Origin of the sequence: Streptomyces sp. NPDC059224 (assembly GCF_042754285.1) — a bacterium.
In the GTDB taxonomy this organism is placed as follows: Bacteria; Actinomycetota; Actinomycetes; order Streptomycetales; family Streptomycetaceae; genus Streptomyces.
The window spans coordinates 1-57,377 of record NZ_JBHZAN010000029.1; the positions used below are offsets into that span (position 1 = coordinate 1).

Below are 57,377 nucleotides of genomic sequence, written 5' to 3' on the forward strand. Positions count from 1 at the left end.
ATCGGCCTCGACCGCGAGAAAGCACTCAGCGCACTCAAGGAAGACCGGTATGCCGACGATGTGCGGGCGGACGAAGCCAGAGCACGACAGCTCGGCATCTCAAGTGTTCCCTTCTACGTGTTCGAGAATGCCTATGGAGTCGCCGGAGCACAGGACCCAGCAACGTTCGCCGACATCCTGCGCCAGCTCGCCGAGAAGAAACAGGAGGTCACCCAGTGACCGAGGAAAAACCAAACCCGATCGTCAAACCACCGGCCGCAGCAGCCGCCACCTGCATCGACGGAGTCTGCACGGTGCCAGAGGAAGCCTCGAGCCCGCTCGTCAGGCTGACGGTTCCGGTGGCCGCTACCTGCATCGACGGTGTGTGCACGATACCTGACGTCACTGATCACTCGGAGGATCAGCCAGCGAGCTGATGGCTGCCGCCTGTGGGGCCCCCACAGGCGGCACGGGTGTCTCCTGCCGCTTGCTTGCGGTCAGCACTGGTCAGGTTAGGCGTATGTGTACACGGGGTGCTGCAGAACGCTGTGTGCTGAGAACTTCCGGTGGATGCCTGGGAAGTTATGTGCTGAGCAGGTATGGGGGGAGCCGTTAAAGGGGCAGCGGATGAGGGGCGCGGATTGTGCTGGCGTGTGCGGGGCCGGAGGTGTCGCCGATTGTCGCGGTTGCCCGGGATCTGCAGGTGAGTGCGGACACGGTCCGCAAGGGGCGGCGGTGCTTCCTCGCCGAGCGGCTGGACGGGCTGGCCGACGAGCCGCGGCCGGGCCGGCCGCTCACCATCAGCGTGGATCAGGTGGAGGCGGTGGTCGCACCACGCTGGAAAAGTTGCCGAAGAATGCCACTCACTGAGCGTTTTCAGCGTTGCGGCTTCAGGGTGAGAACGGCTTTGGCGGTGAGGGTCATGCGGGTGGGGCTGATGCGGGGTTTGGGTCACGTCCACTGGAGTGGTGTATCGACGGCCACTCGGTGATCTCGTTTTGAGGCTAGGCGGTGAGTTCGGTCGGAAGGACGGTCTCGTCGGTTTCTGACTCGATCGGGTGGAGGCGGGCCTTGGCCAGGAGGTCGAGTCCCATGTAGCGGCGGGCTTCGGTCCACTCGTCGTTCTGCTCGGCCAGCACGGCGCCGACCAGGCGGATCAGGGCGATGCGGTCGGGGAAGATGCCGACCACGTCGGTGCGGCGGCGGATCTCCTTGTTGAGCCGTTCCTGCGGGTTGTTCGACCAGATCTGCCGCCGGATCTCCCGCGGGAACGCGGTGAACGCCAGCACGTCGCCCTGAGCGGCGTCCAAGTGGGCTGCGGCCTTGGGGAACTTGGCCTCCAGGGCATCGAGGACGTGGCGCATCTGGGCCTGGACGGCGTCGGTGTCGGGCTGTTCGAAGACGGTCCGCAGCAGTGTGGCCACCCACGGCTGGGCAGACTTGGGGACCTGGCTCAGCAGTGCGCGGGCGTAGTGGGTGCGGCAGCGCTGCCGGCTCGCCCCGGGCAGGGTGGCGCCGATCGCGTTGACCAGACCCATGTGCGCATCGGAGATGACCAGTTGGACGCCGGACAGGCCGCGGGCGATCAGCGAGCGCAGGAAGGCCAGCCAGCCGGCGCCGTCCTCTGCGGCGGCCACGTCCAGCCCGGGGATCTCGCGGTGCCCGTCGGCGTTCACGCCGACCGCGATCAGGGCGTGCACGTTGATGATGCGAGCGCCCTCGCGGACCTTCTGAGTCAGGGCATCGACCCAGACGAAGGCGTAGGGGCCGGCGTCCAGGGGCGGGTTGCGGAACGCGGCGACCTGCTCGTCCAGGTGCTTGGCCATCGCGCTGACCTGGGACTTCGACAGCTGGGTCACGCCGAGGGACTCGGCGAGCTTCTCGACTCTGCGGGTGGAGACGCCGAGCAGGTAGGCGGTGGCGACCACCGAGATCAGGGCCTGCTCGGCCCGGCGGTGCCGTTCAAGCAGCCAGTGCGGGAAGTAGCTCCCGGACCTGAGCTTGGGAATGGCCGGCTCGATCGTGCCCGCCCTCGTGTCCCACTCGCGCGGGCGATATCCGTTACGTTGGTTGACTCTCTCGTCGCTGACCTGCCCGTATTCGGCGTTGCAGAGGGCATCGGCCTCCGCGGACATGAGCGCGTCGGCGAACCATTTGACCATCGCGCGCAGCAGATCGGGACTTGCCGGGCGAGGTTGTCCTCGGCGAGGGCGTGCAGGGGCAGACTGTCGGGTGCGGTCATCGTGCTGGTCTCCTTCGGGCTTCGACACCTCGAAGATCAGCCGGTGGCCGTTCAACTATGCGGGCCTCATGCCAACGCCGGAGCAAACCCCCGGATCAGGTCGAACCCGTACACCACTTCCGTGGACGCAACCGGGGTTTGTGGAAGATCTGCCATGACTTCAGTCGTGCCATGCCGTGTTCGACCGGTGCTCGTGCTGTGGCCGGGGGCCGGTTGGCGGTGCGCTGGGTGAGGGTGAGTTCACTGCCTGGTGGCGTTTGAGTCTGGTGGTGACCTGGGGGTCGGCGTCCTGGTGGGCGCGGTCGGCGAGGGCGGGGGCGTCTTGGCGCTCGCAGGTCCGGATGATGTGGTGGGTGCGGGCGGCGGTCAGGTCGTGGGTGCGGTCCGGCAGTGCAGGTGAGATCCACGGCGCCTCACCGGCGGGATCGGTGCCGGCGTGGACGTTCACGTGGTGCCGGCGGTGTTTGGCCGTGTGGTCGGTCCGGCTGTTGCCGACGCGGTGGCGCTCGGTGAGTGTCCCGTGCAGGAGGACGAACTCTGGGTCAGGCTCGCGTGGCGTCTTGGGCAGATCCGGAGCCTGGTCGGTGAGCAGGCTGGTGACAGTTGTGACGTAGGCGTGGGCAGTGCCGACAGATAGGGCGAAGCCTGCCGTGATGCGGGAGAGGGTGTGGTGGCGGTGCAGGTGCACGAGAGCGGCGAGCGCACGCTGGTGCGGCGGGAGTTTGCACCGCCGGTCACCCTCTCGGGTGACGATGAGCATCCTGCCGCACTCGACCAGGCCATGAGGCAGGTCGAGTGCGGCAGGATGGGGAACCGATGAGGCTCCTGTGCCGGTGGGTTGAGACTTCGAACACCTCCACCAACGGCACGGGAGCCTCGTGCGTTTCGGCCCCCACCTCACCCCGCCGGCGTCACCCGATCGGTAGCCACCATGAAAACGCTCACTGCTTCGGGCGTTACAACGGCCAGCTACTCGAAGAAGCCGTGGCAGACCTCGAAGGTGCGGCGGCCGCCGTAGGCGCCGCGTCAGGCATGGCCGCGCTCACCGAAACGGTGCTTGCCCTGGTAGAGGCATGCGGCCACGCCGTCGCCGACGAACCCAACGCATACGGCGGCACTCGCAGTCTGCTCGAAGTAGACCTACCTCGTCTTGGCATCATCACGACCCTTGTCGACGCCGCCGACGTCGAACGGGCACTGACCCCGCGCTCCGGACTCCTGCCCGTCGAGTGCTGACCAACCCGCCGATGCGGGTCCCCGACCTTCCTGCCCTGGCCACCCTCGCCGCCGGTGGTGCCAAGCCAGTCGTGGACTCAAGGTTCGCCACGCCCGCTTCGATCCGGCCACTCGGCCACGGGGCCGACCTGGTGTGGCACAGCATTCCCAAGTACCTCGGCGGCTACTCCGCCGCGATGGGAGGCATCGTGATATCCGGTGAGGAATCGAGGAGGAAGGCGGCCGTCGCCGGCGGCACGCACGACGTGGGCCCTGCCGTGATGTGCGAGCTGCACGCGGCCGGTGTCGAAAGTCCTGTTGACCCGGCCCGTGCTGTGATTATCGGAGGTGGATCGCGAACCCGGTCTCACCGGGCACGTGCGCCTCCTTGAGGACCATGTTTTCGTCGTAGTCGCCACCGTTGCGGGAGCGGTACGGCAGCGGCTGCGTCGTCTCCAGCGTGCGCAGCCGCTCGCGCAGCGCGTCGCGGGCCTCGGTGAACTGCTCCGGGGACACCCGGTCGGCGCCGTACACCGCGTACGGCGGGAGGATCGACATCCCGGTGTAGAAGAACGTCCCGTGCTGGAGGCTGAACAGCAGGTCGTCCAGTGAGCCGTTGATGCTGCGCGGGCCCAGTGCCGCTTCGCTGGCGCCGCCCGTCACGACCGCCATCGCGCGCTTGCCCGCCAGTCTGCCCTCGCCGTAGTGGAGCGTGCGGCCGTCATCGCCGGACAGGCCGTACGCGAACCCCTTCACGAACACGCGGTCGATCCAGCCCTTGAGGATCGCGGGGACGCCGAACCACCACAGAGGGAACTGCACGACGACTGCGTCCGCCCAGGCCAGTTTCTCCTGCTCGGCAACGATTTCCGGGCTCAGCGTGCCCCCGGCGTACGCACGGGCGGACGCCGCCGCGACCTGCAGCCGCCTGTCGGCGGCCTCGGTGCCGTAGTCGGCCACGTCGACGACCGGATTCCACTTCATCGCGTACAGATCCGACTCGCGGACGTCATGGCCGAGGGTCCGGAGCGTCTGGAGGCTGTCGTCGCGGAGGGCGCCGCTCAGCGAGCGGGGTTCGGGATGGGCGAATACCCACAACACGTTCATGACTTAGATCATCCGACCGTCGCAGAGCGTGAGCGAGTGGCCTGATGGTCAATATGTGCAAGAATCGGGCCATGATTTCGCCTGTCGCGTTCGCGCACCCCGGCCGCCACCGCGTCGCCGTCCTGGTGCGGCACGGGATGCTCGTGATGGAACTCGGCATCGTCCAGCGGCTGTTCGGTCAGGCGCGCTCGGCGGCAGGCGAGCCGCTGTACGAGGTCGTCACCTGCACGCCCGAGCCAGGGTCTGTGCGCACCGACTCCGACGTCGTCATCCCCGTCCATCGCGGTCTGGAAGTCCTCGCAGAGGCCGATACCGTCATCGTTTCGGCGTCGATGGCCGACTACGAGCCGGCTGAGCGCGAGCTGGCCCCGCCGGTGCGCACCGCGCTTGCGCAGATCCGGGAGGGCACGCGGATCGCGTCGATCTGCACCGGCGCGTTCGTGCTGGCCGCCGCAGGCCTGCTCGACGGCCGCCCGGCGACCACTCACTGGCAATCCGCCGCGGAATTGCAGGAACGGTTCCCGGAGGTCGACGTCGACCCGTGCGTGCTCTACACCGACGACGGCGACGTCCTCACCTCCGCCGGCGTCGGCTCCGGGATCGACCTGGTGCTGCACATGATCCGCCGCGACCACGGCACGGCCGTGGCCAACGAGGTCGCCCGCGGCACGGTCGTCTCCCCGCACCGCGAGGGCGGCCAGGCCCAGTTCGTCCGCCGCCCGGTGCTCGAGCCCCGGACGTCGTCGACGAAGGCCGCCCGAGCCTGGGCGCTGGACAACCTTCACCGCCCGCTGACGCTGCGCGAGCTGGCGGCTCGCGAGTCGATGAGCATCCGCACGTTCACGCGCCGCTTCCGCGAGGAGGTCGGCATCTCGGCGCTGCAATGGCTTACGCAGCAACGAATCGAGCGCGCCCGCCAGCTCCTGGAGGAGTCGGCCTTCCCGGTGGACAGGGTGGCGACGGAAGCTGGCTTCGGCACGGGGGCCTCGCTGCGCCAGCACTTCCAGGCGGCGCTGGGTGTGTCGCCGAGCGCGTACCGGTCGACGTTCCGCGGGTGAACAGGCGGCCCAGCCCGGCGAGCCTCGCGCTTTCACGATTGGGCCTGGCCATGCCTTGATCAAACAAGCGGAGAGTACTTCTGACCTGTAACGATGGGACTCGTCTAGGGTCCTGTTGGCCGCACGGAAAGAAAACACTCTCCAGGAGTAGGGGTAGCGGGTTCTATCCGCGGTCCGCGCCGAGGGAAGTGGCGGTAGGGCGGTCTCGCAGGCCGGAACGGTGCTGCTGGGGGGAGACGGTCCGCAAGTCCGGTCTGGCCTCGATCTTGCATGATGGTCCGCCGACGGAGTCGGTGGACCGTTTCGCCTTCTGTGGCTGACGGTGGGCATGCTCGCGGCCCGAGTGTCGCGTCGGGTGGGCGCCGGGTTCCACTACCGGGGGCGGGTGCTGTTGTCGTTGGGACGGTGTGAAGCCGTTGGTCAGCCGGGGTTGGGCAGGAGTGTGAGCCGTTCGAGGGCGGCGGTGATCTCGTCGGTCCAGGCCAGTGCTGGGTGAGGCGGAGAATCCGTCGTCTGCCGGTGGTGACGAGCTGGGCGGCTGCGGAGAACAGGCGGGGTCGCAGGCGGCGGCGTTCCCGGCGACTCGGCTACCGGACCACCTTCCTGACCTGTACCTGCCTCGTCCTGGTCTTCGCCGCACTCGCGGGCAGCCACTGGCGGCGTATGGCCGACGCGCCCCGCCTGTTGCAGCCGTCGGCGAAGACGTGAACCCCGCCTGTACCACCGTGCTGAGGCTGCGCCAACGGCTGGCATCGGGCCTAGGTGTATTGACCCGTGAGGTTGGTTCCGTCGGCTGGGTTTGTGGCACGGACTGCTCGGGCTTGCCGTGGCGCACGATCGATGCGCGGCGCGAAGACCGTCAGCGTGACCCGTTCCAGCGGTACCTCCCCTGCCCCCGACACCGCGACCGTGCTCATCTGGGCCCAGGTCACCCACTGCCTGTCCAGGCCCTGTGGGACCTCGTCATCTTGTGAACGGAGACACGCAATCTTGTGAGCGGAGATACGCAGGCTTATTTGCGCAGTCTGGACTGCGCAAGTTAGCCTGTGCGTATGGATGAGGTCATCAGCACCACCGGCGGAGTGTCCGAGTCGGCCGTACGCGCAGCGCGCGAGGTCCGTGTGGTCTACAGCCGGCTGAGACGCCGCCTGCGCGAGACCTACGACCGCGGCGAGCTCACACCGTCGCAGACGTCCGTCCTCAGCCGTCTGGACAAGGACGGCGAGGCGTCGGTCAGTGACCTGGCGGCCGCCGAACGGGTCCGCCACCAGTCAGTGGCCGCCATTACGGGCGCCCTGGAAGAGCGCGGTCTGGTCGCCCGCCGTCCGGATCCCCAGGACGGGCGACGTCAGCTGGTCTTCGTCACCGACAGCGGCCACGCCTTCCTGGAGGACCGCCGCCAGGCCGGTGAGGGCTGGCTCGCCACCGCGCTGGAGGAGCAGTGCACCGAAGAGGAGCGCCGCACGCTTCTCGAGGCAACCGCCGTACTCGAACGGATCGTGCGCTCGTGAGCGGCGTCCTGCACAGGCTGCGTCCCAGCCGGGGCAAGCGCCCGGACGACGGGTTCGACCGTCGTCTGCTGGCCCCGATGATGACGGGAGCGGCCCTCAACCCGGTCAACTCCTCCATCATCTCCGTCTCGTTGGTGCCGATCGGCGCCGCCTTCGGGGCCCCACCGTCCCAGACCGCATGGCTGATCTCGGCCCTCTACCTGGCCACCGCCATCGGACAGCCGGTGGTGGGCCGGCTGATCGATCTCTTCGGGCCCCGCCGTCTGTTCCTGGCCGGGACCGCCCTGACCGGCATTGCCGGCGTCGTCGGCATGCTCGCCCCCAGCCTCGGCGTCCTCATCGCCGCCCGGGTACTCCTGGGCTTCGGTACGTGCTCCGGCTATCCGGCGGCCATGTACCTCATCCGCAGCGAGGCCCGGCGCACCGGCCACGAGAGCCCCGCCGGCGTCCTCACCGCTCTGGCCGTCACCACCCAGACCATCGCCGTGATCGGCCCCAGCCTCGGCGGCCTGCTGATCGGCGTCGGCGGCTGGCGTGCCACCCTGGCCGTCAACATCCCCCTCGCGATAGCCGGCCTCTACCTCGGCGCCCGCCGTATCCCCGTCACCCCCGGCTCCCGCCGTGCCGACGGGCACCGTCCGGTGAGCGACCTGGACCTCCCGGGCATGGGCCTGTTCTCCGCAGCGCTCGTCTGCCTCCTGCTGTTCCTGATGAACCCGGGCGCCGGTGACTGGTACCTACTGCTCCTGGTCGTCGCCGCGGGCGCCGGATTCGCCTGGCGGGAACTGCACGCACGGCAGCCCTTCATCGACGTACGCGTCCTCGGCGGCAACCTGCCGCTGCTGGCCACCTACGGGCGGACCCTGCTCTGCTACATCGTCACCTACGCCTTCCTGTACGGCTACACCCAGTGGACGGAGGAGGGACGCGGCCTCTCCGCATCGCTGGCCGGCCTGGTGCAGCTGCCCCTGTTCGCCATCGCGATCGTTGTCTCCACCCTCACCGGACGACGCCAGGCCGTCCGCGGCAAACTCCTGGTCGGTGCTCTCGGCCAGATCACCACCTGTGCCCTGCTGTTCCTCCTGCACTCCGACAGCCCGGTGTGGATGCTGCTGGCCGTCGTGATCGTCCTCGGCATCCCGCAGGGGCTGAACAGCCTTGCCCTGCAAAACACTGTCTACCACCAGGCCGACGCCGACCGGATGGGCTCCTCTGCCGGGCTGCTGCGCACCTTCGGTTACCTCGGCGCCATCATCGCTTCCGCCGCCAACGGCGCTTTCTTCGGCGAGCACGTCACCACCGGCGGCCTGCACCATCTCGCCTGGTTCATGCTTGCCATCAGTGTCCTGTTCCTCGTGGTCACCGCCGTCGACCCCTCACTGCGCCGCATCGGGCGCGAAGCCGACGACCCCGCCGAGAGCGAACCCCCGCGCCCCGGCCGGTAGCCGACGACTTCCGGGCCCCGTGCCCGAAAGGATCCGCCTCGCGGCGCCCCGCCGCGCAGGATGACCCATCCCACCCCGACACCGAGGATGAACCCGTGTCCGACTCCGCCCTGCTCGTGATGGACGTACAGAAGGCCATCATCGGCCGCGTCCCCGACCTCGACCCCGACTACACGCCCCGTCTCGCCCGCGCCGTCACCGCCGCCCGGGCTGCGGGCATTCCGGTGGTGTACGTCGTCGTCGGCTTCCGCGCGGGCCACCCCGAGGCCAAGTCCAGCCCGATGTTCAGCGCCCTGCCCGAGGATGCCTTCGTCGATGGCGACCCAGGGGCCGCCATCCATCCCGACGTCGCGCCCCAGCCCGGCGAGAGCATCGTCACCAAGAAGCGCGTCAGCGCCTTCACCGGCAGCGATCTCGACCTCGTCCTGCGCGGCGCCGGCGTCAACCACCTCATCCTGACCGGTCTGGCCACCAGCGGTGTCGTCCTGTCCACCCTGCGCCAGGCCGCCGACCTCGACTACCGCCTCACCGTCCTGGCCGACGGCTGTGTTGATGGCGACCCCGAAGTCCACCGGGTGCTGACCGAGAAGGTGTTCCCCCACCAGGGCGCCATCCTCACGAGCGTCGATGCCTGGGTCTCGGACCTCACCTGACGTCTCAATCGCGCGCGGCAGCCGGCCGTGCCACGCCCGGCCGTTCGGGGACACCACTGACAGCCGGGCGTCACGGTCGGCTCCTGACCGCGCCGAGCGCGGATCCACGCCTGCGCCCCGGCCGAGCGATGCGAACTTCGACGTAAAGGCGGATCTGCTTGGCCGTGGCGTCGTACATGCCGACCAGATGCGTCCACTGACCGACGACCGGCCTGCCGCCGTAGGCCGCCCGTTACGCCGGTAGCCCTGCTCACCGTGTTCCAGTTGCCGACCTACTCCCCGGACCTCCACCCGCGGGAGGGCATCTGGTCGTTGGTCAAGCGCGACCTCGGCAACCTCACCGCCGCGGACCTCAGCCAGACCACCCGGGCCGTGAAGCACCGGCTCAAGCAGATCCAGTACCGCACCGAACTGGCCGACGGCTGCCTGGCCCGCACCACTCATCCTGGGCGGCTGAGTGGTGCGGGTTGCGAAGGGCCGCACAAGTGACGATTACGCCCGACCTGCGCCAGCCAAGCACCGCCTGGCCGGCCTAGCATCCAGACACCACATCGGGGCCGTCCACCGGCGGTAGCGGACCTCGACAGGCCAAATCCCCTCGGCGCCCGCCGGACAGAGGCGATACCGTGCCGGCGTGTGCATCTCAACAGGTGAGGCCGCGTTCAGCGGCACGATCGTGTACTGCGGGCGGCAGCACCACCCCGAGCACGGCCTCATCCACGTCCTGGGCTACCAGAACACAGCCGCCAACCTGGCGGACGGCCCGAACGCCATGCTGCTGCACCTGCCCGCCAGGCGGCTCACCCCCCGGCACTTCCTCTCCGCGGGACGCGCCGGTGACGTCCTGCACCGCATGGTCACCGCCGTCGAATCCGCCGCCGCAGCAGCTGACGGTATCGCGTGGATGGGCGCGGAACCCCAGCCCGTCCAGGTCTTCGACCATGACGTCTACACGGTGCTCCTCGCCGCCGACCCCACCGCGGTCCCTGCCGCGCTGCGACAGGTGCCGCCGCACCGGCGCCCCGACCTCGATCCGGACCTCCTGCGCTTCTACGCCGACCACTTCCTCGACCACATCATCGCCGTGTGTTGCTTCGACAACGCCGACGCGCAACGTGCCAAGGCCTTGCTGCTGTGGTATTCGCCCCTCGACCCCGACCGACTGACCGTGCCGGGCCTGGACAGCCACACCGGGGCGGCACCGGACCTCGATGCCGCCGTGCCCGTCGACCACTGGGTCCTGCTCTCCACCGACCAAGCCCCCTCCGGCCGGGGTGCACCCGTCGTGTACCCGGGGGACATGCGCCACCGCCTGCGCGCCTTCCTCCCCACCACCGTCGTGGGCCGGCACTTTGGACGCGGGCAGACCATGCCGAACGGAGACTTCACCATCAGCCACCGCGACCTGCTCAGCGGCGACCTGGACCGCATCGAACGTCTGCAACCGACCCGCCTTGAGAGGACCTAGAGCCGCCGCGACCCTCGCCTCCGCGACAGACTCAGGTACGGCCGGGGTCTTGCGCTGTGGGAAGCGGCCGACGGCGGTGGTGGTCGGCTCAGTCGGCGGCGAGCAGGTGGGCGGGGGCGATCCGGGACAGCCCCCGGATCGGCACCGCCAGAGCCGCCACCACCAGCGCGGTCGCCGCGAGGGTGGCCAGCAGCGCGGCGCCGGCGATCGTGAACAAATGTCCGTGCAGCACGCCCCGGCCGAGGGCCAGCACCCCGGCCAGACCGGCCACCGCACCGGACAGGCCGCCCAGCAGAGCCAGTCCGATTCCCTCGTAGAGGGTCAGCCTCGCCAGCTCGCGGTCGGTCCAGCCGGTCGCCCGCAGCACCGCGAGATCGGCGGCGCGTTCGCGCTGCGAGATGACCAGGACGTCGATGGCGCCGGCGGCGCCCAGCAGCAGGGACAGGGCGACGCTGAGGTAGTCGGCCTCGCGCGCCTGCGCCACCACGGCACTGCCGAGCAGCGACCCGGCCACCTCGCCCCGGAAGGCCAGCGTCAGGGCGAGCAGCACCGTGAAGGCGGCCACTCCCAGCGCCAGCCCCGCCGCACCCAGCAGCGTGCGGCCCCGCACCCGCAGCAGGTTGAGCACGGCCAGTCCGGCCACCGAACGCACCGGGCGCGCGCGGCGGGCCGCCGTCACCGGGGGCCGGACGGCTTCCATCGGTCCCAGCCGGGTGGCGAGCCAGGCGGGGATCAGGCCCGCCGCCGTGGCCAGCAGAAGCGCCACCGGAACCACGAGGAGCGACTTGACACCGGCTTCGGGCTGTCCCAGCATCCGGCCCAGCACGTACGCGAGCACCGCGCCCGCCGCTCCGGCGGCCAGCCCGATCACCGCCAGTTCGCCGAGGACCAGGCGGAGTACCTCGCCGCCGCTCCAGCCGAGGCAGCGCAGCGTGCCGATCTCGGTGCGGCGCGAGCGCACCGAGGCCAGCGCCGCCTGGCCGAGGAAGAGCGCGCACACGACGAGGACCAGCACGAAGAGCACCGCGCTCTTGGCGTCCACGGCCCTGAGAATGCGCAGTGCCACGCCCTTGGCGACCCAACGCTCCGTCACCTGCGCCGAGTCACTGAGCCCCACCGTCCGCGGCGCGGGCGAGCTGCCGACGGTGACGTCGACCTGGAGCCGGGGGTAGGCGGCCCGGATCTTCCCGGCCACCGCGTTCACCCGCGCCCGGGAGGCGGTGTCGACTCCGGCCACTCCGGCCACCCGGATCCTGATCGCGCTGACCGGCGCCTTGTCCTGGATGCTCGCGACCCGGCGGCTCTTGGTGAGCGCGGTGATGGAGTTCATGGTCGTCAGCATGGTGGGCGGCGGGCTGACGTAGCCGCCCAGGTTGCGGTCGGGCTGCAGCGGCCTGCCGTGGAGCCTCGCTCGGGTCGCGCTGTCCGCACCGGTGACCTGCGGTGTCTGGTAGGTCTCCAACGGGGCGTCGGACAGGGGTGAGAAGCCGGCCAGTCTGCCGGTGTCGTAGCGGCCGACGAGGTGCACGAAGGGATTGGGCAGGCGTCCGGAGTCCACACCGTCGCAGGTACCCAGTCCGATGCAGTCCGTGGCGGCGTGGCTGGTCACCTTCCGGTACTGGGTGCCCTGATGGTTCTCCTCGGGGACGCCGGAGAACGGCTGCTGGTTCGAGTTGGTGATCCACAGGCTGGGCTTCTGCGGCGGCTGCGGCTGCGCGGCGAGGTCGCCGTGGGAGGTCCGGCGGTAGGTGACCGGGCCGACCGTCCAGTAGGACCCGGTGTCGAACGAGTCCTCGTTCAGTGCCTTCCGGTAGCCCTTGCGCAGGTCGACGCGGGTCGTGCCCACCGTGGTGCCGTGCAGGCCCCGGACGAAGCTGTCGGCTGTCGGGCTGCCCAGTTTCGAGGGCAGCCCGGCCGGGTCGCCGACGTCGAGCCGCTCGACGGTGGCGTCGAGCGTGCCGGTGGTCAGCGGGTTGTCGCTGAGCAGCGCCGGAATGTAGGAGTCGTGCTGTCCGTGGACGCTCTTGGCGGACGGCACCGTCCACGGCTTGTCCTGCTCGGTGAGCATCCGGCCCGAGGCGATGGTGTCGCCCAGGCCCACCAGCCGGTCCTCGGCCACCGGGTCGACGGCGGACAGCAGCACGGGGTAACTGACCGGAACGTCGATGGTGGCCTTGTCCTGTCCGGACTGGCAGTTCATCCGTGAACTCAGGTCCGGGTCGAACGGCGACCTGTCCCTGAGATCCTCGGCGATGACGTTCGGCTTCAGCGGCAGGGTCAGGTTGAACTCGGTCTGCTCGGTCTTGTCCCGGTTGAAGTAGAAGCAGACGTCGTACTTCCCCTTGATCCGATACCGCTGGGTGCTCTTGCCGCCCGCACCCGTTTCCAGGGTGTCGGACTCGAAGAGGCCGTCCGACTCCGACGCCGACGTCAGGGGGGAGCGGGTGAGGTAGACGTACTCGTCCGAGGTGCGGTAACTGCCCAGTCCGGAGGTGAGCGTGGGGCTGATGCGCAGGATCTGGCGGGACGCCCTGCCGTCCAGGAAGCGGGACACGTCCACCGTGACGGTGCTCGCCACCATGAGGTAGCCGATGTTGGCGACCGGCGCGGCCACGTCGACCCCGGCCATGCCGCGGATGCGCCGGTACTGGTCCATGGTGATGCCGCCGAACGTGCCGGACAGGAAGTTCGGCGCGACCAGACCGCTCTGCCGCTCCACGTCCGTCTGCGAGTCGGGCGGGCGGACCAGGACGTCGTACGCGGACCGCGCGTTCTTCCGTACGGTGCCCACGGTGGTCGCCTGGCTCGTGCTCACCGTCGCGGTCAGCAGGGTGAAGCTGGTCGCCGCCACCAGGATTCCGGCGGCCAGGGCCAGCGCGCGCCCGCGCCGCCGCCGGAGCTGATCGAGGATCATCGTGATCACGGGCGGAGGCCCCCCAGCCGGTGCAGCACGTCGACGGACGGGGTGACCCGCTGGTCCGAGGTGATCCTGCCGTCCTGCAGCCGCACCACCCGGTCGCCGTTGGCGGCGACCTCCGCGTCGTGCGTGGCGATCAGCATCGTCATCCCGTACCGCTCGCGCAGCGACATCAGCAGGTCGATGATCTCCCGCCCGATGACGCTGTCCAGGTTGCCCGTGGGCTCGTCGGCCAGCAGCAGTCCCGGCCGGTTGATCAACGCGCGTGCGACGGCGACGCGTTGCTGCTGGCCGCCCGACAACTGCGCGGGCAGGGCGTCGGCCCGCTGGTTCAGGCCGACGGCTTCGAGCAGCTCCATGCCGCGCGCACGCCGGTCGAAGTCCACTCTGCGCGGCAGCACGGGGGCGAGCACGTTGTCCAGCACGGTCAGCGCGGGCAGCAGGTGGAAGCGCTGGAAGACGAAGCCGATACGCCGTCGGTGACGGTCCAGGTCCCGGGGCACCAGTTCCGCGCCGTCGACCTCGACGTGTCCTTCGTCGGGCTGGTCCATGCCACCCGTCACATGCAGGACGGTGGATTTGCCGGCGCCGGACGGCCCGGTCAGCATCACCACCTCGCCGGCCGCGACCTCCAGGTCGACCTCCTCCAGAGCGGTCAGCCCGGGATACCGACGGCTCACCCCGCGCAACGCCACGCTCACAGCCATTGATGCAGCCTCGCCCTCGCACATCGGGGCACAGCCGCGCCGCCCCTGCATTGTGACAATTCAGGGGTATGTTGTCACAATGTAGAAGGGACGTATATGCCGCTCCACCACGCCGTGCTCGCGCTGCTGACCCGGCGACCGAATCACGGATACGAACTCAAGGCCCGTTTCGAGGAGGCCATCGGCCCGCAGTGGGGTGGCCTGAACATCGGTCACCTCTACCAGATCCTCGAACGGCTGGTCCGTGACGGCTATGTCTCACGCTCGCAGGTCACGCAGACCGACCGGCCCGACAAGAACCTCTACACGCTCACCGAGGCGGGCGAGGCCGAGCTGCGCTCGTGGGCGACCACCGCCTGGGTGCGCGTCGGCGGCTTCCGCGACGAACTGTTCCTGAAGCTCCTCGGCGCCTCCGCCCTGGGCCCGCAGGCCCTTGCCACGCTGATCGAGTCGCAGCGGCAGACGTACCTGTCCGAGCTCGCGGGCCTGGCCAAGCAGCGCCGCGCCCACGCCGACGAGCCGCTGGTCGCCGTCCTGATCGACGCCGCCATCGCGCACACCAAGGCCGACCTCGGGCTGCTGGACGGTGCCGCACAGCATCTGGGCCCGCTCGCCACGGCACAGAGCGCGCAGGCGCCGGAGCGCTCACCCTCACGGGGGCGGGGCGACACCGACGAGGCCGGGGGGCACGGTGGGACGAGAGGGGACCGTACCGAGTCCGCCTAGGACCTGTCGTTCGGATCAGGTCGCAGGACAGCGACGGTGCACAGGCGTCTGGTGGCCCGGGTCAGGGCTACGTACAAGTCCCTTTCCCCACCGGGGCGGGTCGTGATGATTTCCTCCGGGTTCATGACGACGACCCCGTCGAACTCCAGGCCGCGCGCTTCGGACGCCGGCACGATGCGGGCGTGGCGGGCGATGCCCCGCTCCGTCAGCTCGGCCACCCTGGTGTCCGCGCAGATCACTCCGAGAAGCTCGCCCGGGTGCGCGGTGCGCTGGGCGCGGAGTTCCCGGACGACGGCGGTGACCAATCCGTCCGGGGACGTGGTCACGGTGCGCGGGCTCGCACCGCTGCGCAGCGACCGGGTGGGCTTCTGGTCCGGAGCGATCCGTGTGAGCAGGCCCCGGACGCTCGCCAAAATCTCCTGCGTCGTGCGGTAGCTGACGGTCAGGTCGTGCAGTACGAACCGCGGTCCGACGTGGGGGCTCAGTGCCTCCTTCCAGCCGCGTGCTGTCGTGGCCGGGCCTGCCTGGGCGAAGTCGCCCACCAGCGTCATCGCCCTGGACGGACAGCGGCGGACGACCATCCGCCACTGCATGGCGGTCAGTTCCTGCGCCTCGTCGACGACGACGTGCCCGTACGTCCGCTCCGGGGGACCGTCGACCAGGGCCGCCGCCTCGTCCAGCAACGGCACGTCGGCATCGGTCCACGGGTCGTCAGGACCGCGCAGCAGAAGGGTCCGCTCCCGCGCGGTCAGACGGGGGAGGTGCTCGGCGAGGGCGTCGGCGTTCGTCAGCAGCTCCTGCACGAGGTCACCGGGGGCCAGACGCGGCCACAACACCTCGACCGCCCGGTCGACGCCGGCGTCGTCGAGGAGATCGGCTCGGACGGCGTCCAGGTCCATCTCGTGGACCGGACCCGGGTCGGCCGCACCTTCGGTACGGCGCTGGGCGACTCCCGTGAACCGGTCGAGGTCGATGCCCGTCATCGTTTCGGTGTCGGCGTCGATCCGCTCCAGGAGGTCGCCCATGTCTCGTCGCACCGCGTCGGTGACGGCGTCGACCAGGAGCTCTTTGAACACCTGGCGTGCGGGGTTGTGCCCCGGTACGGCTGTCACGGCGGCGTCGCGTGCCGAGGCCACCTCCTCGCCGGAGAGGAGAACCAGTTCCCGTCCGACCCGCACGGCGAAGTCACCGGCGGGGGCCTGGTGGACGCGCAGCAGGCCGGCCAGGGCGTCGGCGAGGCCGGCATCGCCCTTGAGGCGTACCGTGTCGAACGGGCCCGCCAAGTCCGTGGGCACTCCGGCCAGTTCCCGGCAGGTGGCCAGAACGACGTCGTTCTCTCCGAGCGAGGGAAGGACCTGGGAGATGTAGTCGAGGAACCGGGCGTTCGGACCCACCACCAGGACACCGTCCTGCGCGGCGCGCGGGAACGCGTACAGGACATAGGCCGCCCGGTGCAGGGCGACCACCGTCTTGCCGGTGCCGGGCCCGCCCTGCACCACGGTCACCCCGCGGTGGGCGGAGCGGACGATCTCGTCCTGCTCGGCCTGCAGCGTCGCGACGGCCGCGTGCATCCTGCCCGTACGCCGTGCCGACAGGGCCTCGGTCAACGGGCCGTCCCTGACGACGTCCTCGTCGGTCGGCGCGGTCCCGTCCAGCAGTTCGTCGCTCAGCGAGACGACCGTGCGCCCGTCGAGGCGCAGGTGCCTGCGCCGCCGCAGGTCCATCGGGTGGACCGGGGTCGCCTCGTAGAAGGGCCGTGCCGCGTTCGCGCGCCAGTCCACGAGCAGGGGCAGGTCGTCCTCTTCCCTGTGCAGTCCGATCCGCCCGATGCGCAGGGCCGTGCCGTCCGTCCAGTCGATGCGTCCGAAGACCAGTCCCTTTTCGGCGCCCTCGAGACGGCCTATTTCCTTGGCCAGGGCAGCGGCGGCGATTTCTCTTTCGTATGCCTCGCCGGTGTTTTCCGCCCGGGCCTTCAGCACACTCGCTCGCCGTGCGCGGGCCTCGGAAATCCGCTCGGAGAGCAGCTCGTACAAGGAGGACACGTAATCCTGCTCCGATTCAACCGCACGCACGGAGGGATCATTGATTCTCGGCAACAGGGGTCTCCATCGGTTAGAGCCGCACCGTACGGTCAAAGCCACCTGATAGATGGGGTCTTGGTGTGAATCCGTGGCGGCCGGCCGGCTGCCATGGCGTGTCACGCATTTCGCGAAGAAGTCTCGGCAATGTCAAGGGCCCGGAACTTGGTCGACTGGAATATAAGTAAACTCCCCGGCGCTGTCAAGCTTGGATTTTCTCGCCGAAACCATTGCGGCCGAACGGGCCGTGTGTCTCCGTCGGATTTGCGGAACGAGTAATTTTGTGTCTCTCGCGGATTTGCGAGCCGAAGGATTTCGCTTCCGCGGGAGGTCCTCGGCTGCCCGCTTGGCCCGCCCGGGGAGCCGGGGATGCCCGTGCGCGGCGGTTGCGGGGTGTGGCGGGTGCGCCAACGATGGAGCGGGAGAGGCTTGTCCAGGGGGTGACCGTCACTGGCAGCGGCCGGTCCTACAGGCCGCATGACCGGGCACTCCTGTGCCCGAGACGTGGAGTGAGTGCGCGTGACCGATCTTCCACCGCCGATCACCCCGTACCTCGAACCCGCCGCCAGGGAGCTGACTCGGGCGACCGACCCGCGTCCGCGGATCTACGAGGTCCGCCCGGAGCAGGGCCGGGCGATCCTCGCCGAGCTGCAGAGCGACATGAGCGTGCCCCGTCCGGACGTCGACGAGGAGTGGGTCGACGTGGACGCCGGCGAGTGGGGCACGGTCCGCACCCGCGTCATCCGGCCCAGGGGGGCGACCGGGCCGCTGCCGGTGGTGTTCTACATCCACGGCGGCGGCTGGGTCTTCGGTGACGACAGGACCCACGACCGCGTCTTCCGTGAACTGGCCGTCGGCGCGGACGCCGCGGGTGTCTTTCCGGTCTACGACCGTGCGCCGGAGGCGAAGTACCCCACCCAGGTGGAGCAGAACTACGCCGTGGGGCAGTGGGTCGTCGAGCATGGTGCGGAGCACGGCCTGGACACCTCGCGCGTCGCCGTCGCCGGTGAGTCGGTCGGCGGCTGCATGTCGGCGGTCTTCGCGCTGATGAACAAGGAGCGCGGCGGGATCGGCCTGAAGGCCCAGTGTCTGCTCTACCCGGTGACCAACGCCGACTTCGACACCCCGTCCTACCACCAGTTCGCCGAGGGCTACTACCTCACCCGCGATGGCATGAAGTGGTTCTGGGACGCCTGCACGACCGACCTCGCGCAGCGCTCCGAGACGCACGCATCCCCGCTCCGGGCGCCTTTGGAACTGCTCCGGGGGCTGCCCGCCACTCTCCTCATCACCGACGAGGCCGACGTCCTGCGCGACGAGGGCGAGCAGTACGCCAACAAGCTCCGTGAGGCGGGCGTCGACGTCACCGCGGTCCGGGTGGCCGGCATGGTCCACGACTTCCTGCTCCTGGACAGCCTGCGCGACACCCGCGCCGCCAACATCGCCCGCAGGATCGCCGTCGACTTCCTGCGTACCGCACTGCACGGCAGCTGAGGCGGTCGCGCTTCCGCGGGGCGGGCGGCTCCGCCGGTTCTCGTTGTCGCTCACATCCATGGATGCGTCCATGTGGTCACCGTCAACATACGATCCGGGAGTCCCCCCGCGCCCGCTTCCCAGCAGGAGACAGCCCCTCGGCAGGAAACGGTCGAGGTCGACCTGGGTGGCCGGACGGTCACGGTCCCCAGGGGCGGCCTGTACGACCGCTACCGGATGGACACCGATGTGGACGAGGTGGCCCGCGATCCGCGGGTCAGCGGTGACGGCTTCTTCCGTCGGCTGCCCAGGACCAGGGTCGACTTACCGGTCGGCGCCACGTTCACCCCGAACTTCTCCTGCCGGATCCCGACCGCCCGGATCACGATGCTCGCCCGCTCCCGGGCGGTCCGTGCCCGGCTGCCCGCGGAGCCGGCGCCGCCGGGCCGGTCTCGGTGACGTTCTTCCGCTACGACGTGTGCGACATGGACTTCTGCACCGAGGCCGCCGTCGGGATCGCCGTGCAGCCGGCCCGGCACGGAAAGCTCGGCTTCTTCGACCTCGTCGCCGCACTCAAGAACACCTTGACTCGTACGTGCCGTCCCTGCCGGTGAGCACGGAGATGGCCCGGGTGCGCGGCCGCGACGGGTACGGCTTCCCCAAGTGGGTCACCGGCCTCGACGTCGGCATCGGCGCAGGCCTACCCGAGCGGCAGGCGGGTGTCGACCCTCACCTCGTACACCTCGACCGGTGACGCGTGGCACTCGACGCTGAGCCAGACCGACGTGCTGTCGGCGGGCACGGAACCGCTCCCGCGACGGCTCGGGCTCCGGGTGGGGGAGAGGCGCACGGCCGACGACCTGCGTTCCCTCGCCCCGGTCGGGACGATCCGGTTCGACGTCGGGACGGAGGGCCGGCTCGCTCGCCCTGCACATGCCGGTCCCGACCCCGGTCCGCGGCCGGTGGCGAGGAGCGCCGCCATGGCCGCCGACCACGCCACTCCGCCTGTCGCCGCCACCCTTCGGCCGGCCGACGGCTCCCTACCGCCACTACGCGGACCGCGACGCGCTCGTCTTTGCGGTCGCCGCGCGGGGCTACCGCGAACCCGCCGAGTATCCGGGCGCCGCACATCCCTCGCCCACGACCTCCGACGAACTGGCGGCCGTCGCCGTCGCCTACGTCCGGTTCGCGCTGGAGCGCCCGGCGCTGCTCCGGGTGATGTTCGCGGAGCCCTGTGATCCGACCAGCGGGGAGCGGGTCGCCGCGACCGGAGCGATTCCGGAATACGTCCGCGGTGTCGTCCGTGGCGCCTTTCCCGGCGCCGACGCGGACGCGCTGTCCGTCACGGTGTGGGTCCTCGTCCACGGCCTGGCGTTCCTGCACCTGGACGGCAAGCTCGACACCTCCACCCCCGAGGTGGTCGCAGGCCAGGTGCGCTCCGCCGTCCGCGCGCTGTTCACCGCCCCCGCGGCGACGCCGACGACGGCGGCGGCCGCACGGCCCGAGTAGCCGGCCGACGCCGCACCGGCCACCGGACCCGCCCCGCGTCAGGAGCGGTCGACGCCTGAAAAGGGCTAGGGGAGGGCCAGTTCCGCCCAGATGGTCTTTCCGGACGCGGTGTAGCGGGTGCCCCAGCGCTGGGAGACCTGGGCGACGAGGTACAGGCCGCGGCCGCCCTCGTCGTCGCGGCGGGCACGGCGCAGGTGAGGGGCCGTGTGCGCGTTGTCGGAGACCTCGCACAGCAGACTGCGGTCTCTGATCAGCCGCAGCATCACGGGACCGGTCGCGTAACGGATGCTGTTGGTGACCAGCTCGCTCACCACCAGCGCGGCGGTGAAGGACAGTTCGGACAGGCCCCAGGTCTCCAGCTGGCGCTCGGTGTCGGTGCGGGCGTCCGCCACCACGGCCGGGTCCGGCGGCAGTTCCAGGTCCGCCACGTGGTCGGCGCCGAGCCGTCGGGTACGTACCAGCAGCAGCGTGGCGTCGTCCGCCTGGGGGCCGGGCGGCAGGGTCGACACCGCCCGGTCGCACAGTTCCTCGAGCGGGCAGCGCTGCCAGGTGAGCACCTGGGCGAGGCGGTCGATCCCGCTGTCGATGTCGGTGCGCCGGTCCTCCACCACGCCGTCGGTGAAGAACGCCACCACGCTGCCGTCGGACAGGTTCAGCTCGACGTTCTCGTACGGCAGACTGCCGAGCCCCAGGGGTGGCCCCGGGGCTCGCGCGGACAGGGCCACCGAGCCGCTCGCGTCGGCCACGATCGGCGGGGGATGGCCCGCGCTGGCCCAGACGCAGCGGCCGCCGACCGGGTCGTAGATGGCGTAGAGGCAGGTCACGCCGACCGCCTCGTCGCCCAGTCCGTCCGCCTGGTCGGTTTCCGGGTCCAGCTCGACCAGGCCGTCCATCCGGGTCAGCAGCTCCGCCGGGTCCAGGTCCAGCAGCGCCAGGGTCCGGACCGTGGCGCGCAGCCGCCCCATGGCCGCGGCCGCGTGCACACCGTGACCGACCACGTCGCCGACGGTCAGCCCCACCCTGGCACCGGAGAGCGGGATCAGGTCGAACCAGTCGCCGCCCACCCCCACCCGGCTGTCGGCGGGCAGATAGCGGTACGCCACCTCGACCGCGCTCTGCTCGGGCAGCCGCCGGGGCAGCAGGCTCCGCTGGAGCACCAGGGCGGCCACGTGCTGGCTGGTGTAGCGGCGGGCGTTGTCGATGCCGACGGCGGCCCGCTCGGCCAGTTCCACGGCGAGCGTCTGCTCCTCGGGTCCGAAGGGGTCGGGGTTGTTGTCGCGCCGGAAGGTGGCGAGGCCGAGGACCGCGTCGCGGGCGAGCAGCGGGACGAAGAGGTCCGAGGGCCGGCCGGCCGGTCCCTCCTCGCCCGGCGGCGCGGAGGGACCGACGACGGGGCGGCCGCTGGCCAGGCTCAGCGCCTGCGGTGACGACGGCGGATAGGAGACCGGGCTGGTCCGGAACTCCTCCGGGGTACGGCCGTGCATCCGCAGCAGACTGTGCCCCGGCGCCGAGCGGGTCGGAGGCTGCCGACCCTCGATGACCGCGGACGGCAGGTCCACCAGGACCTCGTCGGCCAGCTGCGGCACCGCCACGTCGGCCAGCTCCGCGGCCGTGCGCCGCACGTCCAGGGAGGCGCCGATGCGTTTCCCCGCCCGTACGAGCAGCGACAGGCGTTCCTGGGCACGGTAGCGGTCGGTGATGTCCAGGGACTCCTCGAACAGCCCGAGCGGTTCGCCCCTGGCGTCCACCAGCCGGTAGTACGAGCAGGACCAGACGTGCTCGCGCACCGGATCGGCGGGGGCGCGCCCGCGGTAGTGCATGCCGAGGACCGGTTCGCCCGTCTTCAGCACCTGCTCCATCACCTGGTCCTCGTCCGGAGGGTGGTGGCGGGAGATGAACTCGCCCTCAGGGAAGAGGTCGGCGGCCGGCCGGCCGACGTACTGGGCCACCCCGGCCAGTTCCAGATCGGTGGAGACGTTTCCCCAGACGACGCGCATGTCGGTGTCGTAGACGGTCAGACCCACGGACGACTCGGTCGCCAGTCCCTGCAGCATCGCCAGCTGGGCCTCCCAGCCGCGCAGGGCCGCCAGCTCCGCCGCCACCACGACGGTCGCGGCGGCACCCTGGTGCGAGAGCGGACTGAACGTCACGGCGGCGCGCAGGGTGTGCCCGTCCCGGCAGCGCAGGTCCAGGACCTTGCCGCGGGGGCGGTGCGCCCTGCACAGACCGGACAGCCACGGACCCGGGTCCGCCACCAGCCGGTCCGCCGGCCGGCCGAGCACCTCCTGCGGCGGATGGCCGAGCAGACGCTGGGCCGACAGACTCCAGCCGCAGACGCGGCCCTCCGCGTCCAGAACCGCGGCCGCGGCCCTGGACAGGTCCAGGGGGCTGTGGAATTCGACATCCGGAGCATTCGGAAAACGATCCATGGCACCGCTTCCCCTCGTGCTCATTCAGCATCCCGTGCCGCACGACGGACTACAACCGCACACGGTCCGAGTCGGTTTACAGGTCGTAAAGAATCGGTATGCGGTGTATCGCCCGCACGGACTTTGCCGGGGGGCGTTCTCAGCCGCCGGTGTCCGCCGCCGCGGCGAGGGCGTCCCGGAGCTGCGCCCTGGCCGTGATGCCCAGCTTGGGGAAGACCTTGTGCAGGTGGTAGCCGACCGTGCGCGGCGAGAGGTAGAGCCGGGCCGCGATGTCGCGGTTGGTCAGGCCCTGGGCGGCCAGCTCGGCGATCTGGCGTTCCTGCGGGGTGAGTTCACCGGCCGGGGCGGTGACCCCCGCCGTGCCCGCCGCCCGCAGTTCCGCCGCCGCCCGCTCGGCCCAGGGACGGGCGTCCAGCCGCTCGAAGCACTCCAGCGCCGCACCGAGATGCCGGCGGGCCTCGGCACCCCGGCGGCGCCGGCGCAGCCACTCGCCGAAGTCGAGGTGGGCCAGCGCCTTCTCGAACGGCCAGCAGTCGGTGCCGACGCCGTCGAGGGCGGCCCGGAAGTGCCGCTCGGCGTCGTCGGTGTCGGTCAGCAGGGCGGTGGCCCGGTGGAGTACGGCGGCCAGCCGCGGGGAGGCGCCGGACGTCAGGCCCTGTGCCACGCCGTCGACCACCGTGCGCGCGTCGTCCGTCCGCCCGGCGCGCACCGCGGCGGCGGCCAGGTCGCCCAGGTAGTAGAGCGAGGCGTGGTAGTGGACGGGCGCCGGGCGGAAGTCCCGGGTGAAGGCCGCGCGCAGCTGCTCGTAGGCGCCGGCGTGGTCCCCGGCGACGAACGCCGCCATGCCCAGGGCGTGCCGGTGGCGGACCTGGAGACTCAGCGACCCGCGCAGATCCACCTCCCGTACGGCCTCCGTCGCCCGGGCCCGGGCCGCCGCCGGGTCGCCGCGCAGCGCGCACAGTGTGGCCCGCAGGATGCGGGCGCCCACGGTCACGTTGTCGGCGCCCGCCTCCGTCGCCATCCAGAACGCCTCCTGGGCGGCCTCCTCCGCCGCCGCCCAGGAACCGTTCTCGAACAGGGCGAGGGCGAGCGCCTGGGTCACGGTCGCGTTCGTCCCCGCGCTGCCCGCGCGGCGCAGGACGTCGATGGTCCGGCCGAGGACGCGGACCGCCCGCTCGGTCTCGTCCAGGATCCAGGCCGTGCCGCCCGTCGCCGTGAGGTTCCCGAGGCTCTCCTCGCGGGCCAGCTCGGCCAACCCCTTTGTCAAGTGGGCCATGAGCAGCGGCCGTTCGCGATGGGGGTCGACGACCGCCAGGGCCCAGGAGCGGCCGGCCGGATCGCCGTCCCCGTCGATCAGCTCGCCGATCCTGCGGAGTTCGGCGCGGTAGTACGGCGCGCCGGAGTTGTAGACGGACGTCGCCGCCGTGCTCAGGGCGCCGAGAGCCAGGGCCGGAAACGATGCGGCGGTGGCCTCGGCGACGCCCAGCAGCAGCGCGAGCGCGTCCTCGTGGCGGAGCGTGACCCCAAGGGCCCAGCCGCCCAGCAGGGAGGCCTCGGCGCGCACCCGGGGATCCCCGGTCATCTCGCCGACCCGGCCGCTCATCTCGCCGACCCACTGCGGGTGACCGGCGAACATCGCCGACTGCGCGGCCGTCAGCAGCCGCCGGGCGCGCAGCTCCGGGTCCGCGGTCAGTTCGGCGGCGCGTTCCAGCGCGGTGGCGGCGGCCGCGTGACCGCCCCGGCCCCGGGCCCGCTCGGCGCTCTCGGCCAGGGCGTCGGCGACCTCCGCGTCCTGTCCGGTGGCCGCGGCGGCCAGATGCCAGGCGCGGCGGTCCGGCTCCCCGGTGAGCGCGGCGGCCAGGGCGAGATGGGCCTGCCTGCGCTCGTGGAACGAGGCCGCGTGGTAGACGGCCGAGCGGACCAGCGGGTGCCGCGGCAGCACCCGGCCGTCCGCCACCCGGACCAGGCCGGCGCGCTCGGCCGGGTCCAGGGCCCGGACGACGTCCAGCTCCGGAGCGGCCCGGATGAGGTCGGTCAGATCCGCCGTGCCCGCCGCGGCCACCAGCAGCAGGGCCTGACGGGTGGGCGCGGGCAGGCCGGACAGATCGGCGGCGAACAGGTTCTCCAGCCGCGCGGTGAGCGGAAGGGCCGCGCCCCCGGCACCCCCCGCGACACCCGCGGCACGGCCCCGGGCCAGGGCGCGCGGCAGCTCGATCAGGGCCAGCGGATTGCCGGCCGCCTGCCGGAGGATCTCCGCGCGCGCCTTGCCGCGGGGCGGATCGGGCTGCGCGTCCAGCAGCCGCCCGGCCGCCGTCCGGCTCAGCGGGCCCACGGTGACCTGCGGGAAGTCCCGGTCGAACCGGGCCGGTACGCCCTCCTCGCGGGCGGCCAGCAGCAACACCACGGGCCTGCCCTCCAGCCGCCGGGCGAGAAAGGCCAGCACGTCCACCGAACCGAGGTCCAGCCACTGGGCGTCGTCCACCAGCAGAAGCAGCGGCCGGTGCGTCGCGGCCGAGGTGATCAGCGCGAGTGCACCGACGCACAGCGACAACTGGTCGAGCCTCAGTTCGTACTCCGCGGCCCCCGGGCCGAACGCCTGGTCCAGGGCCTCCCGGTGCGCCGCGGGCAGGCCGTCGCCGGGCAGCAGCGGATGCAGCAGCTGGTGCACGCCCGACAGACCGAGGCCGGTCTCGCCCTCGCTGCCCCGCACCCGCAGGATGCCGAAGCCCAGTGCCCGCCCCCGCTCCGCCGCCCGGTCCACGAGGGTGCTCTTGCCCGCCCCCGGCTCCCCGGTCAGCACCAGCACCTGGGGGCCGCCGTCGGTCACCGCCCCGAGCAGCCGGTCGACCCGGTCCAGTTCGGCCGCCCGGCCGAGGACGACCGGATCGGCGGGACGGTCGGTGCCGGTGTGCATGAGCGGTCCTTCTCGTCGAGGGCGCCGAAGGCATCGACATGGCCGGGCCCGTCGACATGTCCGAGCCCGTCGGCGTGGCCGGGCTCCTGATACCGCCATCCTGCCAGCGCCGGTCCGCGCGGCCGCGGCCGCGGATGACTGGTCACGTGACAGAAGAGAGGCCGGCCGGCCTCGGCGATGATGGCTCTGGCCAGGGAGAACGTCCATCGCCACGGGAGTATGTGCATGACGGTCCAGTCACCCCGGCAGTCCGCTGTCGCCGCCGAGGCCTCCGTTCTGGGCCGGGACGCCGAGATCGAGCGGATCCTGCGGTGTGTGACACGCGAGCCCGGCGCCCCCCAGACCCTGCTGGTCCTCGGACAGGAGGGGATCGGACGCACGACCCTGCTGCGGCGCGTCCGCGAACTGGCCGCCGGTGAGGGCGTGCCGGTGCTCGCGGCGCAGGGCTGGGCCGGTGACCCCCGGCATGCCCGGACCTGTCTGCAGCAACTGCTGGCGGCGCCGGCCACGGGCGAACCGGCCGATCTGCCCGCCGCTTCCCGGCAGGTGCTGCCGGCCGTACTCCGCACAGACGGCCGGCCGGACGAGGAGGAGCTGCGGGCGGCGCTGACCGCGCGGCTGGACCGGCTCGCCGCCGGCCGGCCGGTACTGGTGTGCGTGGACGACGCCGACCTGTGCGACCGGGCCACCGTGGCGGCGCTGTTCGCCGCCGTCCGGCAACTGTCCGGCCGCCCGCTGACGGTACTGCTCGCCGCCCGCCGGGAGAACGCCCTGCCCGCCCTGCCCCCCGGCACCGAGACCCTGAACCTCGGCCCGCTGGACCACGCGTCGGCCGCCGCACTCCTGGACCGGCAGCCGGCACCGCCCACCGGCCGGCACCGGCTGGAGATCCTTACGGAGGCCGAGGGCAACCCGCTGGCCCTGGCCGAACTGGGGCGCGGCGCGTCCGGTCCCGCCGGAGCGGCACGGCACGCGCCCGCCGAGCCCGTCTTCGGCGTACGGCTGGACGCGCTTCCCGCGCGCACGCGGCGCGCCCTGCTCTACGCGGCGGCCGCCGGGCACGGCGAGACCGTAGCCGCTGTCATGACCGCTCTGGACACCGATGAACTCGCGGTGTGGGCCCCGGCGGAGGCGGCCGGACTCGTCTCGCTGGCCGAGGACCGGCTCGTCTTCCGGCATCCGCTGGCACGGTCGGCCGCGTACCTGCGGCACCCGGCGGGCGAGCGCCAGCGGGCGCACCGGGACCTGGCCGAGGTCGCCGTCGCGCCGGAGAGCAGGGCCCGCCACCTGGCCGCCGCCACCGTGGGAGCCGACGCGTTCGTGGCCACCGGGCTGGAGACCTCCGCCTGGCGGGGCGGCGACGCCGTCCGGGCCGCGCGCGCCCTGGAACAGGCGGCCCGGCTCAGCCCACGGCGGCCGGAACACGTGCGCCGGCTCGCCGAGGCCCTGACGGCGGCGCAGGCGGTGGGGGATCCCGGCTGGGTACGGGAGCTGTACGGCCGGCTCCTGCGCGAGTCCGCCGAGCCGGAGTCGGTCTGTGTCGCGGCCGGTGCCCTCGCCTCGGTCCTGTGCCACGAGTCCGCCCAGCGCGAGGCCTTCGAGCTGCTGGCCGCCGCCTCGGAGCACTTCCCCCTGATCGGCCGGCCGCTCGCGCTCACCCTGGCGGGCCTGGCCGCGGGGGTCGCCGACCAGTCCGGGCTCCCCGAACACCGCACGGCCCTGCCCGCACTGCTCGAACGGGCCCGCCGGGCGGCCGGCGCCGATTCCCATGGGACAGGTGCTCCGGGTGAGCTGGACGTGCCGGGTGTCCGGCGGGGTGACGGGGGTGCGGCGGGGGATCTCACGGCGGGTGGGCCCCCGGGGCAGCGGGAGGGGGCGATCACCGGGGGTGCGTCCGCTGCGACGGCCGGGGTTCCGGACGGGCCGGGGAGGTCTGGTGCAGCGCGGGCCGGCGGGGGCGAGGCGGGGTGTCCCGGGGCGGGTGGGCCCCTCGGGCGGCTGGACGCGCCCGGGACGGAGCGGGCGATGGAGGCGCTGGTCGCCGTGGTGGCCAGGCCGGAGACCGCCACCGGTGCACTGCGCGGTCTCGGCCGGCCGCCCCGCGCACCGCTCGGCGGGCCGGACGCGCCGGCCGGCCGGCTGGCGGCCGCCGCGGTGGCCCACCACGCCGACGAGGCCGACCTGGACCTGGGACAGGCCCGCCTGGCCGACGACCGGCTGCGCGGCACCCGCGCCTTCGGTCTGCGCGGCTGGTCGGTGCTCGGCCTGGTGGACACCCTCATCGCCGTCGGCCGGTTCACCGAGGCCAGAACCGTGCTCCACGACGCCCTGACCGAGGCGACGGTGCTGCGCCTGCCGCGCCTGCGGGCGGACCTGGAGACGCAGGCGCTGACCCTGCGGGCGCTGCGTGGCACCCTCCCCGCCGAACCCGGACTCACCCCGGCCGTCTGGCGCGCCGTCTGCCTGGACGAGAACCGGGCCACCCACGCCCGTCTGCTGCGCGCCCGCGGCCTCGCCGCCACGGCCCGCGGCGACTGGGACGACGCCTGGCGGCAGCTGCGCGAGCTGTTCACCGCGGACGGCTCGCCGCTGCACCCCTCCCTGTCGCCCCGGAGCATCGCCGAACTCGCCGTCACGGCCCAGCGGACCGGCCGGCCGGCCGAGGCCCTGCCGATCCTGGAGCGGGTGCGCGCCCGGCAGGGGGACCGGCCCAGCACCAGGATGACGCTGCTCCTGCACCACGCGACCGCCGTACTCGGCCCCGACGAGGAGGCCGAGGAGCACTTCCAGCTCGCCCTGGCCAACCACGCGGCGAACCGCTGGCCGTGGGAGTGCGGCCACGTCCGCCTCAACTACGCGCACTGGCTGCGCCGTTGCCGCCGGACCCTGGAGGCGCGCGGGCAGCTGACCACGGTCCTGGAGACCGCCGAACGCCTGGGCGCCGGACCCCTCGCGGCCGCCGCCGGCCGCGAACTGCGCGCCAGCGGAGCCGCCCCCGCCCCCGAGGCGGGCGGCCCGCTGGCGGAACTGACGGCACAGCAGCGGCAGATCGTCCAACTGGTGGCGCGCGGTCTGTCCAACCGGGAGATCGGCGAACGGCTCTTCCTCTCCCCGCGCACGATCGGCTCGCACCTCTACAAGGTGTACCCCAAGCTCGGCATCAGCAGCCGCCATCAGCTGCGTGACCTCGTGCAGGGCCGGTGAGGGGGGCCGGCGGGCCGGACGGAGCAGCGCCCATGCGGCCGGGACCGGCGGGCGGCGCCGTCGTCCTGGACCGGGCGGCGCAGCGCCTGGTCACCGCGTCCGCCACCCCGCCCGCCCTCGACGACCTCGCGCCGGACACGGCGCGGCGGGCGCTGCGCGAGACCCAGGCCGACCGGTTCGCGGACTTCGACGTGGACGCGGCCTTCCAGGCGGCCCCCGTCGGCCCGGCGGGGCTGCTCGGCTTCTGGACCGTCCGTCCCACGGCGGCCACCGGCCCGCTCCCGGCCCTGCTGTACCTGCACGGCGGCCGGTGGACGCTCGGCGACGCCCAGACCCACGCCCGTCTCATCAGCGATCTCGTCACCGGCGCCGGCGTGTGCGCGCTCGTCCCCGAGTACAGCCGCACCCCCGAGGCCCGCTACCCGCTGGCCCTGGAGGAGTGCTACGCCCTGCTGACCTGGGCGGCCGGCCGGGCCGGTGAACTCGGCCTGGACGCGGGCCGGCTGGCGGTGGCGGGCGACTGCGCCGGAGCCACCCTGGCGGCCGCCGTGACGATGCTGGCCAAGGTCCGGAACGGGCCGCGGATCGCCGCGCAGCTGCTCTACTACCCGCTCACCGACGCCCGCTGCGACAGTGCCTCGCAACGCCAGTTCGCCACCGGCTACCTGCTCACCCGCCGGGCACTGCGCGGCTACTGGGCCCGGTACGTCCCCGACCCGGCCCGGCGCGCCGAACCCACCGCGGCACCGCTGCGGGCCCGCCCCGAGCAACTGGCGGGACTGCCACCGGCCCTGGTGGTCACCGCGGAGGCCGACGTGGCCCGCGACGAGGGCGAGCTGTACGCGCGCCGGCTGACCGAGGCCGGTGTCGACGCGCTCTCGGTGCGCTTCCTCGGCACGATCCACGACTTCGTGGCCCTGCACGCCCTCGCCGACAGCCTGCCCGCCCGGGCCGCGATCCGGACGGGCTGTTCCTTTCTGCGGGCCCGGCTGTCCTGACGTACCCGGCACCGGCCGAGGACCAGTCGGCCGACTGATGCGCCGACGCCCCCCGCCGGGCGAAGCTGAGGGCATGCCAACCGCGATCGGCTCCCACGAGGAGAGACGCCGGCGTCCGGCCGACCCGGCGGGAGTCGGGGCCGGGGTCCTTCCGGCCGCCGCGCCGGCCGCCCGGGCCAGGATCCTGACCACCCGCACGGTGCCGCCGGACGAGAGCCTGGACTACTGGCACGACGCCGTGTTCGACACCCTGGTGGGGATGGACATCGCCACCGCGGGCGGCACCTACGACGCGACCCTGCGGACCGACCGGCTCGGCGACCTGCAGATCACCACGGTGGAGGCCGACCCCGGCCAGGTCCACCGGGCGCCACGCTTCATCGCCCGCGGCGACGGGCACCAGATCTTCGTCGCCGTCCAGAGCACCGGCCGGGCCCGTGTCGAACAGGACGGCCGCAGCGCCGAGATGCGCACCGGCGACATCGGGTTCTTCGAGACCATACGCCCGTTCCGCACCACGTTCCCGGAGCGCTTCCTGCTGAAGATCTTCGCGGTCCCACGCCGGCTGCTGCAGCTTCCGGAGGCCGACCTACGGCGGCTCACCGGGCGCGCGGTCCGCCCCCGCGGCGGGCTCCCCGCGCTGCTCGCGCCCCTGCTGGAGCGGCTGGCGGACACCTCCGAGTCGTACGCCACCCCGACGGCCGAGCGGCTGGCCGGGAGCGTCATCGACCTGGTGGCCGCCACCGCCGCGGAGCAGCTGGGCGGGGACCCCGCGGAACTGCCGGGCGCCGACGACGTCCTGCTGCTGCGCGTGCGGACGTACATCCGCTGGCATCTGTCGGACCCGGAACTCACCCCGTCCCTCATCGCCGCGGTGCACGGCATCTCGGTCCGCTCCCTGCACCGGCTGTTCCAGTCCGAGGGCACCACGGTGTGCGGGTGGATCCGCGAGCTGCGCCTGCACGAGTGCCGCAGGGAACTCGCCGCCCGGCCGCCCGGCACCGTCAGCCTGGGCCAGGTGGCCCGCCGCTGGGGCTTCACCGGCTCAGCCGGCTTCGGCAAGGCCTTCCGCAAGACCTTCGGACTGTCACCGACGGACTGGCTGGACCGGGTGCGGGCGGAGGGGACGCCATGCTGACGACGGTGTCCTGCGCCCTCCGGGAACCGGCCCCCGGAGACCGGCCCGCCGCCTGGCAGCGGGCACTGTCGGAGACCTTCGTCGACCTGGAGGTCACGGTGGACCAGGGCCGCCCCTGGACGGGCGAGCTCACCGCCCAGCGCCTGGGCGCCCTCCAGATCGCCACCGAGGAGTCCGGCCCCGGGACCGTCCTGCGCAGTGCCCGCGCGGTGGCCGCCGACCCGCGCGGGCACATCCTGGTCCGCCGCCAGCTGGCCGGCACCGCGCTGCTGCTCCAGGACGGCCGCACCGCCGAACTCCGCCCCGGCCGCCTGGCCTTCCACGACGCGCGGCGCCCGTTCCGGATCGTGCTCCCCGAGCGCCAGCGGGCGCGGATCCTCATGGTGCCCCGCGCCCTGCTGCGCCTGGAGGAACGGCACCTGCACGCGCTGACGGCCACGGTGGTGGACGAGGCCGAAGGGGGCGCGGCGGCCCTGCTGCTGCCGCTCCTGGACGGACTCGTCGACGAGGTCGGCCGGGCCGGACCGGCCCGGCGCGAGCAACTGGCCCGCACCGCCGCGGAGATCCTGGCCACCGTGGCCCTCGACCAGGCCGGCCGGGAGCCGGAGCCCGCCCTGTGGGAGCGGATCACCGCGTCGGCGGCGGCCCGGCTGGGCGAGAGCGGACTCACCCCGCGGGACCTCGCCGACCAGCACGCCATCTCGCTGCGCTATCTGCACCTCCTCTTCCAGCGCCACGGCACCACCGTCGGCGCCTGGCTGCGGACCCGGCGGCTGGAGGCGGCCCGCGAGGAGCTCGCCCGGCCCGGGTCGGCGCACCGGTCCATCGCCGCGGTGGCCGCCCGCTGGGGCTTCACCAGCCCCTCCCACTTCAGCCGGGCCTTCCGGGCGGCGTACGGCCTGTCACCGGCGCAGTGGCGGCGGACGGCCGCCGAGAACGTCCACGGGCCGCGGCCGGGACCTCCTACTCTTTCCGGTGACGGCCGGATCGAACTGACGGCCCGAGTGACGATGGAGCACGTATGACCGACGAGGCGATGGGTGACGACGTCTACCAGCCGGACGGTTCGGAGGTGCAGGACGACGCCGGTGTGCTGGACGCGTCCGACACCCTGGACTACCGGGCCGGAGAGGAGGCCCTGGACGAGGGCTACTCGCCGCCGGAGCGGCCCTGGGCCGTGGAGCACACGGGCGTCACGGCGGCGGAGGGGCAGCGCGGTGAGACCCTCGACGAGCGGCTCGCCGAGGAGGTCCCGGACATCGCCGCCCTGGAGGGCGACGACCTCGGCGACACCTGGGACACGGACGGCGAACTCCTCGACGACGAGGTCGGCGACGGCCGCGCCGGACGGCTGGTCGCACCGGACGAGGGCGCCCACGAGAACACCGAGACCGACCTGTTCGCCTCCGACCGGGGCCTGGACGGCGCCGGGGCGTCGGCGGAGGAGGCCGCGATGCACGTGATCCCCGACGCCGACACCTACTGACCGGCGCCGTCGGTTCAGGTCATGTGCCGCAGCAGTGCGGCGACCGCTGCCGAAGGCTCGCCGGGCGGGCGTACCACCATCACCTTCCAGCTCGGCGCGTGGCGGCCGAAACGGTAGATGGTCAGGTCCGGGAAGCGGTGGGCGATGGTCGGCGGCATGATGCAGACGCCGAGGTCGTTGCGGACCAGTTCGGACGCGGCCACGATGTCGTTGACCTCGAAGGTCGTGGCGCGTTCGACGCCGGCCGTCCGGAACGCGCGGTCGGCCGCGTCGCGGATCGCCCAGCCGGGAGGGAACTCCACCTGTGGCAGGTCGGCGATGCCGGCCAGGTCGACCGTGCCCCCGGGGCCGCTCGCGGTGAGGTTCCGGCGGGGCGAGGCCACCAGGACCATCTCCTCGTGGGACAGCAGTCTGGTCACCAGACCGCGCTGCTGCTGGCGGTCCAGGGCCACCACCGCCAGGTCCACCGTGCCCTCCCGCAGCCCCTGACGGAGATCGACGACCGCGGCCTGCCGCAACCGCACGACCACCTGCGGGTGTTCCTCCCGCAGCGCGGCGAGCGCGAGGTGCAGGTTGGCCCAGACCCCCTGCATCGTGCCGACCGTCACCCGGCCGCGCAGCTCTCCCCTGGCCGCCTCGACCGCCTCGCGGGCCAGCTCGGCGGCGCGCAGCGCCTGCCGTGCCGCCGGGACGAAGGCCTCCCCGGCCGGGGTGAGCCCGACCCGGTGGGTGGTCCGGGTGAACAGCGCGGTGCCCAGCTCGCGTTCGAGTGCGCGGACCGTGCCGGAGACCGCGGACTGGACCACGTGCAGCTGCCGTGCCGCCGCGGTGAACCCGCCCGCGTCCGCCACCGCGACGACGACTTCCATCTGCCGTAGGTCCATCATCCGCTCCCGCCGGCGCAGTGCCCCGCCTCGGCGGGGCGGCGATCTTCACAGCATCCTAGGCAGCCACCCGACGCCACCGGCGGTCGTACGGCCCTACGCCGGGCGTTTCGCGCCCGGCCGGAGCTCGGTCAGCCAGTACAGCAGCGCCAGCACCGGCAGGGCCGCCGCGAACAGACTGACCGCGTTCCAGCCGCCGGCCCGGTAGGCGATCGAGCCGAACTGCGAACCGAGGGCGCCGCCGATGAAGAAGATCGCGATGAAGGCGCTGTTGAGACGGGCGCGGGCGAGGGGGTCGAGCTGGTAGACGGTGTGCTGGCCGAGGATGAGGCTGGTCTGGACGGCCGCGTCCAGCGCGACGGCTCCGAGGGCGATCAGGAGCACGCTGTGCTGACCGAAGCCGGCTATGACGAAGGCCAGCGCGGCGAGCCCGAGCGCGGCACCGGTCATCGGCCGGGTCAGCCCGTGGTCGGCCCAGCGTCCGGCGAGCGGCGCCACGGCCGCGCCGGCGGCTCCGACCAGTGCGAACACCCCGACACCGACGGCGGAGTAGTGGAAGTACGGTCCGGTCAGGACGTACGAGACGGTGGTCCAGAAGGCACTGAAGGCACCGAACATCGCCGCCTGGTAGAGGCCGCGGCGCAGCAGCGCGGGGTGCGTGCGCACCAGCGCCGCCGTGGAGCGCAGCACGTGGTGGTAGGGCACCGACGTGGTCGGCGCCTGCCGGGGCAGGGCCAGCCGCAGCGCCACACCCAGCAGCGCCATCAGGACGGCCGAGCCGAGGTAGACGACCCGCCAGCCGGCGGTGCCGGACACCAGGCTGCTGAGCGTGCGGGAGAGCAGGATGCCGGTGAGCAGGCCGCTCATCACCCGGCCGACGATCCGGCCGCGCGCGTGGTCGGGCGCCAGACTCGCGGCGAACGGCACCAGGATCTGCGCGACCACGGAGGTGGCACCGCTGATCAGGGAGGCGATCAGCAGCATCGGGAAACCGGTCGCGAGACCCGCCGCCACCAGGGCGAGGGTGGTGATCGCCAGCAGCGTGGTGATGAGGCTCCGCTTCTCCAGCCGGTCACCGAGCGGGACCAGGAAGATCATGCCGATCACGTAGCCGACCTGGGTGAGCGTGATCAGCGCGCCCGCGGTGGCCTCGCCGATGTGGAAGACGCCGCGCAGCTCGGACAGCAGGGGCTGGGCGTAGTAGAGGTTGGCGACCGTCATGCCGGAGGCGACGGCGAACAGCGCGATCAGCCAGCCCGGCACCCCGTGGGCGGGCCCGGCGGCGGCCTTCCGGTGCGGGGAGCTGACTTCGGACGACGACTGGGACACGGGGACCTTCCTCACGGGAGCTGTGACTCTCACTGCGCACAGCGCTCCGCCGCCCGCGATGCTTCCCCGTGCGGAGCGATGGATGAGGATGTCAGTCATCTCACCCGAAGATGACCGCGGTACCCGGCGCCGGGCGTGCGCTGCGGGGTGGCCGGAAGTGCGCTGGAGGGCAACCGCCCGGCGCGGCCGGCTCCTACGGTGAGGCGGGACGGCGCCGGAACGACCGGCGATCCCCGCGCAACTCCAGGAGACTCGCATGTCCGAATCCCTCACGCCCGTCAAGCCGGTGCTCGAACCCGCCGCCCAGGCCTTCGTCGAGGCCACCGCCAACCCGCCCTACCTCTTCGACCTCGCCCCCGCGGAGGGCCGCAAGGCGGTCGACGAGGTGCAGTCCGGCGAGATCGCCAAGCCCGCCGTCGACGAGGAGTGGATCACTGTCCAGGGCGGCCCCACCGGCACCGTCCGGGCCCGCATCGTGAAGCCCGCCGGCGCCACCGGAACCCTGCCGGTGATCATCTACATCCACGGCGCCGGCTGGGTCTTCGGCAACGCCCACACCCACGACCGCCTGGTCCGCGAACTGGCTGTCGGCGCGAACGCCGCCGTGGTCTTCCCCGAGTACGACCTCTCGCCCGAGGTGCGCTACCCGGTCGCCATCGAGCAGAACTGGACCGTCGCCCAGTGGGTCGTGGAACAGGGTGCGACGAAGGACCTGGACGCCAGCCGGATCGCGGTGGCCGGTGACTCGGTCGGCGGGAACATGACGGCCGCGCTGACCCTGATGGCCAAGGAGCGCGGCGGCCTCCCGCTGCTCCAGCAGGTGCTGTTCTACCCGGTGACCGACGCGAACTTCGACACGCCGTCCTACCACCAGTTCGCCGAGGGCTACTTCCTGCGCCGCGACGGCATGTTCTGGTTCTGGGACCAGTACACGACCGACGAGGCCGAGCGCGCCCAGATCACCGCGTCCCCGCTGCGCGCCACCGTCGAGCAGCTCAAGGACCTGCCCCCCGCCCTGGTCGTCACCGGCGAGGCCGACGTGCTGCGCGACGAGGGCGAGGCGTACGCCAACAAGCTGCGCGAGGCCGGGGTGCCGGTCACCGCGGTCCGCTTCCAGGGCATCATCCACGACTTCGTGATGCTCAACGCCCTGCGTGGGACGCACGCCGCCGAGGCCGCCATCTCGATGGCCGTACGCACCCTGCACGCGGCCCTGCACACCGCCTGATCCGCGGACCGGCGTGAGCACGGGCGAGCCGTCCGGGCTCGGCCGCCCGCACCTCGGGCACCCCAGGGAACAGCAGGCCGAACACCGCCTCGGGCCCGGGCGGAACGCGAGGAGGCCGGGCCGGCGGAGGTGGTCGACACCGCCGCCTTCGACCTGAGCGCCGGCCTCGCGCAGCCCGTCCCCGGCCACCCGGCCGCCGGATACGACGTCGACACGGACCTCGGTCCCGACGCGCGACGGCCGGCCCCGTCAGCCCCCGCCCGCGTTGACCGCGGACAGCCGAGAAGGAACCCCCATGACCGACCCCGCACCCACCGTCGTCCTGGTGCACGGCGCCTTCGCCGACGCCTCCAGCTTCGCCCGGGTCATCCCCGAGCTGCTCGCCGGCGGGCTGAAGGTGCTCGCCCCGGCCGTGCCGAACCGCAGTCTGACCGGCGACGCCGCGTACATCGCCTCGGTGGTCCGTGCGCTGCCCGGCCCCGTCGTCCTGGTGGGGCACTCCTACGGTGGTGCCGTCATCACCGTCGCGGGCGCCGAGGACAACGTGCGGGCCCTCGTCTACCTGGCCGGCTACGCCCTGGAGGAGGGCGAGAGCCTCGGCGAGCTGCAGGGCCGGTTCCCCGACTCCGAGCTGGCCTCGGCCCTGGTGTACACGCCGTTCCCGGTCGCGGGGTCGGACGAGCCCGGCACCGACGTGACGGTGGAGACCGACCGGTTCCCCGCGATCTTCGCCGCCGACGTCGACCCGGACCTGGCCGAGGTGCTCGCCGTCTCCCAACGGCCCCTGGCCGGCGCGGCCTTCGCCGAGCCGGCCCCGGTCGCGGCCTGGAAGACCAAGCCCTCCTGGGGCCTGGTCGCCTCCTCGGACCGCACCATCAACCCCGACGTCGAGCGCTACGGCTACGAGCGCGCCGGCATGACCGTCGTCGAGGTGGACTCCTCCCACCTGGTCATGCTCGCCCACCCCGAGAAGGTCGCCGCCCTGATCCTGGAGGCGGCCCGGAGCCTCGCCGCGGAGTGACCCGCCAAGGGTGACACCAGGGGGCCGCGCACCGGCGCGGACCGGGCGCGGCCCCCTGGTGCGCACCCGCGCCCCGGGCCGTCGGCCTAGCCCTGCGCGGCCGGCTTCCAGTCCTGGGCCAGGAGGCCGAGGAGCACCTCGTCGAGGAACTCGCCCATCACCCAGGCCGCGGAGCGCAGTACGCCTTCGCGGACGAAGCCGTTGCGTTCGGCGGAGCGCAGCATCGCGGCGTTGTCCGCCAGCGTGTCGACCTGCAGCCGCCGCAGTCCGCGCACGACGAAGCCGTAGTGGCACAGCACGGCGACCACGTCGGTGCCGTAGCCCTTGCCGCGGGCGGACGGCAGCAGCCCGAGCCCCAGGTGCGCGGACCGGTTGTGGGTGTCGAGGCCCCACAGCATGGCGCTGCCGACCAGCGTGCCGCCCTCCAGCTCCACCACGGAGAACGGGACGTTCCCCTCCTCCGCGTCGGCCACCACGAACGGCGCTTCCTTGGAGCCGGGCGTGAACGGCCGCCACGGCCGGCCGTTGGCCCGCGAGGCGGTGACCACGTCGTCGTGGAGTTCGGCCTGCAGGACGGGGACGTCCGCCTCGTACCGGGCCCTGAGCCCGACCTTGCTACCCCTGAGCATGCAAGCTTCCTATCCGACCCGGCCGACCGGCGGCAAACGAATAAGGCCCGCCCGGGCCGGTGACCGCGGACCGGCGCCCCCCGCCGACGGGGGCCCGACGCGAGGATGATGCGCCACGACGGCAGGGCGGGGTGCACGCTCGGCACGCGCCGCGGTGCCCGCGGCCGTCCCGGCTGGACCCCTGTCCCGGCCGCGGCGAACGGGCCGGCCTCCGCGGCCCGCGGGCCGTCGCCGGCCGCCTCACCGCCGCGGCCGCTGCCCGCCCGGCCCGCCGTACCCGAGCGGCCGCGTGCACGTCCGCCGTGCCGCCGCCCGGCGGACGTCCTCGACCGGCGGCTTGCCGTGGCGCGGGCCAGCCGTACGGGGTGCCGGGCTTCGAGGACGGGGTCGCGCCGTCCGACGAGCGGCGGGAGGCGCTTCAGGATCAGGCGGTCCGAGGCGTGTCCGGGGATTCCCCGAACGCCTTGAGGATCCGCTCGGCGGCCAGCGTCGCCGTCAACGTGCCGTCCCTGACCTGCCGTTCGAGGTCGGGGGCGGCCGCCCGCACCGCCGGATGGGCGGACAGCCGGCCGAGCACCTCCTCCCGCACCATCGACCAGGTCCAGCCGACCTGCTGCTCACGGCGCTTCCGGGCGAGCCGCCCGGTGGAGTCGAGCAGCGCCCGGTGCTGCTCGAGGCGCTCCCAGACGACGTCCAGCCCCGTCGCCTCACGGGCGCTGCAGCTCAGCACCGGCGGCGTCCAGAAGGCGTCCTTGCCGTGCATCAGCCGCAGCGCGCCAGCCAGTTCGCGTGCCGCGGACCGCGCGTCCCGTTCGTGCGGACCGTCCGCCTTGTTGACGGCGATCACGTCGGCCAGCTCCAGGACGCCCTTCTTGATGCCCTGGAGCTGGTCGCCGGTACGGGCCAGGCTGAGCAGCAGGAAGGAGTCGACCATGTCGGCGACCGCGGTCTCGGACTGCCCGACGCCCACGGTCTCGACCAGGATCACGTCGTACCCGGCGGCCTCCATGACCACCATCGACTCGCGGGTCGCCTTGGCCACCCCGCCGAGGGTGCCCGCGCTGGGGGAGGGCCGGACGAAGGCGGCCGGGTCGACCGACAGCCGCTCCATCCGGGTCTTGTCGCCGAGGATCGAGCCTCCGGTCCGGGTGGACGACGGGTCCACGGCGAGCACGGCGACCCGGTGGCCGAGCCCGGTCAGCAGCGTCCCGAACGCGTCGATGAACGTCGACTTGCCCACGCCCGGCACCCCGCTGATGCCGATCCGCCGCGCCCGGCCGCTGTGCGGAAGCAGCTCGGTGAGCAACTCCTGCGCCAGCACCCGGTGCTGCGGACGGGTGGACTCGACCAGGGTGATCGCGCGGGCGACGACCGCGCGCCTGTGGTCGAGCACACCCTTCACATAGGCGTCGACGTCCATCACAGGTCGTGCCCGAGTTCCGCCGACAGCCGCTTCACCAGGTCGTGGGCCGCGTCCGGGATCACCGTCCCGGGCGGGAAGACGGCGGTGGCGCCCATCTCCAGCAGGGTCGGCACGTCCTGCGGCGGGATCACCCCGCCGACCACGATCATGATGTCCGCCCGGCCCTCCTCGGCGAGCTTCTCGCGCAGCGCCGGTACGAGGGTGAGGTGGCCGGCCGCCAGCGAGGAGACGCCGACCACGTGGACGTCGGCCTCCACCGCCTGGCGGGCGACCTCCTCCGGGGTCTGGAACAGCGGGCCGACGTCGACGTCGAAGCCGAGGTCGGCGAAGGCCGTGGCGATCACCTTCTGGCCGCGGTCATGGCCGTCCTGGCCCATCTTGGCGACCAGGATGCGCGGACGGCGCCCCTCGGCCTCGTCGAAGGCGTCGACCAGGGCCCGGGTGCGGTCCACGTTCGGGGACTCGCCGGCTTCGTTGCGGTACACACCGGAGATCGTACGGATCTGGCTCGCGTGCCGCCCGTACACCTTCTCCAGGGCGTCGGAGATCTCGCCGACGGTCGCCTTGGCGCGGGCCGCGTTCACCGCCAGCTCGAGCAGGTTGCCCTCGCCGTCCGCCGCGCGGGTCAGTGCGTCGAGCGCGGCCCGGCACGCGACGTCGTCCCGCTCCGCGCGCAGCCGCCGCAGCTTCTCGATCTGCTGGGTGCGCACCGAGGAGTTGTCGACCTTGAGGACCTCGATCTGCTCGTCGCTGTCCACCCGGTACTTGTTGACGCCGATCACCGGCTGCCGCCCGGAGTCGATCCGCGCCTGGGTCCGCGCGGCCGCCTCCTCCACGCGCAGCTTCGGGATGCCGGCGTCGATGGCCTGGGCCATCCCGCCCGCCTGCTCGACCTCCTGGATGTGCGCCCAGGCCTTGCGCGCGAGGTCGTAGGTCAGCCGCTCCACGTAGGCGCTGCCGCCCCAGGGGTCGATGACCCGGGTCGTCCCCGACTCCTGCTGGATCAGCAGCTGGGTGTTGCGGGCGATGCGCGCCGAGAAGTCCGTCGGGAGCGCGAGGGCCTCGTCGAGGGCGTTGGTGTGCAGCGACTGGGTGTGGCCCTGGGTCGCCGCCATCGCCTCCACACAGGTCCGCGTCACGTTGTTGAAGACGTCCTGCGCGGTCAGCGACCAGCCCGAGGTCTGCGAATGGGTGCGCAGGGACAGGGACTTGGTGTTCTGCGGCTCGAACTGCGCGACCAGCTTGGCCCACAGCAGCCGGGCCGCGCGCAGCTTGGCGATCTCCATGAAGAAGTTCATGCCGATCGCCCAGAAGAAGGAGAGCCGCGGGGCGAACGCGTCCACGTCCAGGCCGGCCTCGCGTCCCGCGCGGATGTACTCGACCCCGTCCGCCAGCGTGTACGCCAGCTCCAGGTCGGCCGTGGCACCGGCCTCCTGGATGTGGTAGCCGGAGATGGAGATCGAGTTGTAACGGGGCATCCGCTGCGAGGTGTAGGCGAAGATGTCGGAGATGATCCGCATCGACGGCTTCGGCGGATAGATGTAGGTGTTGCGGACCATGAACTCCTTGAGGATGTCGTTCTGGATGGTCCCGGCCAGCTTCTCGGGTGGTACTCCCTGTTCCTCGGCCGCCACGATGTACAGCGCGAGCACCGGCAGCACGGCGCCGTTCATCGTCATCGAGACGGTCATCCGGTCCAGCGGGATCCCGTCGAAGAGCCGGCGCATGTCGAGGATCGAGTCGATGGCCACGCCCGCCATGCCGACGTCACCGGTCACCCGAGGGTGGTCGCTGTCGTAGCCCCGGTGGGTGGGCAGGTCGAAGGCGACCGACAGGCCCTTCTGGCCGGCCGCGAGGTTGCGCCGGTAGAAGGCGTTGGACTCCTCGGCGGTGGAGAAGCCCGCGTACTGGCGGATGGTCCAGGGCTGGTTGACGTACATCGTCGGGTAGGGGCCGCGCAGGTACGGCGCGATGCCCGGGTAGGTCCCGAGGAAGTCCAGTCCCTCCAGGTCACGGCCGGTGTAGAGCGGCTTGACCCCGATGCCCTCCGGGGTCTCCCACACCGGGGCCTCGCCGCCGGAGGCGTGCTTGACGGCCGTACGCCACTGCGCGTCACCGCCCTCGGTGACGGGGGTCCCCAGTTCGATGCCGGAGAAGTCGGGGATTCCCATCAGGACACTCCCATGCGGTCGAGGGTCTCGGACAGCACGGCCACGGCGTCGCAGCCCGCGAAGACGTGACCGTCGACGCCGGCGTACTCGCCCCGGCCGGCGAGGAACACGTGCCCGGCACCGGCATCCTTCAGCGACCGGGCGGTCGGCTCGGCCTGTTCGGCGTAGAGCGCGTCGCTGGAGCACAGCACCGCCTCGGTGGCACCGCTCTCCTCGAAACTGCCCTCGGTGACGGGTTCGATGCCGCCGGCCTGGAAGAGGTTGGCGGCGAAACCGGCGCGGGCGGTGTGGGCCGCGGCCGGGCCGATCGTCGCCAGGTAGATCCGGGGGCGGGCGCCGGTCGCCGCGAGGTGGGCGTCCGAGCGGGCACGCAGCTCCTCGTACGCCTCGTCCCGGCGCACCCGGGGGAGCCCGCCGGACGGCGGCTCGGGGGCGGGCTCGCGCACCGGCGTCCTCTCGGCCAGGTGCGGGAACTCGCTGACGCCGGTGACGGGTTCGCGGCGCCTGGCGAGCTTCTTGGAGCGCTCCGCCCAGGTCGTCGCGAGGTCCGTGCGCAGCCGGCCGGAACGGAGCACGGCCGCCTGGCCGCCGTCCCGCTCGATCGACCGGAAGTACTCCCAGCCCGCGTGGGCGAGTTCGTCGGTGAGCCGCTCCACGTACCAGGAGCCGCCCGCCGGGTCGACGACCCGGGCCAGGTGCGACTCCTCGACCAGGATCGTCGAGGTGTTGCGGGCGATACGGCGGGCGAACGCGTCCGGCAGGCCCAGCGCGTGGTCGAACGGCAGCACGGTGACCGCGTCGGCGCCGCCCACCCCGGCGGCGAGCGTGGCCACCGTGGTGCGCAGCATGTTCACCCACGGGTCGCGGCGGCTCATCATCACCGGCGAGGTGACCGCGTGCTGCACCTGGGCGCCCGCGCCGGGCGCCCCGCTGACCTCGGCGACCCGCGCCCACAGCCGGCGCGCGGCGCGCAGCCTGGCGATCGTCAGGAACTGGTCGGCGGTCGCCGCGTACCGGAACTCCAGCTGTCCGAGGGCCTGTTCGACGTCCAGTCCGGCCTCGGTCAGCGCCCGCAGGTAGGCCACCCCGGTGGCCAGCGAGGCACCCAGCTCCTGCCCGGCCGAGCCGCCCGCCTCGTGGTACGGCAGCGCGTCCACGGTCACCGCGCGCAGCCCCGGGAACTCCTCCGCGCACCGCCGCGCGAGGGCGGCGACGGGTGCGAAGTCCAGCGACTCACCCGTACGCGCCTCGAACCCCAGCGGGTCGGCGCCCAGATTGCCGCGTACGGCCTCGGGGTCGACACCCTTCTCGTCGTACAGCCGGAACAGCTCGGCGGCCGCTCCCGCCACCTCGCGGCCGGCGTCGAGGACGACCGGGGCCAGGTCGAGGTAGACACCGTCGAGGGCGCGGGCGAGGCCGGAGACCGGGATGCCGCCCTGGCCGGCCAGCAGCCAGAGCGAGGTGACGCCGTTCTCCAGATCGGCCAGGAGCGCGCCGTCGGGGGCGGTGGCGTGCCGCTGCCTTATGTCCCAGCCGCCGGCGGTGCTCCCCTCGGGCCGGCCGCCGCGCACGAACGGCGCGAAGCCGGGCAGGCCGGGGTCGGGCGCGGTGTCGCGCGCGGTGTAGAGGGGGCGGGTGCGCAGCCCGTCCTCCAGCGTCGTGGACAGGGCGTCCTCAGCGGCCTCGCCCGAGACTTCCCTGCCCGACTTGCGCAGTACGCCCGCCACGAGGTGTTGCCACTGCTCGTGTGTCGCGTCAGGGAACTCGGCGGCCAGTGAGAGCCCGTCGTCAGGCAGGACCGTCATGCTCGGATGCTAGGGCAGCGGGCCGAAGGCGCACGGGTGACGGGGCTGTGAGCTTGCCCTCTCCGTGATTGTGACCTGCGCCTCCCGTGGGGGGAGGGGCAGGATCCGGGGGGTCAGCGGGTGCCGTCGGCCAGGGTCGGCACGAGCGCGCACAGGGCCTCGCGCTGCTCCGCTCCGATGACGTGGGCGAACGCCTCCCCGACCGTCTCGGCCAGGGCGGCGGAGGCGTCCTGGATGCGCCCGCGGGCCTTGTCGGTGAGGGCGACCTCGATGCCCCGCTTGTCGTCGCAGACGGCCTTGCGGGTGACCAGGCCGGCGTGCTGGAGGCAGGCGATCTGGTACGTGAGGCGGGTCTTGGGGCGGCCCAGCAGCTCGGCGATCCGGGTCATCCGCAGGCCCTGGCGGGGCTGCTCGGCGAGCAGGCACAGGATCAGGAACTCGTCGTGCGAGACGTCCAGCGTCTGCTTCACGACCGACCGCAGCCGCTGCTCCACCGCGCCCGTCGCGGCCAGCAGCAGCATCCAGGCGCGCAGCTCGTCCGGGAGCAGCCCGTCGCCCGTCCGGGACGGGCATACGGGCAGCTCTGCGGGGTCTTCCTGGACGGCGGCCATGGCATCGAGTCTACCTGTTGTCCAAATTTGGATATTGGGCTAGCGTGCAGCCGTACCGCAGTCATCCAAATTTGAACCATCAATCGATCGGAGCACAGCCGTGACCGTCACCGTGGCAACCGGCCTCTGGCAGCTCGACCCGGCCGCCTCCACCGTCGCCGTCCGGCACAAGTCGGTGTGGGGTCTGGTCACCGTCAAGGGCGCCTTCACGGGCGTCACCGGCCGGGGCGAGGTCGCCGCCGACGGGACCGCGACCGGCACGCTGACGATCGACGCGGCCACCCTGGACACCAAGAACAAGAAGCGGGACGACCATCTGCGCTCGGCCGACTTCTTCGACGCCGCCAACCACCCGGAGATCACCTTCGCGGTGCGCGGGGCCGAACGGGCCGCGGACGGCGCGGTGCACGTCGACGGTCAGCTGACCGTCCGTGGCGTCAGCAGGCCGCAGCAGGTCACCGCGGAGCTGGCCGCGGCCGACGCGGACGGGCTGACGCTGCGGACCGAGTTCACGGTGGCGCGCGAGGAGTTCGGGGTCACCTTCAACCAGATGCGCATGATGGGCGGCCCGACCACGGTCACGGCCACCCTGCGCTTCACCCGCGCGGCGGCCTGACCGGCCCTCACGGTGCCGTCCCGCGCAGTGTGACGTACCGGCTGGACAGGGTCTGCGGGTCCGAGGTGAAGGCGCGCAGCCGGATCCGGGTGCCCGGCCTGGCGGGAATACCGAACCGGCCGTCGGGCGGCCGGAGTTCGACGCTCGCCGTGCCGTGCCCGGGGATCGTCGCCGGCCCCCGTACCAGCAGCCAGTACCGGCTCATGCCCTGCCCGGTGGTGAGCGTGTAGTGCGGGGTGAGCGGGGTGCCTCCCGTGTTCACCACCGTCAGCGTCATCGCCCGGACCACCGCGGCCGACCGCTCGGCCCGGCGCAGCGCGGTGACCTCCATCCGCAGCGGCGGCCTGCCGGACACCGCGAGGGCCGCGCTCACCAGCGCCGGGGTGAACAGCAGGGCGACCGCCACGACCCGGACGGACCGGCGGCGGGGCCCGGTCGGGAAGGCCGGCCGCGGCTGCCAGGCGCGCTCGAACTCCGGGAGGGGCGCGGTGACGGCGGCCGCCAGCCACAGCGGGGTCATCAGCAGGTAGTAGCCGTCCTGGGAGCGGGTCGCCACGAAGAAGGCGAGCCAGGGCAGCACGGTCGCGACCGGGCCGAGGCGCCGTACGAACAGCACGAACAGGGCGAGCAGGGCCGCCGCGAGCAGCATGCTGGCGTGCGAGTACCAGGCGATGCGGTCGCTGCCGTCGGTGAAGTACAGGGTGACGTCCACCAGGCCCTGGCCGTGCACCACGGCGCCCTGTGTCAGCGGCAGCGTGATCCCGGCCAGCCAGCGGCCGGGTCCGGACACGATGAAGTACGTGTTGATCAGCAGCCAGACCGTGACGGCGATGCCGACGATCCGCAGGACCACCAGGGCGGCGGCCCGGCCGCCCAGCTCCCCGCGCCGCACCGCGAAGATTCCGGCCAGCAGGAACGGCGTGACGAACCAGGGGAGTTGCTGCGCCGCGCACGCGGCACCCAGGCACCCGGCCCGGGCGATCCCGGCCGCGCCCAGCCGGCCGCCCGCACCGGTCCGCGGCCAGCGCACCGCCACCGGGATCAGCAGGGCCAGGCCGATGACCGCCGGGTAGCCGAGCCGGGCGTACGTCGACAGGAAGCCGAACCCGAGACAGGTCAGCGTCGCGGCCGACCGCCACGGCACCGGGAGCAGCCGCCACAGGGCGACCGTGCCGGCGATCAGCGCGCCCACGCACACCGCCGTCGCCGGTGCGCCGGAGTGGCCGAGCCACAGCAACGGGACGGTGAGCAGCGGGGCCAGCGGGGGATAGCCGTAGGTGTAGTCGTAGCCGCCGTCCATCGTCGGCGTCAGGGCGATGCCCGTGCCGTGGAACAGCCAGGGCCAGGGCTGCCCGTAGACGGCGTGGCCGGTGACCAGTTCCCGGGCGGCCTGGGTGGTGAGGGCGCCCTCGTCGCCGCCGTTGGGGTTCAGCGCCCAGGCGCACAGGGCGAGCGTCACGGCCGTGACCAGGACCAGCAGGTCGAGACGGGCCAGTGACCGGGTCCCGCGTACGGTCAGGGCCAGTACCCCGGCCACCAGGATCGAGGCGTAGCAGAGGGAGATCAGGGCCGCCAGGGCCAGGTGGTGGGTGGCCGCCTGCGTCCACACCGACCGGGTGCCGATGAACAGGGCGATGTCGGCGAGGAGGGTCACCACACGGTGCCAGGGGGCGGGGGCTCCGGGAACGCCGGGATCCAGGTGAGGCCCCGGGGTGGCGGACACCGCCGACTGTGTCCGCCGGCCGGGTGTCACCTGCTGTGTTTCTGCCAAGTGCACGCGTCGGACGCTAATCCCGGGCGGTGAACGGGGCGCCGCATGAGGAGAAGAGTCCGGTGTGAGGGCAGTAAGAAGCCCCCAATGCGCGGCAATTGCCCTAATGGCGACAAGAACGCTTGTTCCACGCATCGGTGTCCACCTCGCTCGCGCCTCGTGTCGCTGTTGGGCCGAACGGGTGACTTGGCGTAAGAATTGGCTGGTGCAGGCATCGAGTGTGAGTCAGGTCAGGGGGAGCCGGTGAGCCGTTACGACGTCACCGATGAACAGTGGGAGGGGCTCGCCCAGGTCGTGCCGCTGCGGGGCCGTGACGCCTGGCCGTCCTCGGTGGGCCACCGGTCGCTGCCGGACGCGGAGACCGAGACGCGGCGCCGTTTCGTGGTGCTGCGGGTGAACGTCTTCGCCGACGCCCGCGAGGTCGCCGAGACGTTGATGGCCGGGATACCGGTCCTGCTCGACCTGACCGGCGCGGAGACGGAGACCGCCAAGCGCGTCCTCGACTTCAGCACGGGCGTCGTCTTCGGCCTCGCCAGCGGGATGCACCGGGTGGACCGCAACGTCTTCCTGCTCACCCCGCCGGGCACGGAGGTCAGCGGGCTGATGGAGGGCGCGGGGGTGTCGGGCGGCTGAACCGCCGGCCGGCGGGTGCGCGGCTCCTGCGGTGACTCCGGCCGAGGGGCGCGGGCGACGGCGTCCCCCGATCGTAGGAAGGTACCGGCGCCGGAACGGTTCACCGGGCACGCGGAGCCCTACGGTCCCCTTATGGCCGTGCCCTCCGCCTCGCCCGCTTCCCGCCCCGCTCCGCCCGCCGAACCGCGCGACACCGTGCCCCGCGCCCGGTCGGGCCGCCGTACCGCCCCACCGGCCGGAACCGCCGCGCCCACCGTCGCCTCCGCTCCGGCCGCCGCCGAAGCCGCCCCCGAAGCGGCCCCCCGGCGGGATCCCCGTCCCCGGGTCACCGAACTCCGGCTCTCCGCTTTCGCGCGCCATCGTGGGGCGCGGTTCCCGCTCGGACGCGTCACCCTCTTCGCCGGGCCCAGCGGCAGCGGGAAGTCCGCCGTGCTCGCGGCCTACGAGGCGCTGGCACGGCTCGCGGGCGGGTCCTCGGTCACGGAGGTGTTTCCCGACCCCGTCGCGCTGGTGCCGGAACGGGCGCGGCCCGACGCGCGGCGGCGGCGCGGGTTCCGGATCGGCTGTACGGCGGACGGCGCCCAGGGACCCGTACGGCTCGATGTCGCCGTGCAGGCCGAGCCCGAGCTCCGCATCGTCGGTGAGCGGCTGACCGCGGGCGGCGTCGTACTGCTGGAGACCGCCCTGCGTGACCCCGGCCGCCGGGCCGTACAGGCCGCCTGGCACACGGCGGGCAGTTCCCCGGTGACCCGGGCCCCGCTGCCCGACGACCGGCTCGGCACCGCGCTGCTGCCGCTGCGCGTCGCCGGGAAGACCGACGGCCAGCGTCAGGTCCTAGCCGCCGCCGAGCAGATGGTCGTCGCCCTGCGGTCCGTGTTCGCCTGTGATCCGCGCCCCGAGGGCATGCGCGCGCCCGTCCGCACCGGCTCGGGGCGCCTGTTGCGCGGCTGCGGCAACCTCGCCGACGTCCTGTGGCGCACCCGCTCCGAGTGCGGCCGCCGGCACGCGCTGCTCGTGGACGCGGTGCGCACCGGCTGCGCCGGGCCCGTGACCGACCTGCTCGCCGAGCCGCTCGGCGACGGCACGGTACGGGCGCTGCTCGACCGAGGCGACGGCCACCGCTGCGAGCTGGCCCGGCTCGGCGACGGCGAGCTGCGCTACCTCGCCCTCGCCCTGGTCCTCTTCACCGGGCCGGGCGTCCTGGAGGTCGACGCGCCCGGTGAGGTCCCCGACGCCATGCGCGGCCTCACCGTCCTCGCCGACGGCTTCGACCGCTGTCTCGACCCCCGGCAGCGCACCGAGCTCCTGCGCACGGCCGTCCTGATCGGCGAACGCGGGCACATCCGCTTCGTCGGCGCGGTGAGCGACGCGCACCGGGCCGACGAGGCCGGGGCGATCACAGTGGTACACCTGGACGCGTGACCGACGAAGCACCCCTCGACGTGGCGAAGCTCCAGCGCAGACTGGCCGAGTTCGCCGCCGCCCGTGACTGGCAGCAGTACCACACGCCCAAGAACCTGGTGGCCGCACTCAGCGTGGAGGCCTCCGAACTGGTCGAGATCTTCCAGTGGTTGACCCCGGAGGAGTCCGCCCGCGTGATGGACGACCCCGACACCGCGCACAAGGTCACGGACGAGGTCGCCGACGTGCTGTCCTATCTGCTCCAGCTCTGCGAGGTCCTGGACGTCGACCCGCTGGCCGCGCTGGACGCGAAGATCGAGCGCAACGAGCAGCGGTTCCCGCCCGCCTGACGGAGCCGCCGCCGGGAGTACGGGACTCCGGTATGACGCTCGGTAGTCAAGGCTCCGCCCGAATCCGAATTGTTGTCCACAGATTTCCCTCTTCCTCTGGCTATACGTCTCGCACACCCTCACTCTGGGTAGTGAACTACTGGCTGCCGTAGGGCAGTTCGGACCGACGGGGACGGGGCGGCGGATGGACGCGATGCGGCTCATCGTGGCGAGCAGACGGGCGCTGGCGAGCGGTGCGGGCGTACCCGAGATGATGACCGAGGTGTGGCAGGCCCAGGCCCTGGCGCAGGCGATCGGCAGCCGGCTGGCCGTCTCCGGCCCGCCAGAGCTGCGCGGCGAGGCCCTCGGCCTGACCGAGCTGGCGGGCCGGGGGTGCGGGATCCTGGGCGCCCCCGACCTTGACCCCGGCACCCTGCGCGCCGCCCAGCTCACCGAACTGGACGACGCCCGTGCCACGCTCCTCTGCCTCGGCGGCCTTCTGGCCGAGGTCGGCATCACGCTGGTCGGCATGGCCAGCGCGGCGGCCGACGAGGCGGCGTACTGGCAGTGCATGGAGGCGATCGACGCGGCCGACGAGTCCCGGGACCGCGTACTGGAGATGCTGCGCAAACTGGCCGCGAGGGAGGAAGTCCGCGACGGCTGAGACCCGAACGGACGGTCCGGCCGGTCGTCCCGGCGCCGGTGTCCGTAGCGGGCGTCGTCTCCCATGGTGGTTCCAGGCCCCGTCCGCCCCGCGACCGGAGCCGTGCCTCTGGTGGCGAACGGGACGCCGGCGGCGATCGCCGCCGAGGCGGACGCGGCTTCGGTGTGCGGGAACCGTCGTTCGTGTCGCGTCCGGCACCGGCTGGAGGTCGGACAGATCCGCGTTCAGCGCCGCCATGAGTTCCTCCGTCTGCTGGAGCAGCCCCTTCGGCCGGTCCAAGGGGGCAGCCTGCTGCGGAACGGACCCTTGGACGGCCTTCCCGGCCCCCGGCCCGCCGCCGTCGGCGGGCCGCGAACGGCGCGCCGGCGAGGACCGTCCGGCGCGGGTGCCGGTCACTGGCCCGCCCCGAGCGGGGGCCCCGCCGTCGACGATGTTCACCCCGGCGGGGAATTGCGAACCACCGGTGCCGATGCGGTTGAGGGGACTCCGGCGATGCAGGATGGACGCATGGACCTTCGCATCTTCACCGAGCCCCAGCAGGGCGCGAGCTACGACACCCTCCTCACCGTCGCCAAGGCGACCGAGGAACTCGGGTTCGACGCCTTCTTCCGCTCCGACCACTACCTGAAGATGGGCGACGCCGACGGCCTGCCCGGCCCCACCGACGCCTGGATCACCCTGGCCGGACTCGCCCGCGAGACCAAGCGGATCCGCCTCGGCACCCTCATGACCGCGGGCACCTTCCGGCTGCCCGGCGTCCTCGCCATCCAGGTCGCCCAGGTCGACCAGATGTCCGGGGGCCGGGTCGAACTCGGCCTCGGCGCGGGCTGGTTCGAGGAGGAGCACAAGGCGTACGGCATCCCCTTCCCGAAGGAGAAGTTCGGCCGCCTGGAGGAGCAGCTGGCGATCGTCACCGGTCTGTGGGGGACCGCACTCGGCGAGACCTTCGACTTCCACGGCACCTACTACGACCTCACCGACTCGCCCGCGCTGCCCAAGCCCACCCAGGCGCGGATCCCGGTGCTGATCGGCGGCCAGGGCGCCACCCGTACCCCGAAGCTGACCGCCCGCTACGCCGACGAGTTCAACATGCCGTTCGCCTCGGTCGAGGACAGCGCGGCCCAGTTCGGCCGGGTGCGTGCCGCCGCCGAGGCGGCCGGCCGCAAGGACGGCGACCTGACGTACTCCAACGCCCTCGTGGTCTGTGTCGGCAAGGACGACCAGGAGGTCGCCCGCCGCGCCGCCGTGATCGGCCGTGAGGTCGACGAGCTGAAGGCGAACGGCCTGGCCGGCACCCCGGCCGAGGTCGTCGACAAGATCGGCCGCTACGCGGAGATCGGCGCGACGCGCTTCTACCTCCAGGTTCTCGACCTGTCCGATCTGGACCACCTGGAGCTGATCTCCGCCCAGGTCCAGCCGCAGCTGCCGTAACCGGCCCGGTCCGCGCATCCGGCCGGTTGTGACATGGCTGTGACCGGAACTATGGCTTCCATCACAGGCGTTGGGGGTTCGTCCTGATGAGGTGGCCGGATGCGCAGACCCCACCCGCGTCTCCTCGCTCCCGCCGTCGCCCTGCTCCTGGCCACGGCCTGCGGCGCGGAGCACGCCGACACCGGCCGCGGCGCCGGCGCGACCGTGCCCGGACCCCGCACCACCGTCACCGACCCCCCGGTGGACGGCGTGCGGATCACCTCGGTCACCCTCCCCGCGGCCTCCCCGAGCCCGACCCCGTCCGGCACGCCGTTCCGGGTGCACGCCGACCCGCTGCCCGAGTCCGGCGACTCCGGCATCTCCGCCGCCTACCAGGTCAGCAACGACGGCGACGAAGCCATGACCTACACCGTGCTCTTCGACTTCACGACGGACACCGGCGCCGTCATGGACTCCCGGAAGGTGACCGTGCGCGGGGTCGAGCCGGGCCGCACCACCGTCGGCACCGTCGGCCTGGGTGCCCTCGCCCCCGGCGCCTCCCCGGTGACCCGGGTGAAGGTCGCCGAGGTCACCAAGGTCCCCGCCGACGAGGCGCCGGCCCGGACGGGCGCCTGTCCCTCCTCCGGCGTGCGGCTGTGGGCCGACGACGGGGACGCCGCGATGGGCCTGCGCGTCGTCGGACTCCACCTGGAGAACTGCGGAAAGCGGGACTACGCGCTGGACGGCTACCCGGAGCTGAGCCTCCTGGACGACGACCGCGAGCCCGTCGACGGCATACACGTCCTGCGCGGCGGCGCCGCCATCGCCACGGGAACCGGCTTCGACGGCCCGCCCGTCGCGCTCGTCCTCAAACCCGGTGAGACCGCCCTGTCCGGCCTGGTCTGGCGCAACACGACACTGGCGGGCACGCCGGTGAACGTGCCCTACGTCCGGGTCCTGGCGAAGCCGGGCGCCGCACCCGTGACGGTCACCCCGGGCCTGGACCTCGGGACCACGGGGAAGCTCGGCGTAGGCGCCTGGCGGCTGGCCGGCCGGTAGCCCCGGAAAAAATCCGGGGCCGCACGCGGTGACCCTCGGTACGTTGGACCCGCGCACAAGCGCACGACCAGCGCTTTCGCACAGATTCCTGACCCCTTTCGAGGCGACCCACCGTGTTCCTGACGATCACCACCACCGGCACCCCCGCACGTCCCGCCACCGACCTCGGGTTCCTGCTGCACAAGCACCCCGACAACGCGCAGACCTTCTCGACCTCCTACGGCATCGCGCACGTCTTCTACCCCGAGGCGGATGCCGAGCGCTGCACGGCGGCACTGCTCCTGGAGATCGACGCGGTGGCGCTGGTCCGGCGCGGCAAGGGCAAGGGACACGGCGGGGCACCCGACGCGGCGCTCGCGCAGTACGTCAACGACCGCCCGTACGCCGCCTCCTCGCTCCTCGCCGTGGCGATCGGCAACGTCTTCTCCAGCGCGATGCGCGGCGTGTGCCGGGCCCGTCCCGAAGCCCCCGAGCGGCCAATGCCGTTGCGTATCGAGGTGCCCGCGCTGCCCGCACGCGGCGGCCCCGGTCTGGTCCGGCAGCTCTTCGAGCCGCTCGGCTGGACCGTGACCGCCGAACCGGTCGCCCTGGACACCTCGTTCCCGGAGTGGGGCGACTCGCGGTACGTCGGCCTCGTTCTGGAGGCGGAGTCGCTGACCCTCGCCGAGGCGCTGCGCCACCTCTACGTCCTGCTCCCCGTCCTCGACGACGCCAAGCACTACTGGGTGTCCGCCGAGGAGGTCGACAAGCTGCTGCGCGCCGGTGAGGGCTGGCTGCCCGGACACCCCGAGCAGAGGCTCATCACCACCCGCTACCTCTCCCGCCGGTGGTCGCTGACCCGGCAGGCGATGGAGCGGCTGGAACTGGTGCGGCTCGCCGAGACCGACGACAGCGAGGTCGAGGAGATCGACAACGCGGTCGAGGAGGAGACGGAGACGGAGGAGAAGCCGGCGCCGCTCGCGGTGCGGCGCCGGGAGGCGATCCTCGACGCGCTGCGCCGGTCCGGTGCCGCCCGGGTCCTCGACCTCGGCTGCGGGCAGGGCCAGTTGGTGCAGGCGCTGCTGAAGGACCCCGCGTTCACCGAGATCGTCGGCGTCGACGTGTCGGTGCGGGCCCTGACCGTCGCGGCGCGCCGGCTCAAGCTGGACCGCATGGGCGAGCGGCAGGCGTCCCGCGTCAAGCTCGTCCAGGGCTCGCTGGCCTACACCGACCGGCGGCTCAAGGGGTACGACGCCGCCGTGCTCAGCGAGGTGATCGAGCACCTCGACCTGCCCCGGCTGCCCGCCCTGGAGTACGCCGTGTTCGGCGCGGCCCGCCCGCGCACGGTCCTGGTGACCACGCCGAACGTGGAGTACAACGTCCGCTGGGAGACCCTCCCCGCCGGTCACGTCCGGCACGGCGACCACCGCTTCGAGTGGACCCGCGAGGAGTTCCGCACCTGGGCCGCCCGGGTCGCCGCACTCCACGGCTACGACGTCGAGTTCGTCCCCGTGGGGCCGGACGACCCCGAGGTCGGGCCGCCCACCCAGATGGCCGTCTTCCAGATGAACACCACCACTCCCACCGCGAAGGAGGCGAAGGCAGCATGACCGAGCAGACCGCAGGACGGGTCCTGCCCGTCACCGACCTCTCCCTGGTCGTCCTCGTCGGCGCCTCCGGCTCCGGCAAGTCCACCTTCGCGCGCCGCCACTTCAAGCCGACCGAGGTGATCTCCTCCGACTTCTGCCGGGGACTGGTCAGCGACGACGAGAACGACCAGGGCGCCACGAAGGACGCCTTCGACGTGCTGCACTACATCGCCGGCAAGCGGCTGGCGGCCGGCCGCCGCACGGTCGTCGACGCCACCAGCGTGCAGCAGGAGTCCCGGCGTCAGCTGATCGACCTGGCCAGGCAGTACGACGTGCTGCCCATCGCCATCGTCCTGGACGTCCCCGAGGAGGTGTGCGCCGAGCGCAACGCGGCCCGCGCCGACCGCGCCGACATGCCCCGCCGGGTCGTCCAGCGCCACATCCGCGAACTCCGGCGCTCCGTCAGGCACCTGGAGCGTGAGGGCTTCCGCAAGGTGCACGTCCTGCGCGGGGCCGAGGAGGCGGAGTCGGCCACCGTCGTCACCGAGAAGCGCTTCAACGACCTGACCCACCTCACCGGCCCCTTCGACATCGTCGGCGACGTCCACGGGTGCGCCTCGGAACTGGAGTCCCTGCTCGGCAAGCTGGGCTACGCCGACGGGGTGCACCCAAAGGGCCGCACCGCCGTGTTCGTCGGCGACCTCGTCGACCGCGGCCCGGACAGCCCCGGCGTGCTGCGCCGGGTGATGTCGATGGTGAAGTCGGGCAACGCCCTGTGCGTGCCCGGCAACCACGAGAACAAGTACGGGCGGTATCTCAAGGGCCGCAAGGTCCAGCACACCCACGGACTCGCCGAGACCATCGAGCAGATGGACGGCGAGAGCGAGGAGTTCACCCGGCAGGTGAGGGAGTTCATCGACGGACTCGTCAGCCACTACGTCCTCGACGGCGGGAAGCTGGTCGTCTGCCACGCCGGGCTGCCCGAGAAGTACCACGGCCGCACCTCCGGCCGGGTCCGCTCGCACGCGCTGTACGGCGAGACCACCGGCGAGACCGACGAGTTCGGCCTGCCCGTGCGCTACCCGTGGGCCGAGGACTACCGGGGCCGTGCGGCCGTCGTCTACGGCCACACCCCGGTCCCGGAGGCGAGCTGGCTGAACAACACCATCTGCCTGGACACCGGAGCGGTCTTCGGCGGCAAGCTCACCGCGCTGCGCTGGCCGGAACGGGAACTGGTCGACGTACCCGCCGAGCGGGTCTGGTACGAGCCGGCCCGGCCGCTGCGCACCGAGGCACCCGGCGGCCACGACGGGCGCCCGCTCGACCTGGCGGACGTGCACGGCCGGCGGGTCGTGGAGACCCGGCACCAGGGCCGGATCGCGGTCCGCGAGGAGAACGCGGCGGCCGCTCTGGAGGTGATGAGCCGCTTCGCGGTCGACCCGCGCCTGCTGCCGTACCTGCCGCCGACGATGGCGCCGACGCCGACCTCGCATGTCGAGGGCTACCTGGAGCACCCGGCCCAGGCCTTCGACCAGTACGCGCAGGACGGGATCGCCCGCGTCGTCTGCGAGGAGAAGCACATGGGTTCGCGGGCGGTGGCCCTGGTGTGCCGGGACACGGAGGCGGCGCACCGGCGCTTCGGTGTCGCGCCCGGCCCCACCGGCTCCCTCTACACCCGCACCGGGCGTCCGTTCTTCGACGACGGGTCGGTCACGGAGGAGATCCTCGGCCGGGTCCGCGCCGCGGCCGACGCGGCCGGACTCTGGGACGAACTCGGCACCGACTGGCTCCTGCTCGACGCCGAACTGCTGCCCTGGTCGCTCAAGGCCGGCGGTCTGCTGCGCACCCAGTACGCGGCCGTGGGCGCGGCCTCCGGCGCGGTGTTCCCGGGGGCGCTGGCGGCCCTGGAGCGTGCGGCGGAGCGCGGCGTGGACATCTCCGGGCTGCTCACCCGGCAGCGTGACCGCGCCGTCGACGCGGCCGCGTTCACCGACGCCTACCGCCGGTACTGCTGGACCACCGAGGGCCTGGAGGGGGTGCACCTCGCCCCGTTCCAGATCCTCGCGGTGCAGGGCCGCAGCCTCGCCACGCTCCCGCACGACGAACAGCTCGCCCTCCTGGACCGGCTGGTGGAGAACGATCCGACGGGCCTGCTCCGGACCACCCGGCGCCGGTACGTGGACACCGGGGACCCGGAGTCGGTGCGGGCCGGTGTGGACTGGTGGCTGGAGATGACCGGCCAGGGCGGCGAGGGCATGGTCGTCAAGCCGCTCGGCGCGATGGCACGCGACCCGAAGGGCCGGCTGGTCCAGCCCGGCGTCAAGTGCCGGGGCCGCGAGTACCTGCGGATCATCTACGGTCCCGAGTACACCCGCCCCGACAACCTGACCCGTCTGCGGAACCGGTTCCTCAACCACAAGCGGTCCCTGGCGATCCGCGAGTACGCGCTGGGCCTGGAGGCACTGGACCGCCTCGCGGACGGCGAGCCGCTGTGGCGGATCCACGAGGCGGTGTTCGGGGTGCTGGCGCTGGAGTCGGAGCCGGTCGACCCCCGGCTGTGAGGCCGGCCCGGCGCCCGGTTCAGCCGAGCAGCCGGAGCCGGTGGGCGCAGGCCCCGACCCGGACCGTCTGCCCCCAGGTCAGCTCCAGGGCGTCGGTCTCGATGCCGTCGCCGAAGGCGATCAGACGGTCCGACTCGACCGTGAGCGTCAGGGACGCCGAGGCGGTCAGCTCGCCCGCTACCAGGGAGGTCCCGGTCACCGGCGAGGGCCAGGCCTCCCGGACGAACCACAGCAGGCGGTCCTCGGTGGGGGAGGGCAGCGACAGCCGGGCGCCGCGCTCCTGCCACAGGGAGCGCAGCCAGCCGGTGGCACCCGTGCCGGTGCCCACCAGCACCCCGGAGGAGGCCTGGGCCTCGACGACACCCCCGTCGTTCTCGAGGCCCAGGCGGTATCGGGCGGTCTGATGACCGGCGGTTCCCAGATAGATCTCGTTGAGCGCCACGAGCCGCTGGGTGTCGTCGGCCACGGCCTCGACCATCGTCAGCTCGTCGGCGCCGGTGGCCTCGTACGAGGCCAGGAGCGTCGCCGTGTGCTCCGGCCGGTGCCGTACCAGCACACCGGGGTTGCGGCCGGGGTCGGTGTCGATGCCGATCACCGGCTGGCCGTCCAGGTACTTGGCCACGTTCGCCACCAGCCCGTCCTGGCCGACCACCAGGACCACGTCCTCGGGTCCGAACAGGAAGCGGTCCAGGTCGGTCCGCTCGACCCGGGCCTGACGCCAGGCCAGCGGAATCGCCGCGGTCACCTCGGCCAGTGCCCGCCCGGTCCGGCGGTGCCGCTCGGCGACCTCCTCGATGTCCCGCCCCCGGGTGGAGAGGAAGAAGGCGGCCTGCCCGTGGGTGCCGTGGTGGGCCACCAACTCCTCGTACTCCGTGGTCCGGTGCACGAGCACCACCCGGGGCGCGAGGCTCACGACACCGCCTCCGTCGGCCGGCCGGCGGAACTCGCCGGGCCGCCCGCCCCCGACTCCACGACCCACCGGCCGGCCACGCCTTCCCCGGCGGCCCGGTGCCCCGCCGCTTCCTCGGCCCCCCGGCGGCCTGTGCCGCCGGGGCCGCTCCCGGTGGGCCGGTGCGCGGCAGGGTTCGTGGGCCGCCGGGGCGGCGTGCCTGCCGGGGCCGCCCCGGTCGCGGGCCGCTGGGGCGTGGTCACGACCCCTCCGGTGAGCCCAGCTTGGCCAGCAGTCCGGTCAGCACGTCCGGCGACACCGTCACGCTGTCGATGCGCGGCAGGTTCTCGGCGAGCCGCGTGCCGGTGAGGGCGTGCAGTGTGGCCACGTCCACCTCGCCGTGCACCCGCAGCCAGGCCGCCTGGGCCGCGGCCCGGGCCTCGCCGGTCTCCCGGACGCCCTCCGCCTCGGCCCGCGCGAGCGTGACGGCCCGGGCCGCCTCCGCCTCGCCCAGCTTCACCGTGCGGGCCGCCTCGGCCTCCGCCAGCCGCACCGACCGCGCGGCCTCCGCCTCCGCGCGCACCGCGTCGGCCGCCGCGTGCTCCTCCGCCTCGCGCCGCGTGTTGGTGCCCCGCTGCTCGACCAACTGCTCCTCGCGGCGGGCGAGTTCGATCTGGCTGGCCAGCTCGTTCTCGGCGATCGCCCGCTCCCGCTCGACGGCCACCGCCCGTCGCTCGTAGGTGGCGCGGTCGGCCTCCTGCTGGATCTGCTCGCGGGCCGGGGTGCGAAGGGCCCGCTCCACCTCCGGTTCGGGCCGCAGAGCCATCACCCGCACGGCCACCACCTCGATCCCGGTGGCCGGCAGCCGGGGCTCCGCGCCGAGGCCGTCGGCGATCCGCTCCCGGACCGCCGCCACCCCGTCGACCAGCGCCGCCGCCAGCGGGGTCCGGGCCAGCACGGCCAGCGCGTGCTGCTGGGCCGTCTCGGTGAGCAGGGTGCCCAGCTGTTCCAGCGGGGTGCCGCGCCAGGCTCCGGTGCCGGGGTCGATCGAGAAGTCGAGGCGGGCGGCGGCGAGCGCCGGGTCGCCGATGCGGTAGGTGACCGTCGCCTGCACCGCC

At 72.8% G+C, this 57,377-nt stretch carries 48 protein-coding genes and 3 pseudogenes (1 of these 51 running past the window's edge); 32 read left to right on the plus strand and 19 right to left on the minus strand.

The genetic code is table 11. The features are described from left to right. The coding region (locus tag ACFXI4_RS30120; RefSeq protein WP_384996862.1) for a DsbA family protein at positions 1-219 on the plus strand (219 nt) is incomplete at its 5' end. Positions 220-983: 764 nt separating this feature from the next. Here ACFXI4_RS30120 and ACFXI4_RS30125 read toward each other — a convergent pair. Together ACFXI4_RS30125 and ACFXI4_RS30130 are read right to left on the minus strand one after the other, a co-directional pair. Next, positions 984-2,221 (minus strand): annotated as a pseudogene (locus ACFXI4_RS30125) (IS256 family transposase). 95 nt (positions 2,222-2,316) lie between these two features. After that, a pseudogene (locus tag ACFXI4_RS30130) lies at positions 2,317-2,981 on the minus strand (transposase family protein). Between the two features lie 56 nt (positions 2,982-3,037). On the opposite strand from ACFXI4_RS30130, the gene ACFXI4_RS30135 reads away from it, so the two are divergent. Both ACFXI4_RS30135 and ACFXI4_RS30140 read left to right on the plus strand, forming a co-directional pair. Next, positions 3,038-3,457: a PLP-dependent transferase gene (locus ACFXI4_RS30135; protein WP_384996864.1), complete on the plus strand. Its 420-nt coding sequence runs from the start codon at positions 3,038-3,040 to the stop codon at positions 3,455-3,457. A gap of 11 nt (positions 3,458-3,468) precedes the next feature. Next, positions 3,469-3,828 carry a PLP-dependent transferase gene (locus ACFXI4_RS30140; protein ID WP_384996866.1) on the plus strand — a complete coding sequence of 120 codons (360 nt, stop codon included), beginning with the start codon at positions 3,469-3,471 and terminating at the stop codon, positions 3,826-3,828. On the opposite strand, the gene ACFXI4_RS30145 is transcribed toward ACFXI4_RS30140, so the two are convergent. Beyond that, positions 3,776-4,543: an NAD(P)H-dependent oxidoreductase gene (locus ACFXI4_RS30145; protein WP_384996868.1), complete on the minus strand. Its 768-nt coding sequence runs from the start codon at positions 4,541-4,543 to the stop codon at positions 3,776-3,778. The genes ACFXI4_RS30140 and ACFXI4_RS30145 overlap by 53 nt on opposite strands. Before the next feature lie 44 nt (positions 4,544-4,587). On the opposite strand from ACFXI4_RS30145, the gene ACFXI4_RS30150 reads away from it, so the two are divergent. After that, entirely contained in the window at positions 4,588-5,601 is a 1,014-nt protein-coding gene (locus ACFXI4_RS30150) for a GlxA family transcriptional regulator (protein ID WP_384996870.1), read from the plus strand. Positions 5,602-6,021: 420 nt separating this feature from the next. Here the strand turns inward: ACFXI4_RS30150 and ACFXI4_RS30155 are convergent. Continuing rightward, positions 6,022-6,176: pseudogene (locus tag ACFXI4_RS30155) on the minus strand (IS1380 family transposase); the annotation flags it as partial. Between ACFXI4_RS30155 and ACFXI4_RS30160 the strand changes: the two are divergent. The 6 genes from ACFXI4_RS30160 (at position 6,124) to ACFXI4_RS30185 (ending at position 10,678) form a co-directional block, all read left to right on the plus strand. Then, positions 6,124-6,309, plus strand: coding sequence for a hypothetical protein (locus ACFXI4_RS30160; protein WP_384996872.1), 186 nt, complete (start codon positions 6,124-6,126; stop codon positions 6,307-6,309). The pseudogene ACFXI4_RS30155 and the gene ACFXI4_RS30160 overlap by 53 nt on opposite strands. 344 nt (positions 6,310-6,653) lie before the next feature. Further along, positions 6,654-7,112, plus strand: coding sequence for a MarR family winged helix-turn-helix transcriptional regulator (locus tag ACFXI4_RS30165; RefSeq protein WP_384996874.1), 459 nt, complete (start codon positions 6,654-6,656; stop codon positions 7,110-7,112). A 77-nt stretch (positions 7,113-7,189) separates the two neighbouring features. Continuing rightward, on the plus strand, positions 7,190-8,557 hold the full coding sequence (locus ACFXI4_RS30170) for an MFS transporter (RefSeq protein WP_384997051.1): 1,368 nt from the start codon (positions 7,190-7,192) through the stop codon (positions 8,555-8,557). Between the two features lie 95 nt (positions 8,558-8,652). Further along, positions 8,653-9,210, plus strand: a complete 558-nt coding sequence (locus ACFXI4_RS30175) for a cysteine hydrolase family protein (protein ID WP_384996876.1) — start codon at positions 8,653-8,655, stop codon at positions 9,208-9,210. Positions 9,211-9,465: 255 nt separating this feature from the next. Then, the gene (locus ACFXI4_RS30180) at positions 9,466-9,699 is read left to right on the plus strand and encodes a hypothetical protein (RefSeq protein WP_384996878.1); all 234 of its coding nucleotides are present in this window, start codon (positions 9,466-9,468) and stop codon (positions 9,697-9,699) included. Between the two features lie 145 nt (positions 9,700-9,844). Then, positions 9,845-10,678, plus strand: a complete 834-nt coding sequence (locus ACFXI4_RS30185) for a hypothetical protein (RefSeq protein WP_384996880.1) — start codon at positions 9,845-9,847, stop codon at positions 10,676-10,678. An 88-nt stretch (positions 10,679-10,766) separates the two neighbouring features. Here the strand turns inward: ACFXI4_RS30185 and ACFXI4_RS30190 are convergent, their stop codons facing one another. After that, positions 10,767-13,592, minus strand: a complete 2,826-nt coding sequence (locus tag ACFXI4_RS30190) for an FtsX-like permease family protein (RefSeq protein ID WP_384997053.1) — start codon at positions 13,590-13,592, stop codon at positions 10,767-10,769. A gap of 5 nt (positions 13,593-13,597) precedes the next feature. Continuing rightward, complete coding sequence (locus ACFXI4_RS30195) at positions 13,598-14,302, minus strand: ABC transporter ATP-binding protein (protein ID WP_384996882.1); 705 nt, start codon at positions 14,300-14,302, stop codon at positions 13,598-13,600. A gap of 96 nt (positions 14,303-14,398) precedes the next feature. Here ACFXI4_RS30195 and ACFXI4_RS30200 point away from each other — a divergent pair, with 96 nt between their 5' ends. Further along, the gene (locus tag ACFXI4_RS30200) at positions 14,399-15,028 is read left to right on the plus strand and encodes a helix-turn-helix transcriptional regulator (RefSeq protein WP_384996884.1); all 630 of its coding nucleotides are present in this window, start codon (positions 14,399-14,401) and stop codon (positions 15,026-15,028) included. Here the strand turns inward: ACFXI4_RS30200 and ACFXI4_RS30205 are convergent. Next, a complete protein-coding gene (locus ACFXI4_RS30205; protein WP_384997055.1) occupies positions 15,025-17,070 on the minus strand; it encodes a HelD family protein in 2,046 nt (681 codons plus the stop codon). The two genes, ACFXI4_RS30200 and ACFXI4_RS30205, sit on opposite strands and share 4 nt — an antisense overlap. Positions 17,071-17,625: 555 nt before the next feature. On the opposite strand from ACFXI4_RS30205, the gene ACFXI4_RS30210 reads away from it, so the two are divergent. The 5 genes from ACFXI4_RS30210 (at position 17,626) to ACFXI4_RS30230 (ending at position 20,088) form a co-directional block, all read left to right on the plus strand. After that, positions 17,626-18,600 carry an alpha/beta hydrolase gene (locus ACFXI4_RS30210; protein ID WP_384996886.1) on the plus strand — a complete coding sequence of 325 codons (975 nt, stop codon included), beginning with the start codon at positions 17,626-17,628 and terminating at the stop codon, positions 18,598-18,600. Positions 18,601-18,672: 72 nt separating this feature from the next. Then, positions 18,673-19,038 carry a hypothetical protein gene (locus ACFXI4_RS30215; protein ID WP_384996888.1) on the plus strand — a complete coding sequence of 122 codons (366 nt, stop codon included), beginning with the start codon at positions 18,673-18,675 and terminating at the stop codon, positions 19,036-19,038. Further along, positions 19,035-19,193: a hypothetical protein gene (locus ACFXI4_RS30220; RefSeq protein ID WP_384996890.1), complete on the plus strand. Its 159-nt coding sequence runs from the start codon at positions 19,035-19,037 to the stop codon at positions 19,191-19,193. The genes ACFXI4_RS30215 and ACFXI4_RS30220 overlap by 4 nt, the downstream gene beginning before the upstream one ends. Next, a complete protein-coding gene (locus tag ACFXI4_RS30225; RefSeq protein ID WP_384996892.1) occupies positions 19,190-19,333 on the plus strand; it encodes a hypothetical protein in 144 nt (47 codons plus the stop codon). Before ACFXI4_RS30220 ends, ACFXI4_RS30225 begins: the two co-directional genes overlap by 4 nt. 179 nt (positions 19,334-19,512) lie before the next feature. Further along, positions 19,513-20,088, plus strand: coding sequence for a TetR-like C-terminal domain-containing protein (locus tag ACFXI4_RS30230; protein WP_384996894.1), 576 nt, complete (start codon positions 19,513-19,515; stop codon positions 20,086-20,088). A gap of 65 nt (positions 20,089-20,153) precedes the next feature. Here ACFXI4_RS30230 and ACFXI4_RS30235 read toward each other — a convergent pair whose 3' ends face one another. Both ACFXI4_RS30235 and ACFXI4_RS30240 read right to left on the minus strand, forming a co-directional pair. After that, positions 20,154-22,517, minus strand: coding sequence for a SpoIIE family protein phosphatase (locus ACFXI4_RS30235; RefSeq protein ID WP_384996896.1), 2,364 nt, complete (start codon positions 22,515-22,517; stop codon positions 20,154-20,156). A gap of 139 nt (positions 22,518-22,656) precedes the next feature. After that, entirely contained in the window at positions 22,657-25,431 is a 2,775-nt protein-coding gene (locus tag ACFXI4_RS30240; protein WP_384996898.1) for an AAA family ATPase, read from the minus strand. A gap of 225 nt (positions 25,432-25,656) precedes the next feature. On the opposite strand from ACFXI4_RS30240, the gene ACFXI4_RS30245 reads away from it, so the two are divergent. From ACFXI4_RS30245 to ACFXI4_RS30265, 5 genes are all read left to right on the plus strand, one after another. Continuing rightward, a complete protein-coding gene (locus tag ACFXI4_RS30245) occupies positions 25,657-28,635 on the plus strand; it encodes an AAA family ATPase (RefSeq protein WP_384996900.1) in 2,979 nt (992 codons plus the stop codon). Positions 28,636-28,667: 32 nt separating this feature from the next. Continuing rightward, positions 28,668-29,633 (plus strand): alpha/beta hydrolase, encoded by a 966-nt coding sequence (locus tag ACFXI4_RS30250; RefSeq protein WP_384996902.1) that lies wholly within the window; start codon positions 28,668-28,670, stop codon positions 29,631-29,633. Positions 29,634-29,706: 73 nt separating this feature from the next. Continuing rightward, positions 29,707-30,771 (plus strand): helix-turn-helix domain-containing protein, encoded by a 1,065-nt coding sequence (locus ACFXI4_RS30255; protein ID WP_384996904.1) that lies wholly within the window; start codon positions 29,707-29,709, stop codon positions 30,769-30,771. Next, positions 30,765-31,796 (plus strand): helix-turn-helix domain-containing protein, encoded by a 1,032-nt coding sequence (locus ACFXI4_RS30260; RefSeq protein WP_384996906.1) that lies wholly within the window; start codon positions 30,765-30,767, stop codon positions 31,794-31,796. Before ACFXI4_RS30255 ends, ACFXI4_RS30260 begins: the two co-directional genes overlap by 7 nt. Then, positions 31,793-32,257 (plus strand): DUF5709 domain-containing protein, encoded by a 465-nt coding sequence (locus ACFXI4_RS30265; RefSeq protein ID WP_362725527.1) that lies wholly within the window; start codon positions 31,793-31,795, stop codon positions 32,255-32,257. Before ACFXI4_RS30260 ends, ACFXI4_RS30265 begins: the two co-directional genes overlap by 4 nt. A gap of 14 nt (positions 32,258-32,271) precedes the next feature. On the opposite strand, the gene ACFXI4_RS30270 is transcribed toward ACFXI4_RS30265, so the two are convergent. Together ACFXI4_RS30270 and ACFXI4_RS30275 are read right to left on the minus strand one after the other, a co-directional pair. Then, complete coding sequence (locus ACFXI4_RS30270) at positions 32,272-33,141, minus strand: LysR family transcriptional regulator (RefSeq protein ID WP_384996908.1); 870 nt, start codon at positions 33,139-33,141, stop codon at positions 32,272-32,274. 96 nt (positions 33,142-33,237) lie between these two features. Then, positions 33,238-34,404, minus strand: a complete 1,167-nt coding sequence (locus ACFXI4_RS30275; protein ID WP_384997057.1) for an MFS transporter — start codon at positions 34,402-34,404, stop codon at positions 33,238-33,240. Positions 34,405-34,726: 322 nt separating this feature from the next. Between ACFXI4_RS30275 and ACFXI4_RS30280 the strand changes: the two genes are divergently transcribed. Both ACFXI4_RS30280 and ACFXI4_RS30285 read left to right on the plus strand, forming a co-directional pair. Then, the gene (locus tag ACFXI4_RS30280; RefSeq protein ID WP_384996910.1) at positions 34,727-35,698 is read left to right on the plus strand and encodes an alpha/beta hydrolase; all 972 of its coding nucleotides are present in this window, start codon (positions 34,727-34,729) and stop codon (positions 35,696-35,698) included. 295 nt (positions 35,699-35,993) lie between these two features. Further along, complete coding sequence (locus ACFXI4_RS30285; RefSeq protein WP_384996912.1) at positions 35,994-36,719, plus strand: alpha/beta fold hydrolase; 726 nt, start codon at positions 35,994-35,996, stop codon at positions 36,717-36,719. A gap of 86 nt (positions 36,720-36,805) precedes the next feature. Here ACFXI4_RS30285 and ACFXI4_RS30290 read toward each other — a convergent pair whose 3' ends face one another. The 5 genes from ACFXI4_RS30290 to ACFXI4_RS30310 form a co-directional block, all read right to left on the minus strand. Next, positions 36,806-37,348, minus strand: coding sequence for a GNAT family N-acetyltransferase (locus ACFXI4_RS30290; protein WP_384996914.1), 543 nt, complete (start codon positions 37,346-37,348; stop codon positions 36,806-36,808). A 424-nt stretch (positions 37,349-37,772) separates the two neighbouring features. Beyond that, the gene (gene meaB / locus ACFXI4_RS30295) at positions 37,773-38,771 is read right to left on the minus strand and encodes a methylmalonyl Co-A mutase-associated GTPase MeaB (protein ID WP_384996916.1); all 999 of its coding nucleotides are present in this window, start codon (positions 38,769-38,771) and stop codon (positions 37,773-37,775) included. After that, positions 38,768-40,942 (minus strand): methylmalonyl-CoA mutase, encoded by a 2,175-nt coding sequence (gene scpA / locus ACFXI4_RS30300; RefSeq protein WP_384996918.1) that lies wholly within the window; start codon positions 40,940-40,942, stop codon positions 38,768-38,770. The genes meaB and scpA overlap by 4 nt, the downstream gene beginning before the upstream one ends. Then, entirely contained in the window at positions 40,942-42,747 is a 1,806-nt protein-coding gene (locus ACFXI4_RS30305; RefSeq protein ID WP_384996920.1) for a methylmalonyl-CoA mutase family protein, read from the minus strand. The genes scpA and ACFXI4_RS30305 overlap by 1 nt, the downstream gene beginning before the upstream one ends. Before the next feature lie 113 nt (positions 42,748-42,860). Beyond that, the gene (locus tag ACFXI4_RS30310; RefSeq protein WP_384996922.1) at positions 42,861-43,358 is read right to left on the minus strand and encodes a MarR family winged helix-turn-helix transcriptional regulator; all 498 of its coding nucleotides are present in this window, start codon (positions 43,356-43,358) and stop codon (positions 42,861-42,863) included. Between the two features lie 100 nt (positions 43,359-43,458). Between ACFXI4_RS30310 and ACFXI4_RS30315 the strand changes: the two genes are divergently transcribed. Next, a complete protein-coding gene (locus ACFXI4_RS30315; protein ID WP_384996924.1) occupies positions 43,459-43,974 on the plus strand; it encodes a YceI family protein in 516 nt (171 codons plus the stop codon). A gap of 7 nt (positions 43,975-43,981) precedes the next feature. On the opposite strand, the gene ACFXI4_RS30320 is transcribed toward ACFXI4_RS30315, so the two are convergent. Further along, a complete protein-coding gene (locus ACFXI4_RS30320; RefSeq protein ID WP_384996926.1) occupies positions 43,982-45,751 on the minus strand; it encodes a hypothetical protein in 1,770 nt (589 codons plus the stop codon). A gap of 237 nt (positions 45,752-45,988) precedes the next feature. Here ACFXI4_RS30320 and ACFXI4_RS30325 point away from each other — a divergent pair, with 237 nt between their 5' ends. From ACFXI4_RS30325 to ACFXI4_RS30360, 8 genes are all read left to right on the plus strand, one after another. Then, complete coding sequence (locus ACFXI4_RS30325; protein WP_362727836.1) at positions 45,989-46,378, plus strand: cell division protein SepF; 390 nt, start codon at positions 45,989-45,991, stop codon at positions 46,376-46,378. Positions 46,379-46,510: 132 nt separating this feature from the next. Further along, complete coding sequence (locus ACFXI4_RS30330) at positions 46,511-47,800, plus strand: ATP-binding protein (RefSeq protein WP_384996929.1); 1,290 nt, start codon at positions 46,511-46,513, stop codon at positions 47,798-47,800. Continuing rightward, the gene (locus ACFXI4_RS30335; RefSeq protein ID WP_362732106.1) at positions 47,797-48,129 is read left to right on the plus strand and encodes a nucleotide pyrophosphohydrolase; all 333 of its coding nucleotides are present in this window, start codon (positions 47,797-47,799) and stop codon (positions 48,127-48,129) included. The genes ACFXI4_RS30330 and ACFXI4_RS30335 overlap by 4 nt, the downstream gene beginning before the upstream one ends. A gap of 184 nt (positions 48,130-48,313) precedes the next feature. Beyond that, entirely contained in the window at positions 48,314-48,772 is a 459-nt protein-coding gene (locus ACFXI4_RS30340; RefSeq protein ID WP_384996931.1) for a DUF6099 family protein, read from the plus strand. Positions 48,773-49,279: 507 nt separating this feature from the next. After that, the gene (locus ACFXI4_RS30345) at positions 49,280-50,203 is read left to right on the plus strand and encodes an LLM class F420-dependent oxidoreductase (RefSeq protein ID WP_384996933.1); all 924 of its coding nucleotides are present in this window, start codon (positions 49,280-49,282) and stop codon (positions 50,201-50,203) included. A 99-nt stretch (positions 50,204-50,302) separates the two neighbouring features. After that, positions 50,303-51,241 (plus strand): DUF4232 domain-containing protein, encoded by a 939-nt coding sequence (locus ACFXI4_RS30350; RefSeq protein ID WP_384996935.1) that lies wholly within the window; start codon positions 50,303-50,305, stop codon positions 51,239-51,241. Positions 51,242-51,354: 113 nt separating this feature from the next. Further along, positions 51,355-52,830: a 3' terminal RNA ribose 2'-O-methyltransferase Hen1 gene (locus ACFXI4_RS30355; protein WP_384996937.1), complete on the plus strand. Its 1,476-nt coding sequence runs from the start codon at positions 51,355-51,357 to the stop codon at positions 52,828-52,830. Continuing rightward, positions 52,827-55,370: a polynucleotide kinase-phosphatase gene (locus tag ACFXI4_RS30360; RefSeq protein WP_384996939.1), complete on the plus strand. Its 2,544-nt coding sequence runs from the start codon at positions 52,827-52,829 to the stop codon at positions 55,368-55,370. Before ACFXI4_RS30355 ends, ACFXI4_RS30360 begins: the two co-directional genes overlap by 4 nt. Before the next feature lie 19 nt (positions 55,371-55,389). Here ACFXI4_RS30360 and ACFXI4_RS30365 read toward each other — a convergent pair whose 3' ends face one another. Next, on the minus strand, positions 55,390-56,283 hold the full coding sequence (locus tag ACFXI4_RS30365) for a hypothetical protein (RefSeq protein ID WP_384996941.1): 894 nt from the start codon (positions 56,281-56,283) through the stop codon (positions 55,390-55,392). Positions 56,284-56,518: 235 nt separating this feature from the next. Next, a protein-coding gene (locus ACFXI4_RS30370; protein ID WP_384997059.1) for an SPFH domain-containing protein crosses the window boundary here: on the minus strand, positions 56,519-57,377 show its 3' portion. 212 nt of this gene lie beyond the right edge of the window; only the last 859 of its 1,071 coding nucleotides appear in the window; its start codon lies off the right edge, out of view — the gene reads right to left on this strand; it ends in the stop codon at positions 56,519-56,521.

Bases quoted from the DNA above. Each gene is read 5' to 3' on its own strand.
- ACFXI4_RS30135 (WP_384996864.1), top strand. From the start codon at position 3,038: ATGAGGCTCCTGTGCCGGTGGGTTGAGACTTCGAACACCTCCACCAAC.
- ACFXI4_RS30140 (WP_384996866.1), top strand. From the start codon at position 3,469: ATGCGGGTCCCCGACCTTCCTGCCCTGGCCACCCTCGCCGCCGGTGGT.
- ACFXI4_RS30145 (WP_384996868.1), bottom strand. From the start codon at position 4,543: ATGAACGTGTTGTGGGTATTCGCCCATCCCGAACCCCGCTCGCTGAGC.
- ACFXI4_RS30150 (WP_384996870.1), top strand. From the start codon at position 4,588: ATGGTCAATATGTGCAAGAATCGGGCCATGATTTCGCCTGTCGCGTTC.
- ACFXI4_RS30165 (WP_384996874.1), top strand. From the start codon at position 6,654: ATGGATGAGGTCATCAGCACCACCGGCGGAGTGTCCGAGTCGGCCGTA.
- ACFXI4_RS30170 (WP_384997051.1), top strand. From the start codon at position 7,190: ATGATGACGGGAGCGGCCCTCAACCCGGTCAACTCCTCCATCATCTCC.
- ACFXI4_RS30190 (WP_384997053.1), bottom strand. From the start codon at position 13,592: ATGATCCTCGATCAGCTCCGGCGGCGGCGCGGGCGCGCGCTGGCCCTG.
- ACFXI4_RS30195 (WP_384996882.1), bottom strand. From the start codon at position 14,302: ATGGCTGTGAGCGTGGCGTTGCGCGGGGTGAGCCGTCGGTATCCCGGG.
- ACFXI4_RS30200 (WP_384996884.1), top strand. From the start codon at position 14,399: ATGCCGCTCCACCACGCCGTGCTCGCGCTGCTGACCCGGCGACCGAAT.
- ACFXI4_RS30230 (WP_384996894.1), top strand. From the start codon at position 19,513: ATGCCGGTCCCGACCCCGGTCCGCGGCCGGTGGCGAGGAGCGCCGCCA.
- ACFXI4_RS30235 (WP_384996896.1), bottom strand. From the start codon at position 22,517: ATGGATCGTTTTCCGAATGCTCCGGATGTCGAATTCCACAGCCCCCTG.
- ACFXI4_RS30240 (WP_384996898.1), bottom strand. From the start codon at position 25,431: ATGCACACCGGCACCGACCGTCCCGCCGATCCGGTCGTCCTCGGCCGG.
- ACFXI4_RS30245 (WP_384996900.1), top strand. From the start codon at position 25,657: ATGACGGTCCAGTCACCCCGGCAGTCCGCTGTCGCCGCCGAGGCCTCC.
- ACFXI4_RS30250 (WP_384996902.1), top strand. From the start codon at position 28,668: ATGCGGCCGGGACCGGCGGGCGGCGCCGTCGTCCTGGACCGGGCGGCG.
- ACFXI4_RS30255 (WP_384996904.1), top strand. From the start codon at position 29,707: ATGCCAACCGCGATCGGCTCCCACGAGGAGAGACGCCGGCGTCCGGCC.
- ACFXI4_RS30260 (WP_384996906.1), top strand. From the start codon at position 30,765: ATGCTGACGACGGTGTCCTGCGCCCTCCGGGAACCGGCCCCCGGAGAC.
- ACFXI4_RS30265 (WP_362725527.1), top strand. From the start codon at position 31,793: ATGACCGACGAGGCGATGGGTGACGACGTCTACCAGCCGGACGGTTCG.
- ACFXI4_RS30270 (WP_384996908.1), bottom strand. From the start codon at position 33,141: ATGGACCTACGGCAGATGGAAGTCGTCGTCGCGGTGGCGGACGCGGGC.
- ACFXI4_RS30280 (WP_384996910.1), top strand. From the start codon at position 34,727: ATGTCCGAATCCCTCACGCCCGTCAAGCCGGTGCTCGAACCCGCCGCC.
- ACFXI4_RS30285 (WP_384996912.1), top strand. From the start codon at position 35,994: ATGACCGACCCCGCACCCACCGTCGTCCTGGTGCACGGCGCCTTCGCC.
- ACFXI4_RS30290 (WP_384996914.1), bottom strand. From the start codon at position 37,348: ATGCTCAGGGGTAGCAAGGTCGGGCTCAGGGCCCGGTACGAGGCGGAC.
- scpA (WP_384996918.1), bottom strand. From the start codon at position 40,942: ATGGGAATCCCCGACTTCTCCGGCATCGAACTGGGGACCCCCGTCACC.
- ACFXI4_RS30305 (WP_384996920.1), bottom strand. From the start codon at position 42,747: ATGACGGTCCTGCCTGACGACGGGCTCTCACTGGCCGCCGAGTTCCCT.
- ACFXI4_RS30310 (WP_384996922.1), bottom strand. From the start codon at position 43,358: ATGGCCGCCGTCCAGGAAGACCCCGCAGAGCTGCCCGTATGCCCGTCC.
- ACFXI4_RS30330 (WP_384996929.1), top strand. From the start codon at position 46,511: ATGGCCGTGCCCTCCGCCTCGCCCGCTTCCCGCCCCGCTCCGCCCGCC.
- ACFXI4_RS30340 (WP_384996931.1), top strand. From the start codon at position 48,314: ATGGACGCGATGCGGCTCATCGTGGCGAGCAGACGGGCGCTGGCGAGC.
- ACFXI4_RS30345 (WP_384996933.1), top strand. From the start codon at position 49,280: ATGGACCTTCGCATCTTCACCGAGCCCCAGCAGGGCGCGAGCTACGAC.
- ACFXI4_RS30350 (WP_384996935.1), top strand. From the start codon at position 50,303: ATGCGCAGACCCCACCCGCGTCTCCTCGCTCCCGCCGTCGCCCTGCTC.
- ACFXI4_RS30360 (WP_384996939.1), top strand. From the start codon at position 52,827: ATGACCGAGCAGACCGCAGGACGGGTCCTGCCCGTCACCGACCTCTCC.